At 57.6% G+C, this 53,217-nt stretch carries 48 protein-coding genes and 1 pseudogene (1 of these 49 running past the window's edge); 16 read left to right on the top strand and 33 right to left on the bottom strand.

Translation table 11 applies throughout. From position 1 onward, the window contains the following. Together mobF and HNO79_RS16945 are read left to right on the top strand one after the other, a co-directional pair. Window positions 1-3,070 carry the 3' portion of a MobF family relaxase gene (mobF, locus tag HNO79_RS16940; protein ID WP_025811706.1) on the top strand. It extends 149 nt beyond the left edge of the window, so 3,070 of the gene's 3,219 nt are visible here — the last part of the coding sequence; the start codon falls outside the window, past its left edge; its stop codon occupies window positions 3,068-3,070. 626 nt (window positions 3,071-3,696) lie between these two features. Beyond that, the gene (locus tag HNO79_RS16945; protein ID WP_084296386.1) at window positions 3,697-4,182 is read left to right on the top strand and encodes a MucR family transcriptional regulator; all 486 of its coding nucleotides are present in this window, start codon (window positions 3,697-3,699) and stop codon (window positions 4,180-4,182) included. Between the two features lie 249 nt (window positions 4,183-4,431). Here the strand turns inward: HNO79_RS16945 and HNO79_RS16950 are convergent, their stop codons facing one another. Continuing rightward, complete coding sequence (locus HNO79_RS16950) at window positions 4,432-5,784, bottom strand: Fic family protein (protein WP_244987596.1); 1,353 nt, start codon at window positions 5,782-5,784, stop codon at window positions 4,432-4,434. 306 nt (window positions 5,785-6,090) lie between these two features. Here HNO79_RS16950 and HNO79_RS16955 point away from each other — a divergent pair. Then, window positions 6,091-6,364, top strand: a pseudogene (locus HNO79_RS16955) (MucR family transcriptional regulator); the annotation flags it as partial. 34 nt (window positions 6,365-6,398) lie between these two features. Here HNO79_RS16955 and HNO79_RS16960 read toward each other — a convergent pair. The 11 genes from HNO79_RS16960 to HNO79_RS17010 all read right to left on the bottom strand — a co-directional run bounded on the left by HNO79_RS16960 (window position 6,399) and on the right by HNO79_RS17010 (window position 16,461). Further along, a complete protein-coding gene (locus HNO79_RS16960) occupies window positions 6,399-7,004 on the bottom strand; it encodes a hypothetical protein (RefSeq protein ID WP_081472674.1) in 606 nt (201 codons plus the stop codon). A gap of 227 nt (window positions 7,005-7,231) precedes the next feature. Then, window positions 7,232-8,536 (bottom strand): DUF1173 family protein, encoded by a 1,305-nt coding sequence (locus HNO79_RS16965; protein ID WP_141299371.1) that lies wholly within the window; start codon window positions 8,534-8,536, stop codon window positions 7,232-7,234. Next, window positions 8,533-10,875, bottom strand: a complete 2,343-nt coding sequence (locus tag HNO79_RS16970; protein ID WP_141299369.1) for a type IV secretory system conjugative DNA transfer family protein — start codon at window positions 10,873-10,875, stop codon at window positions 8,533-8,535. The genes HNO79_RS16965 and HNO79_RS16970 overlap by 4 nt, the downstream gene beginning before the upstream one ends. A gap of 3 nt (window positions 10,876-10,878) precedes the next feature. After that, window positions 10,879-11,484, bottom strand: a complete 606-nt coding sequence (locus tag HNO79_RS16975) for a hypothetical protein (RefSeq protein ID WP_025811693.1) — start codon at window positions 11,482-11,484, stop codon at window positions 10,879-10,881. After that, window positions 11,459-12,640, bottom strand: a complete 1,182-nt coding sequence (locus HNO79_RS16980; protein ID WP_141299367.1) for a secretion/conjugation apparatus DotM-related subunit — start codon at window positions 12,638-12,640, stop codon at window positions 11,459-11,461. The genes HNO79_RS16975 and HNO79_RS16980 overlap by 26 nt, the downstream gene beginning before the upstream one ends. Beyond that, window positions 12,637-13,146 carry a lytic transglycosylase domain-containing protein gene (locus tag HNO79_RS16985; RefSeq protein WP_025811692.1) on the bottom strand — a complete coding sequence of 170 codons (510 nt, stop codon included), beginning with the start codon at window positions 13,144-13,146 and terminating at the stop codon, window positions 12,637-12,639. The genes HNO79_RS16980 and HNO79_RS16985 overlap by 4 nt, the downstream gene beginning before the upstream one ends. Next, entirely contained in the window at window positions 13,143-13,565 is a 423-nt protein-coding gene (locus HNO79_RS16990; protein ID WP_025811690.1) for a hypothetical protein, read from the bottom strand. Before HNO79_RS16990 ends, HNO79_RS16985 begins: the two co-directional genes overlap by 4 nt. Next, window positions 13,562-13,810 (bottom strand): IcmT/TraK family protein, encoded by a 249-nt coding sequence (gene icmT / locus HNO79_RS16995; RefSeq protein ID WP_053324023.1) that lies wholly within the window; start codon window positions 13,808-13,810, stop codon window positions 13,562-13,564. The genes HNO79_RS16990 and icmT overlap by 4 nt, the downstream gene beginning before the upstream one ends. After that, entirely contained in the window at window positions 13,810-14,973 is a 1,164-nt protein-coding gene (locus HNO79_RS17000) for a type IV pilus twitching motility protein PilT (protein WP_007396180.1), read from the bottom strand. The genes icmT and HNO79_RS17000 overlap by 1 nt, the downstream gene beginning before the upstream one ends. Next, window positions 14,970-16,010, bottom strand: a complete 1,041-nt coding sequence (locus HNO79_RS17005) for a type IV secretory system conjugative DNA transfer family protein (RefSeq protein ID WP_034957963.1) — start codon at window positions 16,008-16,010, stop codon at window positions 14,970-14,972. The genes HNO79_RS17000 and HNO79_RS17005 overlap by 4 nt, the downstream gene beginning before the upstream one ends. Beyond that, a complete protein-coding gene (locus tag HNO79_RS17010; protein WP_025811685.1) occupies window positions 16,003-16,461 on the bottom strand; it encodes a DotD/TraH family lipoprotein in 459 nt (152 codons plus the stop codon). The genes HNO79_RS17005 and HNO79_RS17010 overlap by 8 nt, the downstream gene beginning before the upstream one ends. Window positions 16,462-16,787: 326 nt before the next feature. On the opposite strand from HNO79_RS17010, the gene HNO79_RS17015 reads away from it, so the two are divergent. Further along, a complete protein-coding gene (locus tag HNO79_RS17015; protein WP_141299365.1) occupies window positions 16,788-17,177 on the top strand; it encodes a hypothetical protein in 390 nt (129 codons plus the stop codon). Window positions 17,178-17,387: 210 nt separating this feature from the next. Here the strand turns inward: HNO79_RS17015 and HNO79_RS17020 are convergent, their stop codons facing one another. Further along, the gene (locus HNO79_RS17020; protein ID WP_025811684.1) at window positions 17,388-18,548 is read right to left on the bottom strand and encodes a pyridoxal phosphate-dependent aminotransferase; all 1,161 of its coding nucleotides are present in this window, start codon (window positions 18,546-18,548) and stop codon (window positions 17,388-17,390) included. A 211-nt stretch (window positions 18,549-18,759) separates the two neighbouring features. Between HNO79_RS17020 and HNO79_RS17025 the strand changes: the two genes are divergently transcribed. Both HNO79_RS17025 and HNO79_RS17030 read left to right on the top strand, forming a co-directional pair. Continuing rightward, entirely contained in the window at window positions 18,760-19,137 is a 378-nt protein-coding gene (locus HNO79_RS17025; protein ID WP_025811682.1) for a helix-turn-helix domain-containing protein, read from the top strand. After that, window positions 19,137-20,369: a type II toxin-antitoxin system HipA family toxin gene (locus tag HNO79_RS17030; protein ID WP_025811680.1), complete on the top strand. Its 1,233-nt coding sequence runs from the start codon at window positions 19,137-19,139 to the stop codon at window positions 20,367-20,369. The genes HNO79_RS17025 and HNO79_RS17030 overlap by 1 nt, the downstream gene beginning before the upstream one ends. A 168-nt stretch (window positions 20,370-20,537) precedes the next feature. On the opposite strand, the gene HNO79_RS17035 is transcribed toward HNO79_RS17030, so the two are convergent. The 12 genes from HNO79_RS17035 to HNO79_RS17090 form a co-directional block, all read right to left on the bottom strand. Next, on the bottom strand, window positions 20,538-23,621 hold the full coding sequence (locus tag HNO79_RS17035; protein ID WP_141299363.1) for an ATP-binding protein: 3,084 nt from the start codon (window positions 23,619-23,621) through the stop codon (window positions 20,538-20,540). Between the two features lie 13 nt (window positions 23,622-23,634). After that, complete coding sequence (locus HNO79_RS17365) at window positions 23,635-24,036, bottom strand: hypothetical protein (protein WP_227000651.1); 402 nt, start codon at window positions 24,034-24,036, stop codon at window positions 23,635-23,637. Window positions 24,037-24,310: 274 nt separating this feature from the next. Beyond that, window positions 24,311-24,781 carry a hypothetical protein gene (locus HNO79_RS17045; RefSeq protein WP_025811676.1) on the bottom strand — a complete coding sequence of 157 codons (471 nt, stop codon included), beginning with the start codon at window positions 24,779-24,781 and terminating at the stop codon, window positions 24,311-24,313. Window positions 24,782-24,968: 187 nt separating this feature from the next. Then, window positions 24,969-25,247, bottom strand: coding sequence for a helix-turn-helix domain-containing protein (locus HNO79_RS17050; RefSeq protein ID WP_003625676.1), 279 nt, complete (start codon window positions 25,245-25,247; stop codon window positions 24,969-24,971). Beyond that, complete coding sequence (locus tag HNO79_RS17055) at window positions 25,216-25,488, bottom strand: BrnT family toxin (RefSeq protein ID WP_025811670.1); 273 nt, start codon at window positions 25,486-25,488, stop codon at window positions 25,216-25,218. The genes HNO79_RS17050 and HNO79_RS17055 overlap by 32 nt, the downstream gene beginning before the upstream one ends. Before the next feature lie 901 nt (window positions 25,489-26,389). After that, window positions 26,390-26,935 carry a hypothetical protein gene (locus HNO79_RS17060; RefSeq protein ID WP_025811668.1) on the bottom strand — a complete coding sequence of 182 codons (546 nt, stop codon included), beginning with the start codon at window positions 26,933-26,935 and terminating at the stop codon, window positions 26,390-26,392. Between the two features lie 17 nt (window positions 26,936-26,952). Further along, complete coding sequence (locus HNO79_RS17370) at window positions 26,953-27,507, bottom strand: hypothetical protein (protein ID WP_234448320.1); 555 nt, start codon at window positions 27,505-27,507, stop codon at window positions 26,953-26,955. A gap of 678 nt (window positions 27,508-28,185) precedes the next feature. Continuing rightward, complete coding sequence (locus HNO79_RS17070) at window positions 28,186-29,424, bottom strand: DotG/IcmE/VirB10 family protein (RefSeq protein ID WP_141299463.1); 1,239 nt, start codon at window positions 29,422-29,424, stop codon at window positions 28,186-28,188. Further along, window positions 29,424-30,404, bottom strand: a complete 981-nt coding sequence (locus tag HNO79_RS17075; protein WP_141299361.1) for a DotH/IcmK family type IV secretion protein — start codon at window positions 30,402-30,404, stop codon at window positions 29,424-29,426. The genes HNO79_RS17070 and HNO79_RS17075 overlap by 1 nt, the downstream gene beginning before the upstream one ends. Continuing rightward, window positions 30,401-31,036, bottom strand: coding sequence for a DotI/IcmL/TraM family protein (locus HNO79_RS17080; RefSeq protein WP_141299359.1), 636 nt, complete (start codon window positions 31,034-31,036; stop codon window positions 30,401-30,403). The genes HNO79_RS17075 and HNO79_RS17080 overlap by 4 nt, the downstream gene beginning before the upstream one ends. Window positions 31,037-31,168: 132 nt before the next feature. Then, window positions 31,169-32,047 (bottom strand): hypothetical protein, encoded by an 879-nt coding sequence (locus HNO79_RS17085; RefSeq protein ID WP_025811933.1) that lies wholly within the window; start codon window positions 32,045-32,047, stop codon window positions 31,169-31,171. 248 nt (window positions 32,048-32,295) lie between these two features. Continuing rightward, on the bottom strand, window positions 32,296-33,099 hold the full coding sequence (locus HNO79_RS17090) for a helix-turn-helix domain-containing protein (RefSeq protein ID WP_025811934.1): 804 nt from the start codon (window positions 33,097-33,099) through the stop codon (window positions 32,296-32,298). Between the two features lie 424 nt (window positions 33,100-33,523). Here HNO79_RS17090 and HNO79_RS17095 point away from each other — a divergent pair, with 424 nt between their 5' ends. Genes HNO79_RS17095 through HNO79_RS17130 form a run of 8 tightly spaced genes read left to right on the top strand, consistent with a single transcriptional unit; the run spans window position 33,524 to window position 40,675 of the window. After that, the gene (locus HNO79_RS17095; protein WP_183481441.1) at window positions 33,524-33,778 is read left to right on the top strand and encodes a hypothetical protein; all 255 of its coding nucleotides are present in this window, start codon (window positions 33,524-33,526) and stop codon (window positions 33,776-33,778) included. 52 nt (window positions 33,779-33,830) lie between these two features. Then, a complete protein-coding gene (locus HNO79_RS17100) occupies window positions 33,831-34,220 on the top strand; it encodes a hypothetical protein (protein ID WP_227000645.1) in 390 nt (129 codons plus the stop codon). Beyond that, the gene (locus tag HNO79_RS17105) at window positions 34,217-34,804 is read left to right on the top strand and encodes a hypothetical protein (protein WP_025811942.1); all 588 of its coding nucleotides are present in this window, start codon (window positions 34,217-34,219) and stop codon (window positions 34,802-34,804) included. Before HNO79_RS17100 ends, HNO79_RS17105 begins: the two co-directional genes overlap by 4 nt. After that, window positions 34,804-35,988, top strand: coding sequence for a hypothetical protein (locus HNO79_RS17110; RefSeq protein WP_007396696.1), 1,185 nt, complete (start codon window positions 34,804-34,806; stop codon window positions 35,986-35,988). The genes HNO79_RS17105 and HNO79_RS17110 overlap by 1 nt, the downstream gene beginning before the upstream one ends. Before the next feature lie 48 nt (window positions 35,989-36,036). Continuing rightward, complete coding sequence (locus HNO79_RS17115) at window positions 36,037-37,416, top strand: hypothetical protein (RefSeq protein WP_244987597.1); 1,380 nt, start codon at window positions 36,037-36,039, stop codon at window positions 37,414-37,416. 22 nt (window positions 37,417-37,438) lie between these two features. Continuing rightward, entirely contained in the window at window positions 37,439-39,799 is a 2,361-nt protein-coding gene (locus HNO79_RS17120) for a DotA/TraY family protein (RefSeq protein ID WP_025811944.1), read from the top strand. A 24-nt stretch (window positions 39,800-39,823) separates the two neighbouring features. Next, entirely contained in the window at window positions 39,824-40,321 is a 498-nt protein-coding gene (locus tag HNO79_RS17125; protein WP_025811946.1) for a hypothetical protein, read from the top strand. A 48-nt stretch (window positions 40,322-40,369) separates the two neighbouring features. Beyond that, window positions 40,370-40,675, top strand: a complete 306-nt coding sequence (locus HNO79_RS17130) for a hypothetical protein (protein WP_084296402.1) — start codon at window positions 40,370-40,372, stop codon at window positions 40,673-40,675. A 51-nt stretch (window positions 40,676-40,726) separates the two neighbouring features. Here HNO79_RS17130 and HNO79_RS17135 read toward each other — a convergent pair whose 3' ends face one another. The 7 genes from HNO79_RS17135 to HNO79_RS17165 form a co-directional block, all read right to left on the bottom strand. Next, window positions 40,727-41,263, bottom strand: a complete 537-nt coding sequence (locus HNO79_RS17135) for a hypothetical protein (RefSeq protein WP_025811948.1) — start codon at window positions 41,261-41,263, stop codon at window positions 40,727-40,729. Further along, window positions 41,260-42,267, bottom strand: coding sequence for a thiol:disulfide interchange protein (locus HNO79_RS17140; RefSeq protein WP_141299355.1), 1,008 nt, complete (start codon window positions 42,265-42,267; stop codon window positions 41,260-41,262). Before HNO79_RS17140 ends, HNO79_RS17135 begins: the two co-directional genes overlap by 4 nt. 66 nt (window positions 42,268-42,333) lie before the next feature. After that, entirely contained in the window at window positions 42,334-42,729 is a 396-nt protein-coding gene (locus HNO79_RS17145) for a hypothetical protein (protein WP_084296403.1), read from the bottom strand. 514 nt (window positions 42,730-43,243) lie between these two features. Continuing rightward, window positions 43,244-43,969 (bottom strand): SDR family oxidoreductase, encoded by a 726-nt coding sequence (locus HNO79_RS17150; protein ID WP_025811950.1) that lies wholly within the window; start codon window positions 43,967-43,969, stop codon window positions 43,244-43,246. Between the two features lie 64 nt (window positions 43,970-44,033). Continuing rightward, a complete protein-coding gene (locus tag HNO79_RS17155; RefSeq protein WP_141299353.1) occupies window positions 44,034-44,372 on the bottom strand; it encodes a DoxX family protein in 339 nt (112 codons plus the stop codon). Next, window positions 44,365-45,024 carry a TetR/AcrR family transcriptional regulator gene (locus tag HNO79_RS17160; protein ID WP_025811952.1) on the bottom strand — a complete coding sequence of 220 codons (660 nt, stop codon included), beginning with the start codon at window positions 45,022-45,024 and terminating at the stop codon, window positions 44,365-44,367. The genes HNO79_RS17155 and HNO79_RS17160 overlap by 8 nt, the downstream gene beginning before the upstream one ends. A gap of 274 nt (window positions 45,025-45,298) precedes the next feature. Then, window positions 45,299-46,684: an Nramp family divalent metal transporter gene (locus HNO79_RS17165; protein WP_141299351.1), complete on the bottom strand. Its 1,386-nt coding sequence runs from the start codon at window positions 46,682-46,684 to the stop codon at window positions 45,299-45,301. Window positions 46,685-46,860: 176 nt separating this feature from the next. Between HNO79_RS17165 and mntR the strand changes: the two genes are divergently transcribed. Next, a complete protein-coding gene (gene mntR, locus HNO79_RS17170) occupies window positions 46,861-47,376 on the top strand; it encodes a manganese-binding transcriptional regulator MntR (RefSeq protein WP_034958093.1) in 516 nt (171 codons plus the stop codon). A 1,267-nt stretch (window positions 47,377-48,643) separates the two neighbouring features. Next, on the top strand, window positions 48,644-50,200 hold the full coding sequence (locus tag HNO79_RS17175; RefSeq protein WP_227000638.1) for a carbohydrate porin: 1,557 nt from the start codon (window positions 48,644-48,646) through the stop codon (window positions 50,198-50,200). Window positions 50,201-52,313: 2,113 nt separating this feature from the next. Here HNO79_RS17175 and HNO79_RS17180 read toward each other — a convergent pair. After that, window positions 52,314-53,217, bottom strand: a 904-nt coding sequence (locus HNO79_RS17180; RefSeq protein WP_214165970.1) for a glycoside hydrolase family 36 protein, incomplete at its 5' end; no start/stop codon positions are given.

A 53,217-nucleotide genomic window follows, 5' to 3' on the forward strand; every position in this document is an offset into this window, starting at 1 on the left:
CACCGGTCGCGATGGGCGGGCCTCGTGGCGACCGGACATGCGACCCGAGATTGCAGCGGCTCTTGGCATTGATCCGAAGACACCACCGAAGAACGCGCAACTCAATCGCCTGTTTGAAGCAAAGAGGGCCGATAATGGCGATGACTGGTCAAGGAATGCCCGCAAGATCAGTGCCTATGATCTGACCCTTGCGCCACACAAATCAGTTACGCTTGCGGCCGAGTTTGCGCCGACCGAGGCCGAGAGGGCAGCCATCTGGCACGCCATTGATCGGGCAAACGACGCCACCATGCTCTATGTCGCGCGGCAAATCGGTTTCGCGCGGCGCGGTCATGGGGGCGAAGACGGTGCCAACCCGGGCGAGGTCGCCTGGGTGTCATTCCGGCATGATACCGCGCGCCCGACGGTCGAGGCGCGTGACGCGGGGACAGGCCAGACCTATCTGATCGATACGCCAACAGGCGGCGATCCCCATGCCCATATCCATAATGCCCTGTTCAATGTCGTGGTTACGGAAGAGGGACATGTGGGTTCACTCGACACGAAGCGGCTGCGATCGCGCGTTCACGAATTTGGAGCATATTTCCAGGCACAGCTCGCTGATGAACTGCGCCGGATCGGCATCGCCCAGCAATACGATGCGAATGAACAGGCGACGGTCATCTCGGCCGTGCCGCAGGATATATCGGATTTCTTCAGCAAGGGACGACGCAACGTCATCAGGGCGGCCAAGGAGTACGCGGCGGCGGAAGGAGCGGACTGGGCGCATATGCCGATCGACCGCAAGCGCCGCATTCTGTCCATGGCCGGCCTGGCAGCCCGGCTCGACAAGGACAAAGGTACGAGTGACCATGAGATATGGCGCGCGCAGGCCAGGCGTCTTGGCTGGGAGGAAAAAAGCCTGCTTGGCACGCCAGCAGCGCCTGTGGGCACCAGGGAACAACGATACGATATTGCCTACCGTTTCGCTGCCCGTCATCTCGCAAGGGAGTTTGAAACAGCCGCCGTGATCGATCACGACAAGCTCAGAACGTATGCTGCCCGGGGCCTGATCGGCACCGGCATCGAGGGTGGGGTGAAGGACATCGATCATGTCGTGGCCCTTATTGAACAGCGTGGTCTTGAACTCGGCGGGGAACGGGTCTCGCTGATTCAGGAGATGCGTGGCGACCGGCTGAGGGTGACGAATTCCGCGCAGATTGCTATCGAGGAGGACCTCGCGATTCAGGCGGCTCGTGCTTCAGGAGACCGAAGCGGGGCGCTGTCGGACCGCCAGATCACAGAAGCGATCGGACGATCGCCGCTTGACTTCGCGAGCGAACATGGAAAGACGCAAAAGGCTGCGATCTACGCTCTTGGCCGGGGCGGCGCGCTCTCCATGCTCACCGGCGTCGCGGGTTCCGGGAAGACGGCCCTGCTGTCTCCGCTGGTTGATGCGTGGAAACATGATACGCGTTATGACACGAATGGTCGCAGGGTTATCGGGATTGCCAATGCATGGCGTCAGGCAGACGCATTACGTGAGGCTGGCATCTTTGACACGAGCGCGATGCTGCCCTTTCTGGCGCGGCTGGAGCGCGGTGACGTCAATGTGGATCGGAACACGGTGCTGGTGATTGACGAGGTCGGTCAGGTCGGTCCCCGCCAGATGCTTCGCCTGTTACAGTTGCAGCGCGATACCGGCTGCACGATCAAGGCGCTGGGTGACCACGAGCAGGCGCAGAATATCGAGGCAGGGGACTCCATCGAGATACTGCGCCGGGTTCTGGATCCGGAAGATATGCCGGAGCTTCTGTCCAGTGTCCGGCAGGTATCTGCGAGAAATCGCGAGATTGCTGATCTGTTTCGTGGCGCAGAACCGGAAGAGAGCGATCTGGAATCTCACGAGTTCAGGGGGGCTGCGGCAAACGCGCATACGGACGGGGAAAATGATGACGACGTCCGTAACAGGTTCCATCTGAAGGAAGTCCGGGATGCGATCGATATGAAACGGGCGGATGGAACGATCCGTCTGGTCGGCGGCGACCATGAGGAAGTCCTGCAGGATATTGCCCGGCTGTATGTGACGCGTCGCGATGCCCTGGTCGCAGACGGTGCCGGCCTGCGGCAAGGCCGGACCAAGACGATCAGCATGTCGGCGCTGACCAATCAGGATGCTGCCGATCTGAGTCGTGCTGTCCGTAAAATCCTGCAGGAGCGCGGCGAGATCTCGACGCATGAAATCACCGTGCAGGCTATTGATCAGCGCGGCGAAACCTATGATCTCGCGATCGCTACGGGCGACCGGCTTCGGCTGTATCGTCGGACATGGGGCAGTGTGGATGGAAAGGGCGCCTCAGTCGGAAATAACGGCGACGTGGTGGAAGTTCTGGCTCATGGCGATGCGGGGCTTCGCGTCCGCACGAAGGACGGGCTTGTTGCTGATGTCGAATGGCGGCGGTTTCGTGATGTGAAGACTGGTCGGGTACTGCTCGGGTTCGGACATGCCATGACGATTGATGCGGCACAGGGGCTTACTTCCGATGAGCATATCAATGCCCTGCCGCGAGGCGTTGAACTGGCGACGGGATTTACCTCATACGTCGCGGAAAGCCGGGCGCGCGGAACCACATGGACCATGATCTCCGATGGCGCGACGTTTGAGGCGGTCCGGAACCAGAGGGCGCTCGGGGACACGACGCCCATCACCAGTGACGACCTGTGGAATCATGTGGCAAAGAAAATGGCGCATAAACCCTATAAATCATTGGGCACGGATCTGGTTGCCCGAACCCGCAAGGCCCGGGATGCGAGGATCCGGGAACTGATCGCGCTTGGGCGCACGCATGAGACACTGACGAAGTCAGGTCGCCCATATGGGAGGGAGATTATTCTGGAAACCCAGGCGCGGCAGGCCGAGCGCCTGCATAAAGCGCGTCTGGTCGAGATCGACGCCAGGCTGCAGGTCATGATCAGGAACGCACCAGCGGTCATGACGGGTGCAGAGCAGGCGCTTCGGAGCCAACGGGCCGCCCAGGTGCTGGGCAGGCGTCACCATGTGCCGTCTGCGTCGCCAGGCGCCGCCAGCTAGAGCGTCCGGTTTTCTGCTGTTCTCACCCGGATTTGAATCCTGCCGACAGTGTGCCATACCGCGACAACATCTCAGATCTGACGCATGCTTTGGTCATTTGCGCAACGAAGTCGGCTGCGTATCGTTAGGGAGGCGGGGAGCAGCAGATAGCAGGTCAATGATGGATGATGTGTCTTTCCGGGGAGATCCTGATCCGTTCGACTGTTGGTTGAAGAAGGAGTTGCGTACTCGGTTCAATGATGTTGTACGCGAACCGATCCCTGAAAGCCTGCTATGCGTTATTGGTCCAACTGAAGCTTCCGGGCATGTTCACGCCTCAAGACCTTCCTGGACCGAAGAGGAAGCTGTGTCTGAGTGTTCTGCTGACACCGGATCCAGATGATCTCTTATCGCAGATATGGCGTCTTGATGCTGGGCGGGAAACGGGTAACAGGATTGCCGTAGAAAGCAAGAAGTGTTGACGCGCAGATGAAATACAGATGAGCAGGCACAGGATCCTATTGGATATCTGCTCAAGAGCATACCTGTTCTGCAATCTGCCAAATCTTCGAAAACGTCGAGGACTATTCCCAGTAGCGGTGTTATATACGGGGCTACAGTTTTTTCGTCTGTTAAGGTGATGGACAATGCCCGAAGAACAACAAAGACAGCTGGCGCTGACCGTGGAAATCATAACTGCTTATGTATCGGAAAATAAAATATCGCCGGACGAACTTATCAGGCTGATTGGGACTGTTTACAATTCATTGTCCGTCCCGACTACTTCGGGCGTAAAAGAACAGATACCTGCCGTTCCCATTAAGCGGTCCGTATTTCCGGATTATATCATATGTCTTGAAGATGGGAAAAAGCTGAAAATGCTCAAACGGCATCTGCAGGCGTCCTATGGCATGACGCCTGAAGAATATCGGCGGAAATGGGGACTTCCATCCCATTACCCTATGGTCGCTCCCAATTACACAGTACGCCGATCGGAACTTGCACGAGAGATTGGGCTGGGGCGGGATATAATGTCCACTGCCACCAAATCTGGTGATGAGGGCGCGACAGAACCTGCATTGTCTGACAGGCCGCAAGGACGTCGCCGGGGTAGAAAGAAGGCCATCCACTAAAAGGGGAACGCGCCGCCGGACCGGGCGGCGCGGCGATCTCCTGGCTCAGGAACGCAGCAATATGCGAAGGCAGAACTTCTTCGCTACGCTGTAGGGTGTCGACAGTGGATGTTCCTATTTGACCGGACCATGATCCAGTTCGGGGCGTTACGTCGATAAATCCCGACGAAAGATGCCTTTTATACAATCCAGGTTGCGGATCGCGATCCTAAGCCCTTGCGTTATGCACCTCGCGGAAGAATTCAGTTCTCAGTGAAAATCAACAGCTTCCTCTTTCATGTGGTGCTTGATGGTCATCTCCAGTGCTGCGCTGAGATAGATAACGTGGGGGGCGAAATTGATATAGCGCCAGGCCGGTCTCGCCAGATCAGGGCTTGAGAAGTCGAGATTGGATTTTATCCCATCAGGATAGGTCTTCATGTCACGATCGAAAGAGACTTGATCCGAGATCTGTTGCATCAGGGGTTTTGAAACCCTGTCCAGAATCTGGTCGTAGTTTCGCCTGCTCGTTGGGTCTCCAATGATCGTAGCTGAGATGGGGAGGATGATCTGGTCGGGGATGGCGCCGTCCCGCCTGAGAACGTCATTTATCAGGAACCGGTGGACACGGCCGTTCCCGTCAGAAAGAGGATGGATGTAGACGAACCCGAAGGCTGCCACGGCGCTACGCATGACAGGAGACTGTCCTTCCGTCCTGTCGAGGAAAATTTTTAATCCCTCAAGCATATCCGCTACGTCTTGTGCGGGAGGCGCGAGGTAATGAACAACATTCTCGTACCTCATCGTGTATTCTCCAACGAATACTGGTGACAGCCGCAAGCCAAAATGCTCGGTTATTGTGACGTCACCGAGGATGTTGCGTTGCAATTCGGCAAGGTCAGTATCTGTCAGGGGGACTGTCCCTTGCCCGGTTCTTGTGGCGAGTACGTGGCTGAAGCGCTGGATCCGGTCAAGTTGATGCTCCTCGCCTTCAATGATGAAACTTGCCTTGCTTTCACGATTTGTCAGCCACACTGCGGCCCGGGCAAGCATGCTCTCGCCGAACTCCTGCACCAGTTCACCGTAACCGGCAGACACGTCCATCTCCGCAGCCGTCTTGAGTTGACTGGAAAGCGGGATAAAGGGACAAAAAAAGCGGTTCCCAGGCATGTTGTCACGGACGCGCCATCTGCTGACGTTGCTCGTCTTGTCCGGAGAAGCTGTTACCTGAAAAGATGCGTCCAGTGCGAAGACGTAGTTGCCGCCGAGGTCGACTGGCGGCACGAGCGTTTGTCCGGTGACGAACTCAAAGAGAAATGACGCCCGTCTGGCGTATTGTCCGGTCGGCGCACTGTTTATCCACTCCTGGACAAAACCTGGTCCGGTCTTCGCAAAGACGCGGGCCAGCAACTCCAGGCTGGTGGGTTCGTGTCGCAGATGAAACTGCAGATGCGCGGCTGCCGTGTCAGCCGGACGCATGTTTTCGGGATACGTCTCGATGCTGTATAAATTATGATGACTGCTCGAGCGACGACTTCCAAGCTGGCTTTTGACAGCCAGTCCGCCGAATGGCTCTGCATCATATTTCAGTGCGAGCCACATGCCGCCAATCGGGTCCGCCATTCGAATTAGATTCCTGCCGAGTTGTCCAAAACCGTTTATTGATGCTTAAAATCGCATATAAACGATGCCTTGTGTAAAAAAATATATATGGACAGCCGTGGCCACGCGTATGCTTCCGTCACTTCGTCTTTGTGATCAATAATTCCCACTCGCTGAAGCGCCCTCACGGCGTTGATTTTCACTGAGAACTGATGGTACGGATCAACTGCGGCGTGATGGATTCCTCCACTGGACAGTCAACTCTTCAGCATCCTCTCAGGACCACTGCGAGCCGTCCACACCGTCAGTTCTTAGTGAAAATCAACATCCTATGGCGTGACGCTTGAAGAATATCGGCGGAAGTGGGGACTTCCGTCTCATTATCCTATGGTCGCTCCCAATTACACAGTGCGCAGATCGGAACTTGCACGAGAAATCGGATTGGGGCGAGACATAACGTCTGCTGCGACAGAATTTGATGATATGGGCAACGGAATCGGCATTGCCAGAGAGGTCGCAGGAGAAGCGTCGGGGCATAAAGAAGGCCATCCACCAAAAGCGGAGCGCGCCGTCAGACGAGGCGGCGTGGCTGTTCTTTTGATTCAGTCATGATGATGAACAGACCGCTGTCTACCTTATATCCCGACGCTAGAGTCCGGCAGACGAAAGATTCCTTTTATACAATCCAGATTGCGGATTGCGATCTGCGTGTGTGTCTTTTCCCGGAAGGCGCTACCGGGATAGAGTTCGCCGCCTTCCTGGAAAAGGCCGCGCACCGTATCATAAGGTGCGAGATGAGACTCTGGGGCTTCAATAGAATCGTGAAGATACCTGATAACAGCGCAGTCGAGGTTACGAAAAAGTTTATCACTATTTACGTCGTGCCGGGAATCACGATTCACCGGCATCGGTATATCATCCGTGCTTAATGTGTCTCGCAGGCCTTCATAGGCGGTCTTGAGCATCTCCAGGTCTTCGCGTGTCGTTAAATCAAGACAGTTGCCCAGATCTACGACCAGACCAATAACGAACGGTTTGAAACCGGAATCCCTGCGCTGTTTCTGATATGCCCATTCTTGCGCACGTAACGGGTCGGACTCCCAGACATAGAAACCCGGTCCAAGCCAATCGTAGTCGGTCTCCGACGGAGTTGGTGCGCTTTCTCCGTTAATCAGTTTCCGGCCGACCTCTTCAGAACAACCATGATAACCGAGTACAAAAGATGTATGAAGAACTGTCAACGCAGTTACGCTTTAAGCATGCCCTCAATGCGTGGGTCACGCGTGTACTCTTTGGTAACCGCGCCTTTGCTATCGATAATCCCCATTCGCAGCAAAGCCGCATGGGCTGTCCGCTTGCTCTTCGTGTTCGCAAGGGTCTGCTTTCTTATTGCTGCTAGAGCAGTCTGATGGGAGTTCAGCTTCATGATGCTACATATAAGGCAGCTAAGTGAAGAAGTCACCCTGTTTTATCTCAGCCTGCCTGATGGAAAAGGCGGCATCCGGCTCCCTGTTGTCGCATCCCATGACCACCATCCACCTGCTCCGAAGGTCGCGTCGTAGTAATTTTCCTTTTCGGCTCGTCTGGTAGTGTAGGCCTCATCCGTGCGACCGAAAACTTCCATTGGATATCCGTCATTCCGCGCCGTGTCCTGCAGGATGAAATCCGGGAAAACGAGATCCCGTTCCGCGTCGAAACGCAGTGGTTTTTCGAATGCGCGCCCCGCTGCCACGAGGGCATCGGCTACCGCCAGTTCATGACTGCTTTCGAAAGGAAGCAGGCTGTGAGAGACGGTCATCAGGGCACCAGTCCTGACTTCCGCCTGGATCCAGCCCTTCCATCGGCTATTGGGCGCTACGATGTTTCGTGCCGTCACATAGAGCAACGCCACAACATGTGCCTGCCGCGCCGCTTCGGGCAGGGCGAGCGTGGCTGCCGCCAGTTGGTGCGACCGGGCAAGACGGTTCCTCTCAGCCGCAGGCACTGTCAGAAAGCAGCGGTAACCGTTGCGCTGGCCGGTCAGGGCCATCGTGAAATTGCCCCTGGGATCTGGTTCCAGAGCCTCCACGAACCCGATCAGGAACAGATGGTTTTCCTGTCCTTCTGTCCTGACAACGGCATGGAGACGCCGTCCGAACTTTTCATGCCCTGGGGCAACAGGACAGAGAAGATCGGAGATCAGTCTGCCCTGCGCCCGGATCCGGGTTCCGGCAGAGGCGATCCGGCCCAGGGCAACCGTCGGTGTGCGGTGTCCGGCGAATTGTGGCCGCCATTCGGTCAGCCCCGCCCGCTCCCACAGGAGATGGAGCAGCCCGAGAGGCGTCATCCGGCGCTGTCGCGCCTGTCCAGGCCGATCTGAAGCAGGCAGCGGCGTGTCATCGACTGGCCGGGGTGGCCCCTTGCGGCGCAGGCCGATCGACAGGGTCACAGCGACATCCCCATCCTCACCCTCGCGAATTACGCTATTTACATAGCTGGCGCGCCCACTTTTCTCCGGGTCAGGCTTGTAGAACGGGCATGTCTTTTCATGCAGCGGTCCTTCATTTGGCCAGACGGCGAGGTGATAACTGTGACTGTCCGCCCGGTAACGGATCTGTAGAGGCAGTGCGGCACCGCGATGCTGGCACAGGCATCGCGCCTTGTCAGAACGCTCCGCGCTCCGGCTTTCATCATATTTTGCCTTAAGGCGGCGTTCCCAGCGTTCCGGGTCGGTGCGGCGCCATTCGAGTTGGAACCTTTCCCCGCCAGGAAGGATGATGATCGTGCCCGTCATGCCGAGGTTTTTTCTCGCAATATCCTGATCTGGGCGAGGATTTCCTTTTCGGTCATTCCGGTGCTGGCCGCGCCCTCCTTCGGTGCGCCTTTTGTCATAGCGTCCCTGACACCCAATATAAGCAGTGCCTGACGCCGGGCTACACCGGGCTGCCGGTCCACGCGGCGTTCAATAGCCTCCAGGCGTCCAAGCAGGTGACCGTCGATGGGAGGTATGGTGCGGGGCGGTGTCTGAAAACCGGGTTTCGGGATGGAGGCAGCATCACGCAGCATATAGGAAAACGGTGTCAGCATGTCTGTGCCGGCTGCGTGCTCATTCTCTTCATCGTCATTGGCGGTCGCAACCCGGCGTGGTGCGGCGGCGACTGCTGCACCAATCTGTGCAAAATTGCGCAGGATGTCTTGAGAACCTGGACCGAGGCGGTCGACTGCTTCCTGGAGTGCGCGAACATCCGGCTCGTCGTGTACCGTGGTCAGTTCAGACTGAAACAGGCCGCCTTCGATCGTCGCGAGGAGGGCGAGCAACTGCTGGTCCGGGGGCACCCGATTCAGGTCCAGCGGCGCTGCAAGCATGACCGGCTGGGCCATGCGGATCGCGCCTGACCGCCCATTGACGGCGGCAAAGAACGTCTTCGAATGGACGATGCGACCGGCATACATCGTTATGGCCTCGCCCTCGATGAGTGACTGAAGGTCTGCCCAGGGAATACGGGCGACTTCCCGGACTTCGGCACCCCGTCCTTCCCGATAACTGCCAGCCGAGTTGCCTTCGAAATGCGTGGCCTGACTGACCTCGATCCGATCGGACTGCTTTTCGATCCACTCGCGCGTGCGCATGGCATCCTGCAGGCGCATGGCGTGGGTGAGGTTGGCGTTGCCGAGCAGGGTAAAGGCTTTGTCGCCGATGCGTGTCGTAAGACCCGGAAGATCCTGAAACCCCAGCCAGAACATGCAGTTCAGGCCGCGTCCCATGGCCAGCTGCCGGTCCATGCCGTCCGTGACGTAGGCGGAGAGTTCGTCGTAGAAAAAATGGAACGGCGCGTCGCCGCTGCCTGCCTTGAGCTTGAAGACCTGCTCGGCGGGGCCGTCAAGGCGGGCGCCAAGAAGCTGGGCCATGACGCCGCGACCGGCCGCGACCACGATCTTGCCCAGTCCGGCCAGCGTATCCGAGGAATTCTCCAGCGCGGGCAGCGTGACGACGAGAATGCGGCGGTTCAGCACCACATCGCGCATATCGATGTCGGGTGTCTGGGCGCGGAAGATATGCCCGAGACTGACGCCAAGCTGCGTGAAGACCCGGGTGAAATACATCTTGGCGTAGCCATGCTGCTCGCTCGGTTTGTTTTCTTTCTGCTCATTCCACGCCAGAGAGGAATCATATCCCGGCAGTTCGCCCAGATAGGCCTGGGCCGGATAGAGGATATCATCGGGAATTTCGGGAACGCTGATCTCGATGGGGTGATCGGAGCCGGGATTGCGGATCAGGAATACGCGATGCCGGGCCAGCGTGCCGATCCAGCGCAGTTCCATGGCGTAGCGCATGGTCTCGATGTTGATCGGCACGCCGTGGGTGTCGCGCATCCAGGTCAGGACCGGGGCGATCGTGCCGGCAAGGCCGACAGCACGATCCCGAAAGACGCCGTTGGCGTCGTTGCTCGACGGCTCACCAAGCTGGCTGACCAGCATTTCACGGATGGCGTCGGCATTGCCGGTCGCAAACGGATTGAACGTATTGGACTGGCGGATGCCGCTTGCGGTCAGAAAATTGAGATTGAGCACCTGGTCGTCCAGCCCGAAGCGGCGGGCAAGCGCCAGCACATCCCCGTGGACCGTGTTGTCACCCTTGCCGTCGATCAGGATGAACCCGGATCCATGCGCGAGAGGATTGGCCAGCAGGGAGATTGCGGATGTCGTTTTGCCTGCACCCGTTGTGCCGGGCACGGAGGCGTGCTGGCGCCCCGCGTCGGATGAAAGCCAGAGTTGCTGGCCGGTCAGTCCGTCCGTTCCAAGATATATGATGCCTGCCGCCGCTCGCGGCCGACGGGTTTTGGGATCAAGATCGTGTTTGTCCTTCAGGCCGGAATACCTGGGCAGATGAAAAGGCAGCACGGGCTGGCGGGTCATGACCCAGAGCGTCAGGCAGAGGGCGAGTGGAAAGGTGATCCCGACGATCGCGGGAGCCAGCACGCTGAGCCCTGCCAGAATCATGAGGGCGAACCCGGAACTGCTGGATTGCAGCTCTTCGGCGATCCGGACCGTGAAGGGACGCGTGTCGCGATAGGTGGAGCCGTGTTTCAGTTGCTGGTGGACCTGCGGTCCGCCGATCTCGCGCTTCACCATGCGTCAGTCTTCCAGCCCGAAAGGAGATTTTCCCGTGTCGATCGTGGGCGCCACGGGAGCGGTTGGTGCCGTGGGGGAAACCGGCGCCGTCGGCGCTGTCTGCGCTCCGCTTGGGGGTTGCGGATAAGTGGTGATAGGCCGCTGCGTCATGATGCGTCGTGCGGCATCGATTTCCGCGCTCGCCGGGTGACCGTCGGGATTGCCGACCACATTTCCATCGATCGGCATGCGCGCGCCCGGCACATAGGTTGAGCGGACCCCTGGCGCGCCTTCGTCCGTCATGGGCGCGCCGGAGAGTGGGGGTAGAATTGCAGGCGGCCGTAGCATGCCAGCGGGCCCGGTGTCGGGAACGGCGCGGTCGGAAACCATGGCCTGACGTGTGCCGATGATCAGGATGGCGGCCAGTCCCCCAGCGACCAGCGCGGGCAATGCCTTTTTCAGGCGCCAGCGCCGTGCTGCTGCCGCTTCTGGTAAAGTCGGTGCCGCATCGCTCGTCTCCGTCTGCCCGAAATCAGATCCAAGATGGAGATGGAGGGGCTGTAAGCCTGTCCCGTCGAGTTCAATGGTGATGGGTGCCCGGCCATCAGCGTGGAGGATGATACGGGTCATGGGAAGATCCTTGTGCTGCGGGCATCGGGCGCAGGATGGCGAGTGCGTTCTCAACCGCAGGGATGTAGATCGGACGCTGGTAGCGTCGTTCTTCGCTCCAGTGCGCACGCGCGCCGGCGGCCTCGATGCGGGGATTGGGATGAAGGTCTTCGGCCGGGATCTCAGCAGGAAAGCCGAGTGAGTGCAGCGCGTACCACAATGATCGGTCGATGAGCTTCACGATGGCGAATGAAGAGGGGGCGAGCACGCCCGCCTGACGCCGGGCTTCGTGCAGCAGGGTCATGAGCGCAGTCACGCTCCATCCGCTGCGCTCGCAGACCGTATCGATACAGTTTGTGATTTCCTTGTCCTGCAGGGCAGAGCGGGCGCTGCTCATAACGGACTCTGGCACCGTGAGCGGCGCCAGCGGACCATGCGGACCATCAAGGCCGGCGTCGGCCAGACCGGCAGAGAGTTCACCAAGCAGGGCGAGGGCGTCCCGGCGCCTCTGGAGGTAGTGCATCGCAAAGGCAACGAGAAGCACCTGTTCGACAGGGGATGCGGCGTTGATGCTGGACCAGTGGCGGCCCAACTGGCGCGTGAACGCCTCGAGCGCGCCGGTTTCACTGTAGCGGCCCTGTGCATCGACAGCGAAGCGCGCGCCCCATTCGGCACGTGTCAGAGCCGGGTCCGCGGGCAGGGGGATACCATCCGTGGGCGTTACAAGCCTGTCCAGTCGGCGTCGGACGAATCCTTTCAGTGTCGGAAACATTTCTGCCTGGACCGCGATCAGACCTTCCAGATCGAGCGCTTTTGCAAATCGGCCGGGGGCAGCACGCCACATGCATAACCCGCCCAGAAGGGCAATCACGATGGCCACCGGCCATTTCAGGGCATTGCCCAGGATTGCAAGGCCATAATAAAGCTGGATCGCCCTCACCAGATCCGGTCGATATTGCGCGGCCTGCAACTGGACCTGCAGGCGCATCAGGTCGGGATTAGACGTATGCAGCAGGTTGATCTGCCCCAGCATGGCCCGCAGATAGAAGGCCGTGATCTGCGTATGCCACAGGCCCCAGGCCATGTAGCTGAACAGGAGGACCCCGACGATGATGAGGATCGAGGAGAAGAGCAGATAGTCATCGCTGGATGACCATGGGACGCGGCTCGTGCTCATGAGCGATCTCCCCTGCGGTTTCTGGCCATCATCGTGAGGGCGATGTCGTAGAAACGCCGGAGATAGGCGTTGCCATGGCGTGGGGTATGAGAGTGATAGAATGCTACGGCCTGCCAGAGGTCGCCGTGTGCTTCGTCCATCGCCTGACCAAGGATCCAGGCGCCTGCCTCGATATTGGCGCACGAACTGTCGCGCAGCGCTGCATATGTTTGCGCGGGCGTGCTGTGCCATCGCCTCGCGATGCGATCGACCCATGTCGTGTTGACCTGCATCGGCCCGAGATCCGCCGTGCCGTTACTGTTCGGGCTGACCATTCCGGGACGGCCGGCCTCGACATAGAGGAGGACGAGCAGCACGCCACGGGGCACGCCGGAGATTTTTGCCGCAGCCTCCAGACAGGCCGCAATCTGGCGGCCATTTTCTTCGACGCTCGTGGCGCGGGCGGTCGTGCTGGCGGCAAAAAGGGGAAACGTCCCGAGTGCCGCCAGAGCGAGGCGGGGGATCATGTCGCCCCCTGCAAGGTCGGCGCGACATCAGCGATCCGGCCATGGGCTTCGCCCCAGAAGTCGATCAGATGATTGAGGACCAGCGCGTCGTCCATCTCCGCAAGCCTCATCGTGACATCGATCAGACATAACATCACGACCGTAAATGAACCGGCGCGTACCTTGCGTACGGCATAGCCGAGCGCGCTGTCGGGCGTCCTGCTGACATCAAGGGCAAAGCCCGTCCCTGTCAGTTCCAGCCACAGGGCTTCGGCACTGATCAGGAAAACCGGCAGATAGGCTTCAGGGTGTGCCGCGTCAGCCGGTGGTACGACCACCCTTTTTCCGGTCCCAGGGTCCAGCAGTTCAATCGGCTTGCCGATTTTGGCCAGAAGCCGTGTCTGCGCGGCACTGATCGCCGCCAGATCGATCGCGCTCATGAGAACCGCCTCCTTTGCCATGTCGGCAGGGCGGTGCGGACCGGCCCGATGAGAAAGCGTCGGATGGAGCGTATCGCGGCCGGCAGCGTCAGCCCGAAAAACGAGATCGTCCCGAAAAACACCACGCCGAAGATCCCGATCAGCAGGGTGGTGAGGCTCCAGTGTGTCACGGAGATGAGAATGGGAAAGCAACTGCGGGCATCGAGAATGAAAACCCGGACAGGATAGGCCGTTGCACGCCACATCACGCGTCTCTCCTTTCTTCCGCCAGAGCGGTGTCTTCGGTGATCAGATCGGCATCAAGCAGTTTGCGGATGGCCTTTCCGAAAGACTGGCCCTGCGCCTCGACTGCGTCGGCCACGACGTCCGGCCAGTCTGTTGGCTCGGTCCGGGTCAGCTTGCGGCGCAGATCACGATCGAAGGTGAGGAATTCGCGGATCGCAACACGCCCGCCGCCCTTGCGGGGCACAAGGCGCTGGTTGATGCAGAACCGGAGCGCCTGAGCGAGGGCCGAGACCAGGTTGTCACGTTCCGAGGGGGGACAGAGCGCGATCGCGCGCTGGATCATGAGGGAGACGCTGTCTGCATGCAGCGTCGTGCCCAGGATACCGCCCATCATGGCGATATTGATGGCTGCATTCATGGTCTCGCCGTCCCGACATTCCGTGATGATGCCATCGCTCATCTCGCGGCGTGTCAGGCTGCGGGTGAATGTGGGAAAAGTCAGGGTGGGGGGGCGGATCTCCGTCTGGCTGATCCGCGAGCCTGAAGGCGGTCGCAGGTCGTCCAGCAGGAACTCGATGGGCTCCTCGCCGGTTGCCATGTCGCAATATACGGTCGGGTCCATGAGTTTTTCGATGGCAAGCCCGAATTGCAACGTGGTCTTTCCGGAACCGGTTGCCCCGCCAAACAGGACCATGCCGCTTTTGAGCCTGTTCGTGTCCCGGATTTCCTGTTCGACCATCTGCTGGTCAAGGCTTGCGGGGCGGGCGGGGATCGGACGCATGACGATATGGACGCCGCTGCCCCGCTTGACCGAAATGGGTGAAAGATTGATCCGGAAACGCAGATTGACCTTGCGGTCCAGTGCCACGCTGTAGGCCGTATCGAGGATATGGCCGACACCAAGCATGGCCATCCCGTCAGAGGCATAGACATGGCCGACGATATCCGCCAGCGCAAGGGAGTCCGTCGCTTTGCATGTGGCGTAGCGGATCACGCCGTGCACTTTGATCGTGACCGGATGGCCGGTCTTGATGTCGATGCGCGAGGCGCCGAGGCCATGCGCCCAGCGAAGGAGGGAGTCCAGCCCTGGCGCGTTACGCCGTCGCTCCTCGACCCAGGCAAACGCTTTCCTGCCTTCATCCGGCCAGCGTTCGTCGGTCGTGACGGGGATGGTGATATTCATCGGCAATGCTCCGGATAACCGTAATCGCTTCCGCGCCGGACGTGGCCCTGAAGCCCCGGCTGGCTCGCGATCCGGATCGTGCGGTCATTGAGGTGGAGGGTGTCTCCTCCTCCCACGGCATCCTGGTGCTCGAACACGACGCGCGGTTCTTCGACGCGCCCGGCGTTCAGCAGCACCCGGTAGCGGGCCATGCCGGTAATGTCGCGCTGCAGGCGCGACAGATCGGAGAGGAAGATCTCGGTTGCCTGCTTCTCTCCGTCTGCCCAGCCTTCGGCCACCCACTGGTTCCAGTGTGACACTTCCGCCTTTGTGCGAGGCAGGGCCGCCGCTACCGGGTGATGCGGTTTGCCCCATGTCCGGACGAGATACGTGCGCCAGTCCGGGGGCGCGGATGTCAGTTGTGCCTCCCGGGTGATCTCGAAAACACATTCTGTCTCGTGCGCCACCTGGCCGGTGTCATTGAGCGCAAAGGCCATCTGTGCCTCGGTGACGATCGGGGGCTGCATGAGGGTCTGGCCACTCCCGATCGGAAGCACGATCGATCGGAAATCATAAGTGGCGTCGAGTGTCTCCTCATGGCGCCGCAGCATCTCGTTGATGGCGAATGCCCGGGCGGCCAGACCGCCCTGCGCGCCGTAAATATGCGCGGCTTCCCGAAGCTGGGTGCTTCGGCCGGGTTTCAGGTCATCGCCTGGCTCGTCATTGGGGCGGGTGTTCTGAAGGGCCTCAAGAGAGGAAGGCGCTTCGCCGCCGACTACCTCGTCGAGCGTTGAGGCCCCTGTCACCGGTTTATTGATGGGATTGGCAAGGGCGGGGTCAGCCTCGTCCACCTGATCCGCACCCGGCTGGGGCGGCTGTGGCTCCGGGACCAATGTGCCGCTGCGGGCCGATGGCGGGGATGGAGACGATGTCGGTAGCCGGACGTGCTGCCCCTCCTCAATGACAACCTTCCCCGTGGAGACAGAAGCCGCATGGGTCGGGCTGCCTGCGGCCGTCACGACGATGGCCGAAGATAGAAAGAGCGTCATCTTACGCATGCCAGGCCACCGTTATCGCGTGGTGAAGCGGGTCTACCGAGACCATGGCCTGATCTCCGGCCTGATCGCCCAATGTCCGAAGGATATCCACCACGGCAGCAACGCTGTTGGTCGCGACGCGCATTGCTCGGGGATGGCCGGTGACAGTCACGCTATAGCCAATCTCCTGGCCGAGTTTTGCGACGGCCTTGCCCAGCGGGCCGTCCCACACGAACCAGATCCGGCGGGTCAGGTCATCGGGGAGCGGGGGTTGGTTGGCAGATGCCACGACCGGAGACGGGCGGATGCTGCCAAGTTCCCGAAGATCAGTCGTGGTCTCTGCTATTGACCGCTGCAAGGCCAGTTCAGGATTGGCCATGCCGGTCGTCGCAATGGGAGAAGGTGACGACAGGCTCTGCGCACAGGCGTTGAGCGCCATGGGCAAAAGAAAAATGAGCAGAGAATGTTTCATGAGCTTCTCCGGATAACGGAAGAAGCTTCGAAGATCATCTTGCGACTGCTGCAGCAAAAATTGGCTGCGTTGCTTTTTATTTCATGCAGGCCCCGAGAGCGGATTCGTGTCCTCTTTTGGGGTATGCTGTCGCCGGATTGACGCGCAGAATTGCGTGGGACAGGAGCAACCCTTTTCTGTTTTTGGCTCTGAACGTGAGGGGATCACCGGCAGCCATTCATGTTGCTGACAGTCCTACCAAGCATTTGATGTGCGCTGAACAATCTGTATCGATGGGACACAATGAGGTATGTCGATGATATGTAGCCGAGAGGGTAGAGTGCAGGATGAAGATCATCAGAACGGCCATCGTGATGGCGATCATTGCAGGCACGAGTGCCTGTTCGTCCACGGGTGATGCTTCCATAAAAAAAACAACCATCGCGGAAGTTGATCAGAATATTCATGATGGTGTGACAACTTCATCCCAGGTGCGTCAGATTTACGGTGAACCGGGGCAGAAAACCTATGAAGATGGTTATGAGGTCTGGATTTATAGTTTTACGTCCGGCAGGGAGGATGGTCTTTCAATAGCGCAGGACGTAGTCGGACTTGGCATGCGTGGAGAAAGATCAAATAACAAAAGCAAGATGCTGACTGTTGTGTTGAGTAACGGGATCGTGCTGAAGCATAGTTTTGCCACCTCGCATTTCAGCTCCAGCAGTGGCTTGAGGTAGTAATATCGCAGGCAGGTAATGGTTCGGTATGAATGTATTGATCTGGGTAAGGCATGCAGCAGGGGCTGACTATAATGAAGACGTGTGCCGCAGAACTTAAGTTGGAAGAAACCCCCTGCATGGTCCGTAGTAGTGGGTCATGGTAAGTGCGTATTCGCATGTCTCCTGATCAGAAACACAGCCATACGCGCTCCAGACGTATATCCCCCTTTAAGTCACTGCATTGACGGGTAAGCGGTCCTTCTGGTGACGAAACCATGGGACCATGCGGCGGATGGCTTCTTCAATCTGGTCCGTTGCGACCGCAAAGCTGAAACGGATGAAGTATTTCCCGTCTATGGGGTCGAAATCAATGCCCGGTGCTGTCGTAACACCCGTATCCAGCAACAGGCGCTTGCAAAACGCCATGCTGTCATCCGTCAGGTGCCGGATATCGGCATAGATATAGAACGCTCCATCTGGTGGCGCGATATGGCGCAGCCCCATTTCGGGCAGGGCACGCAGCAGCAGGTCACGATTGCGCCGGTAGGTTTCCATATGCCCTTCAAGCTCATCGCGGCAATCGAAGGCGGCAAGGGCCGCGTGCTGGCTGAGGGCGGCGGGCGGCAGGAACAGGTTACCCATCCGCGCGCGGGCGGCTTCCACCTTTGCTGGCGGGACAACCAGCCATCCCAGCCGCCACGGCGCCATGCTGAAGTATTTGGAAAAACTGTTTACCACCAGCGCATCGGGATCATATTCCAGAATACTGTGCGCGCGTTCGCCAAAACTCAGGCCGTGATAGATTTCATCCGATATGATGCAGATCCCGTGCGCGCGACAGACGTCAACAATGCGCCGTATTTCATTTGCAGACAGGATGGTACCGGTGGGGTTGGCCGGACTGGCCAGGATCAGCCCGTCGGGAGCGGGATCAAGCTCTGCAATGGCATGGGGGGTCAACTGGAAGCGTTCTTTTTCCCCACACGGAATTTCAACCGGTTCCATATGGAGTGAGCGTACCACATTGCGGTAGGCCACATAGCCCGGTCGCGCCATGGCCACACGCGCGCCGGGCACAAAACTGGTCATGAGCGCCAGAACCAGCGCGGGTGATGCGCCACAGGTCAGGATAATCTGTTCAGGCTGGAGCGAAACGCCATATGTTTCGTCATAGTGCAGGGCAATCCGTTCCTTCAGGGGCTGGCTTTCCCAATAGCCCATGGGGTCGGTCGCCAGCACGTGCTGGGCGCGTTCGATCGCCGCGCCTGGCGCGCCGGTGGAAGGCTGGCCAAATTCCATATGAATGATGCTGCGCCCCTGTGCGGCCAGTTCATGCGCCAGTGCGCTGTTGGACAGCGCGTGGAAGGGATCGATTGGCGGCACAGGCATCATGACCTCAAGGTGGAGAAAATAGGCTTATAGGGCGATGATCGCCCTGCGACCAGAAACTGCCTCTGGAAATCAGGCGGTCTGCCCAGCGTTTTCTACGCGACGTGCCAGTTCCTGCCAGGAACGTGTTGTGAAGGGCAGAGGCTGGAGTTTGCAGAATTCCATATATGATTGTATAAGGCACATTATCGGTCAAATATGAGTGATAGTAATGGGCTCACCAAAATCCCGCGCGGCTCTTGAACGACTGGGGCGTGACCTTCGTGGCGCGCGCCTGCGGCGCGGCATAGCGATAGCCGACCTAGCCGCTCGTGCCGGCACGTCAGCAAGTTCCATCGCGCGCCTGGAAAAGGGAGACCCGGGTGTGGGGATCGGCACTCTGGCTGACGTGCTTGTCGTGCTTGGTCTTCTGGACCGGTTGGCCGACCTGATTGATATCCGCAAGGATGATCTGGGACTGGCGTTGGCTGCTGAACGTCAGCCTCGTCGAGGCCGGTCTTCTGCGACCACGTTACGCAGGCAGCAGGATAAGGATAAGGCCACGCATGGGGGAGCGGATATTATTGATATGGATGGTGCTTCGTTCTGATGCCTGATTTCAGCGCCCATGTCGTTCTTGGCGACAGCCTGACTCCCGTGGGTCAACTGCGTTTTACGCAGGCAGGTCCACGGCAGTTTTCGACCTTCACTTATGATCCGGCCTGGGTCGAGAATTCTCGGGCCTTTGCCATCCAGCCAACCTTTCCCCTTGGCTCTGGGCCGTTTCATGCGGCTGGCCAGCCAAGGAACGTGCGCGATGCCCTTGCGGGTGTCTTTGCTGATGCTGCGCCCGACAGTTGGGGGCGCAGGCTTCTCGAGCGTGCCTACGGTAATGGGCTTTCCGAGTTTGAATATCTCACACTGTCGGATGACGTATGTCGGCAGGGTGCGCTTCGTTTCGCCGATGATAACGGAGAAATCATTCGTGGCGGCGCCGATGACATCATACCGCGTCTGGTCGATCTTGCCGCTATTACGGCTATCGCGCGGGCATATGAACAGGGCAAGGACATATCCGAAAGGGATATGCAGGCGCTCGCTGGTGCAGGTGGTTCGGGTGGGGCGCGACCGAAGGCCAATGTTCGGGACGGCGATGTGCTCTGGCTTGCAAAATTTACCTCGGTTCACGACCAGTGGCCAATAGAACGTATTGAAGTTGCCACGCTTCGTCTGGCAAGAGCATGCGGAATCCGGACGCCAGAGGTCAGGCTGGAACTGGCTGAAACGCCGTTTCCTGTGGCTCTGATCCAGCGGTTTGATCGGCGTGGGGCTGGCCGGATTCCTTATATTTCGGCGAGGACTGCTCTGGGGAAAACCGGAACGGAACTGGGTTCCTATACGGAGATTGTCGATTTTATCCGGACCTATGCCGCCGATCCCCAGGCAGAGTTCCGCGAACTCTTCCTGCGTCTGGTTTATACTATTCTCGTGTCAAATAAGGACGATCATCTGAAAAATCACGGATTTCTCTATGTGGGCGCTGGACACTGGCGGTTATCCCCCGTTTTCGATGTGAATCCAGCACCCGACCGTAACCCGCATCTGGAAACGGCGATACTGGAGGGCGGTCCGCATGATCGGTCCATCCGTCTGGCACTGGAGGCGTGTGAATTCTTCGAAATTACCCCTGCTGAGGCCCGGCAGATGATCCGCGTGACAGCGCGGCGAATTTCGGATGAGTGGAGGCCTGTTCTGCGAGAGGTTGGTGTTTCCGGGGCGATGGCGCGTCATTATGAAGCCGCCTTCATAAACGATCAGATCGGGATCGCGCTAACGATCTGATAGTCACATATGACTGATAATATCGTATAATATGCCAGATACGACACATAAATTTGTCGAATCTATCCCTGCCAGACGTCGCCGCGCTATTGATCGAACAGCATGGTCAACATCATTGTGTCCGCAATGATCGGGATGTGAGGCCGTCAGGAAAATATCGGTCACCTTCTACCCAATGGTAAATTCGAGTTCCGATTGTTCATCAATGGCGCGCAGGGTTTCATACAATCCTGCGGCCACGCCTCTACCTTCCACGATCTCATCCGCCAGTTCATCCAGAACGCCGGCAAACGCTTCATCGGTCGCGAGACCGAAAACATTCATGCGCTCGCTTTTTCTGCGTTCGATCTCGCTGTTTGCTGTTCCCGAGGGAAATACGGTGGCGAGCATCCGCAGGGCTCGAGCAAAGTGGATCCGTTTGTAAAGGCGCGAACGGAGCGCCGTGTCGCCAGGCGTCGTCGAGAAAGACCAGAGTTCGATTGGCCCCAGGACGTTCACCAGAAGCTGTTCATACTTTGCTTCTCCGGCCGACATGTCCACGAAGAATGGCGCACCATTCTTTCCCGGTCCCGGCAGTGCGTTGCGGATCACATAGGCGCTGGCATCGGACAGCTTAAAGCGTCGGATAAGGCTGTCTGCCGTCTCCTGATCACCGCATTTGAGGACCCATCGGGCGGTTGATATCTTGTAAAGGTCCTCGCTGAAATCGGTATGGTTCTGTGAAATGAAGGCGAGTTGGACGTTGTGCTTGCGCCCCTCGCGGCCGTCGCGGACAGCCTGCTTGTCTACCTGGGGCGCTGGTTCGGTACGGTGCCACTCATCGAAGTCGACACGCTTCGTCGTTTCATACATCTCAGTGAAGCGGGCGAGATGATAGTCCCGCATGGACGGGGGCATATGCGGGTCGTCGGCATAATCGGGATGGAGAAAGAAATTCCGGGCCAGGATATGGCGGCCAAGCATATACATGAGCGCTGTCTGGCGGTTGGCCGCGGGAGAGCCGGATGGTGCCACCTCGGCAAGATCGAGAACGATCACGCGCGCGTCCCCCATATCCAGCCTTGTCGGGGACGCCAGCATGGGAAAATTCTTGATCACGTTCATGATGTAGCGATCAAACGTGTCGATCAGGCTTTCTCCAGTTTCCAGGGTGATCTTGGAATAGCGTTTTTCGATTTCCGGGCTGCGGGCCGCAATCAGCAGATCCTGCAGGACCGGTACTGCATGGCGCTGGGCAAAACCTGCAAGGCGGTATTCCCTGAGATTGACAAGGGCATCGACGACATCCCGCCACCATGTCGGATCGTCCTCTCCCGCATGGTGGGGCAGGCTGATGCCCAGCGATGTTATTGCGGCATCGACGTCGGGCTCGATCCCCGGAGTGTAGATTTTGGGCGTGCCCCCCTGCACCCCGGTACAGAGGCGGTAGGCTTCATCAATCACGTCCTCTACCAGATGGTCCATGCCCTCCCACGGCCTGCCATCCAGCGGCGTAGCAAGGAGCGAGATGAAATTCTGCAGGAAAACGCGCTCGAGTGGCAGAGGATATTCCAGTCCGACCTGGGTATCGAAGACATTGACCTCGAAGCCCGGGATTGCCTGCATCTTGACGTAAACCGCCTCGTGCTGGCGTTCGGGGCCAAGCGCGTTGCGCAGCATCTCGATCAGTCCGCGCGAGGACGGCCCGATATCGAGCTTGCCGATATAGGGGAGCTTCGTGCCGTGGCTGCTGATCGCGGCGCTGCTGAGGATCAAGCCCAGCAGAATGGTATTGGCCAGAACGGATTTTCCGCCGCCAGGCGGGGCGATGATAATGTCTACGACGGATGGGCGTAGCCCGCCCCCGGTCGGATCATAGGGCCAGATTGAACCATCGGGTTTGCGGAAGAGAATGGATCCCCTCTGCCACGGTGACGCACTGCGTGCCCACGGCATCATGGAGAACGCGTCACCGACAAGAGCGAGCGATGAGGTCGCAGTCGAACCGAGCGCCAGGGCAGGGACAGAACCCATGGCCGCCTCCAGCGGATCGCCAGAGATCCGCGTTGTCTTGCTGTTGCCCCACGCATCAATTGCTTGGGAGAGGTCCGACGCCTGCCGTCGCAGCTTCGCCTCTGCTCCAACCGGAGCCCAGGTTGTGGCGGTCATGCGCATCCGCACGGAATTATGGTTGTTTTTCTGGCGCTCCAGCTTGAGTGCGGCAAACGCCCGTCGAATGTCGCTATTTCCGGGGAACATCGCCAGAAACCCGGCTCCGGCTTCCTTGAAGCCGAAGGCGGCGCGGCCGCCACCCTCCAGGATCATGGCGCTGCGCCACGGCAGTCTCTTGCGGCCAAGCACGCTGGAGAGTTCGGAAAACGGGCGCGGATCCTCTGGGCCAATCGTCATGTCGACCGGGGCGTATGTATAATCCCCCACGGTCACGAGCTGTCCGCCTTTCGTTTCGGCGTCGGCATTGAAGATCTGGTCCCGGATCGCTGGCCAGAGCAGGCCCTGCGGATGTGGCTGCGGGTCATCCAGATCGTCCGGAAGCCGTGGCATTACCCGGTCACCCAACAAGGTCGGTTTCCAGGCGGAGCCCGCCGTTTCACGATAGGTCGCTTCGCGCGCGACCTGCAATGCCTGATGTGGACCGAGGAATTCGCAGGAAATGTCGAACCCCTGCAAGGCTGCCTGGACGCGCGAAATGAACGATTCATGACGGGCGGCCATAATGTCGGAGCGCAGGGCAAAACGTTGGGTATTGCCCACGCGGGGAAACTGGGAGGCAAGGGTCCTGCGTTCCTCTGCCACCTGTTTGCGGTCCTCACGTGTCAGCACGCTGGGCCGGGTCCACAGGACGTAACAGGTGGCCTCCCAGCGCATGACGTTTGGCCAGCGCCGGCGCCTCTCTTCGATGACGTCCGAAAGGTCCGCTCCGATCTGTCGGGCTATGGACCGGCAGCCATTGAGGCTCAGGCGGTCAATCTCGATACCTGAGCGCTCGGGATCGGAAATATACCATCCCACAATGGCATGGCCACGTTCTTCAAGGAGACCCTGCAATTCGATACGCTGCTGCTCGGCGAGCGCTTCCACTTCCTGCCGCGTGCACATGCGACGCAGGCCATTGATGCGCAGTACGGAGACATATTCACCGCGTTTGGTGATGAGATGGTCCCCGTGCGTACTTTCCACATCGCAGAATGAGGCAAGGGGCTGGCGCAGCCCGAGGCTGATGCCGGCCAGCAGACTGGAAAGAATACCGCCCATTGATATGATCCTGTCATGTCATGACCGGTTGGGGATCGGCATCAAGCCATTCCCTGACAAGCGCCGGGTAGATGTCGGTGGGTCCGTTATGGAGACGGCCCAGGGGGAGGAGCCGGATGCCGTCCATCAGGGCTGTCGCGCTTTCATTGATCTGCGGGTCCGCCCGGTTCGCCATCAGCAGGGCAGTCGCCAGCAGTCGGGGAGACGTTGTCTCCAGCCGCCGCCGGGCTTCGGCCGTCCGCGCGTGCAGAGCGCGGAGCACAGCGAGAGCGCTTTTGCATTGCGCAGGCATCATCGCGGTATCCGACCCTGACGCGATCGCGTCCATTGCACGATGCCAGACGACATCCTGTCCGTTTGGCCCGTTGCCGAGCGTCTGCATGAGGGCCTGATGCGCGCAGCGGGTCAGGGTCATGATGCGTGTCTGCGACAGTTTCGGCCACCATATCAGGACGGCTTCGCGTTCGATGGCCGGACGGGTCGGATCCTGCAGGATATTGCATAAGGCGCAGACAGGTCCGGGTCCGTCACCGTGCCATGGAAACCTGCGACCAGGCGTTATCAGGCCGCAGCAGGCACATGTGAAAAGGCCCGGCTCACCCATCTCCCCGGCGCCTGGCGCTGACGGATCCCATGGGCGCGGCAGCAGCCGGAAAGACTGTGTGAGACGGGCCATTGCGATCGGGTTCCTAGCCGCCGCTCGTAAACTGATAGGCCTGAGCCTGCGTACCAACGGTTGCCGAGCCACCGGACGCGGTGTTGGCAGCCTTGTTGATCCACTGCGGACCCGTTGCGAACAGACCGCACAGCACGATGCCGGCGATTGCCATACCGACCTTTCCGGGCGAACGGTTCTGTTCGTTGCGGCTCTGCCAGGCCGCCCATACGCCGCCGATGAAGCAGATGAAGGCAGCGACATACATGCATGCTGCAGCGACAAAGCCGCCCGCTGTCAGCCCCTCCTGGGCGGTGGCCTGCATCTGGGCCCCGATACCGTTTGCGCTGCCGGTTGCGGATTGGGCCAGCGCATGGCTGGCAATGAGGATCGGGACGGCCAATGTGCCAAGTGCCGTGACGGCACGCTGGCTGTATCCGACCCGTTTGGTCACAAGACGCGTCAATCGCCCCGTGTCGGGGATGCTTGTGCGAGAGAGGTTCATGGTCAAGGGCTCCGTTAAAGAGGGAGGCATGTCCCTCGGAGGAGTCTTCGGCCAGTAACATGCGACTGCGAATGTTTTTTCCGAAAAAATCTATCTTGTCGAACGGTACACTATGACTTTGGTATAAAAATGGCTATCCGGCGTTTGGGGTTGATGGGCTGAATCCCCGGCTCGTTGGGAAGGCAGCTCAGGCCACTGCCTGAGCTACCATATCGGGGTGCCGTCCGATGACCCGAACGTAGGCTACAGCGAAGTCGGGGGCCATCGCCCGTGCCTGCTCCCAGTCCCGTAACGTGCCGACAGGAACGCGGAAACGGCTGGCAAACTCGACCTGAGACAGACCGAGATCGTTACGGGTTTTACGGATCAACCGCGCCCTTTGCCCACGCTCCATGCCTTCGATGGATACCGCGCGGTCTTCGGAATCCGCCGGATCAGCAGGTAGAATGATATGCTCTCTCTTCACCTTTGTTGCTCCTTCTCACGGAAATAAAGCGGGGCAGATCGTCCCGCCAGACAAACACACCGGTGAACAGCTTCTCGCCCACGACGCCAACCACTTTGTAGCGATCCTCCTCATCCTCAATGCGGATGGTGGGCAAGATCAGGTGATTATCGTCCTCGAAAATACGGTCGCCAAAGGCCAGAGACAGTTTGTGCTTTTTTTGGTTGGCGAGGTCTTTTGCGGGGTCAAACCTGTTATCCATGAGACGATAATACGGGATTACCGTAGTTGCTGTAAAGTGAAAACTACGGGCATCCCGCAACTTTTAGCCATTTCGACAGGTCGCCATCAACCTCGTATACCCGATAGCATAAAAATCCGGGGCATATATCTTTATCCAGAATCACTCGAATATTTAGTAATAATAAAATATTTCTTGTTTAATTTCTAGAAAATATGAACAGTAAGCGAAAGTGATCGAGCGTAGTTTAGGTGCTACCGCGAATACATCCCTATTTTTGTACGGGCCTCAACTTTGATGGGTCTGTTACCCTCATTATAAACAAGTTTCACACGGTCAACCGTTGGTTGGAATGGACGATAAATTTTCAATTATCCTTGATAGGTATTTTAGAAATACCATAACCAAGAACACCAATGATGATTGGCATGCCAATGAAGGCGAAGAACTGCATAAAGGTCATTCTCGAAGCCCCCCTAAAACGGTCTGTGCCCGTTGAGGGAGAAAATATGCCATTCCCAGCCAGAAAGCGACTCCCAAGATAACGATATGAGTAGGAATGCGGTTGGCTGTCAGATTAAAAAATGACGCAGCCAAAGGAGATAGGACACCTAGCGAAAGGCAAGATCCTGCAGCGGTATCCTGCAGGTTTGCCCGCAGCTTGGTCCGCTCGTTATGAACAAGATTACCCATCCCAGTCATCGTGTTTGGCGGCTTCAAGTTCCCTTGCGATCAGGCTGCGGATTGCTCCAGCATGGTTAATGCCCTGGCGCACGGCCATATGTGACCATCTCACCAGATGGGGGCGCCCCGCTTTTTCGGGTTATTATTTCCCAATTTTATCATGTTTATCGGTTATCAAAAAAATGCGCAGGAAGGTCGAACCTTAGCTAATCTCAGCGCTACGGGTTGGGTTATGATTTTAGCCGGACGTTGTCCAGTGGCTCAGGATCCAGGTTGCTTCCTTGACGGGATTGAGGAGGATCACGCCGAAAACGAACTGGATGAGGCAACTGAGTTTTGAGCGGTTTGTTTTTCCGGTCGCCGACGCGTTCCACGCAACGACCGCCATGAACGCCGCCCAGGCGCCGAACATTTCGAAGAACAGGGCGAAATCACTGACGATTGACAGGATGGCATCCTCTGGGCCGGTCCCGGAAATGACGCTTCCGGTCGCGGCATCCGTATAGCCGGTGACAGAAGCTCCCAGCGAAACCTGCGTATCGAGACCGGCAGAGGTGGTGGATTTGGTGAGTATCCTGTCAAAAGTGGCGAAGACGCCGGAGAGGACAATCCCGATCCAGGGCACCCAGGGACGGCCGACGAACGGGTTCTGGGGCTGGCGCTGCTGCCATAATCCCCATGTCCCGGTCAGGAAGGCAATCCAGGCTGCAATATAGCAGGCCATTGGCAGCAGCCAGGCCATGGCGAGAGCGAGATCGTTGACGAGGTTGACCAGACCTTGCACGTCGATGTCTCCTTGCCTTACTGGATGATGCCGCGTTCAGCCTGGATCACCCACATCGTGCCGCGTTGAGAGATGGCGCGCACTCGACCATATCCGCGGAGATCGGTGCCGATTTCGATTTCGGACTGCGGCGGTTGCCCGGCCGGCGCAGCGTCGTCCTGCACCATGGCAAGCTGGGGAGATGCAGCAAGTATCCGGTAGTGCGGCGTCCATGTCGGGGGCGGAGCAGGAGGCGCCTGACGCATTTTCGCTGTCCGGGACGCTGGAAATTGCGGCGGCGTTGGTGTTGGCTGCGGCTCGGCCGCCGCGGCTTCCAGGGCTGCCCGTGCCTTGTCGGCTGCGGCACGTGTGGTGGCCGGTCCATCTGACGGGGGTGCTTCGGCGTCGGCCACGGCTCGTTTCGCTTCGAGGAGCGACATCCGGCGGTTGAGATCCGAAGCCTTTGCCGTATCTGCGATACGCAGCCGGTCAAGATCCTGCCGGAGCGCTGCGATCTCGCTGCGGGTCCGCTGCACCAGTGCTGCTTCTTCCGTTACAAGCTGCAGCACCTGCAACTGGTCGTCCGATGTCATGGGAGCCGCTTGCAGGCGGCTTGCTTTCTGGACCGCATCGTCCGTCGGAACAGCCTTTTCGATGCCAGTGTCGTGTTTCTGCGCGGGCGTGTTCTCGGCCGACGGGGTAGCCGGTATTGGGCCGGCGGGATGGGGCGGCTTTTTCATCGCAAGAAGTGCCTTGAGATCCTCATCTGTAGCCGAGACCTGAGGTGCCGGCGATGATGGCGATGATGTAGGTGAGTGTCCCGGCGCGGGAGACGCTTTGGGGCCTGATGGCAGCGGAGCGGAAATCATTCCGACTTCCTGGGCCACGGGAGACGCCTGCCTCTTTGTTATGCCCATCACGAGGAAGAGGGAGAGCAGACTGCCGACGGCAGTACCCGCGATCATGACCTGCCTGCGACGCGGAAGCGCCCTGAAAAGGGCTATTGCATGTGGAACGGGTCGGTTTCTGTCAGGTGCTGCTGTCACAGGTTGCGGGTGAGGAGAGAGAGGCTCGGCAATTGTGTCCGGCGTGGGCGAAGGGTCAGGCTCGGGCGTCGTGCCCAGCTTGCGAAACGGGACAGGTTCAATGCCGCGATCCGCGCTGAACGGATCCCGGGACGTCGTTGCGGTTGCGGCTGAGGTCATGGTGAATGCTGCCTTCTGGTAGAGAGTGCAGAATTCGCCGATATCATGCGACCGGTGCCCGAAAACTTACTTCTTCATGACGACGTCCGACATGAAGATCACGCCAACACTGACCTGAGCGGCAAGATTTACGCGCGGCTGGGTCGGCATCTGCTGCATGAGCGCGCTGTTGACCTGCGAGGCCGCTGCACCGGCCGCCACGCCCAGTTGTTGCGGGAAATTCAGTGACTGGACGTAGTTGACGTTGCCGAGGGCTCCGATCGAACCGGTCGTGTTCGACGTCATCTCGATCGCCTGCCCGAGCCCTTGGACAAAGGCGGCAGCGGCGGGAAGAACAAAGCGCTCGACGTATAGCTGGTCAACGCTTGAGGCCACGGCAGCTTCCATGGTGTCCGGCGCAACCACCATACCTTCGACCTGGATCGGGGTCGGATCATTCTTATGGAAGACCTGATCAACGCGGACAACCAGCCTGTTCAGATGTCCCCCGGCCCTTCTGACGGATGCTTTCATCCTGTCGCCAGCGAGTGGACCTGAATCAGCTTCCAGGATGATTTCTCCCCCGAGATCGCTGTTGGTTGCTGAAACCGTATGGGCGTAAATCCCCCGTCCGGCAGGAACAAGAACGCGGGAGAGAGAAGTCTGGGAATTTGCTGTCGCCGCCGAAGTTATCGAAGGGGAAACCGCCGGTTTTTTTGTCTGCTCCCTTCCGGTTTCCGTCTTTTCATACAGGACATTTGTGACCGGAAGGCGTCCATCAAGACGGCCTGCAAGATCCATGATCGCATGTCTGTATGCGGCGATTGCGTCCTTCTGGAGCTGCGGGTCACGTGGCATGGCAGCACGGAAGGCTGTATCCGTCTGCACTGGTACGACGGGAACGCTTGGTACGACCTCAGGCGCGTGCGGGGCTGGCGCTGCGGCGGCCTTGGCCATCGCCGGGTTGACGTCCGCCCCGACCTCCTGGGCGACCGGGGGCGGGGGAGGCTTGTCGTCGGGATGGGTGGGCGTGCCCGGTGCAATATCGGGTGAATACGATTGTCCCGCAGTCTGTGCCCGACCTGCCTCGTCGCGGATCTGATCTTCGCGGAGTTCCTGCTGGCGCGGATTGGAATTCAGGCCGCCGGGCAGGGGGTTGGCGGCGGGCGGCCTGCCGGGGTCCGAGCGTGGAAGCTCCTTACGGTGGATGGTGGAGATGAGTAGCGTGACGCCAAGAACGGTGCCAATACTCCCAAGGATAGCGAGCAGACGCCGGTTTCCGCCCCGCGACGCATCACTGAACAGCTGGTTGAATCCGGGTTTCATCACTGTGCGTCCCTGATATGGGCCGAGACCGTCCGTCCCGCATCGGAGAGAAGGACAACGGGGGCCTCATGGAAGGCATAGAGCGTGTATCCCCCTTCACCCTGCTCCATGCTGTCCGATGAAGGCGTCATGAGGTGAAGGCGCGTGCGAAGATAGACCTCATTTCCAATCCGCCAGGCGCGCACGTCATCGGGTGAAATACCCTCGACGGCCAGCGGAACGGCTGACGCTGGTGGAATACCGCTTAGCATGGCGTTCATGTAGGGCTCGCCTGTCGCGGGCACTCCGGGGCGGCTGTCGACCGGCTCCCGGGCATTGGGCCCTCTCTCGGACATGCGGACGGTCAGGTTGTCATCGTAGGATCCACGCCCCGCGATCAGCAGGAAGGAGACCGGCTTTGGCGCGTTCTGAAGCGTTACGAGCAGTCCACCTCTGGGCTGGAGCGACATCGGTTCGATATTGATGGTATTGGAGCCCTTGAACGGGACGCAGGTATAGAAACCTGTTGTCTCAACCGCAGGATTCCCGGCCGACGCGCCGCTTTTACCGGAAGCACAGTTCGTGCTGCCGTCCGGGTTGGCGGAATTGCCAGACGTATTCCATGCTATCGGCCAGGGCAGTCCCGTGCTGTCCACGAAGGACAATGCGGTCGGATAGCCTTTTGTCGTAAAGATCAGGCTTGTCTGCTGACCAGGCGCAAAAGAGACACGGATCGCCGGGCGCGCATTAGGGGTCGCGAATTCCGTGCCGACCTGCTCCGTGGCACGACGCACGTCCTTCAGGCGTTCCCCCAGCCGAAGGATTTCTTCGGGCGTGAAAGGAATGGCCTCATGCTCGGCTTCATCTTCGGCTGCCTGATCCTGATCGTCTGCAGGTATCGTTGCCGCAGGCCCGGGCTGTGATGGCTGCTGTGCGAGTGCCGCAAGTGGCAGGATGGACAGGGTCAGCGGAAAGAGAGAAAGAATTCGCACGGTTGTCACTCCCTCCCCGACGAGACGACAAGCTGTTCGATGGCCAGTCCATCAGGGTGATCCAGGTCCTCCACGCGATCAATCGTCACGGTTGCCATCAGCACTTGCGTATTCTGCTGGTTGACGTTTTCGCAGGTCTGGATGAAAGGAAACTGTATTACGTAGCGCGCGTGTCCCTGCACGACAGTCTCGGCGCGTACGGTCGCGGCCCGTGTCGGCTGCGCATAACAGAGCAGCTTTGCATCCCTGAGTTTCGCCAGATTCCCCTGCGTAATGAAAGACTTTGCAAAGGTGTTCCATCCGTTGAGCGTGTAGTGAGCGCCCGCGGTGTTCATCTGGGTTGGAAAATCACGATAGTTGATGTTGTAGGGTGCGATCGCCCATTTGACGGCCCAGCCGAGAAGCTGGTCCTGGCCAAGTACCGGACTGGTGAGCGCCACGGCCGGTCGGGGAGCATTCTGGCCGTCAACGTAGAAATAGAGGGGTGTGGGCGGGTGTGCACGGATATAGGCGTCGTGTGCCGCGAACACGATGACCACGCCCGCCAGTGCGATGTTGAGCAGCAGCGATCTGTCTACAACAATCCCCTGAAAGTCGGGGTCGGTAAGCCGCCTGGTTACTGCGGAATTAAACAGCCGCATGGCGCGCCTCCCTTACGGGGGCATGAAAAAAGGTGATCATCACTCTACTCTCATTTCCCGACGGTGATGAGAGCAGGCTGGAAGTCTATCTTGCGACCGGCACGTTTTTTCTTTGACGGTTCCCGCTACTACTCAAGCGGCAATGCCATGCGTGGCGGCAATGCTGCGGCGGTACCGTCTGCTGACCCGGTCACCACCCTTGCGGGTGGTCCAGAAAAAGCATCCGCTCTTGCAAAGACATTCCCGCCGGATGTACTGGTGTTCGCCGATATAATATTCGGCCCTCGCGTGAATGAACCAGGGCACTTTGGCGCCGCGTCGTGGCGGAAGCTGTTCCCAGCAGCTTTGGGATTTCAGCGCGCTTTCCGAAATAAGGAAGTCCCGTGCAATTTCACGCGGGTTCTGAAATGCAAAATGGCGGTAGGCGATTTCAATGTTGGCGGCCTCGTGCCACCGTACCTTGTCTCCCCCCTTATGTCCTGTGAGGGTCAGCCTGTTGAGGCTGTTCCTGACAAGCCATGTCCGTCCCCGCCGGGCTTCATGAGGAAGCAGGGAGGCCTGTTCCCATGTCAGGACAGCTTCGGGATCTGCGGGAATGGCGCTCCGCTTTTCGGCAAGTATGGTCTCCGCCTGTATTTTTGAGAGCCTGATGCGCGGTGGCAGGCCAAGCTGCTTTCTTTTTGCACGCACGCTCCCGGCCGAGCGGCCAAGCATCTCGGCTATGTCGGCGGTTTTATCACCACAGAGCCAGCGTTGGCCAAGGATGAGCAACTGGGTCCTTGTCCATGCTCCCCTGCGTGCAGGCGCTTCATAAAAAACATTCTGGGGTCGGTCGGCCCATTGCGCGACTGACTCCTTTACCTCCTGCACTGTCAGGGTAAGCATTGTCGCTACAAGGACCTCGTCGCACAGCCTGGCATAGAGGGCGCGCGTCATTTCTGGCGTGGGATAGGTCTGAAGCCATGTAAACAGACCGTGTTTTATAACCTGGCCGAACGATGCTGACTTCATGGCGGTATGCCCTCGTCATCGCGTTTTCGGGATAGGCTGCGTGTTTTGGGAATAATATCTCTTAAGCGTTATATAACCGTCAAGAAATAAATATCGCAGAACGCGCTAATATGACTCCAGACGCGGTTTCCGGTCCGCGTTGGTGATCAGCCGGGGCACATCACCTGGAATGGGCAGCCCAAGGCATAGGGTCTGCCATAAGAAAGGAGACCCCTTTCCTGACAGTCTCCATACCTTCATGCACCCGGTCAGTGGTTTGCGATATCGTCGAGGTGACCAATAATGGACTCGAGATCAGCGAGGGCTTCGAGTTGTGATTGCGCGGACATTGCCCACGCGGTCATGTCCAGGGAACGCAAAAGGTCTGCGTCGTCATGTATTCCCGGGATCAGGTAATAAACGGAGACGGACAGTCCTTCGGCAATGCGATAAACCGTTTCAAGGCTCGGATTTCTCAGCCCTGCTTCGATCAGGCTCAGGCTGGTCAGGGAAACATGTGATTTATGGGCGATCTGGCTCGCTGTTGCCCCCTGAAGCGTCCTGAAGATCTGAATCCTGCGTCCAAATATCTCGAGGAGGTCCTGCCGTTCCCCCGAGGTGAAGGCGACACTGTGTGAATAATGATCGATCGGCAATCTGGCCGGTATTTCCGGCAGGTTAAACGTCTTGGAAATATTGCCAATAATGTCGCGTAATTTCTGGATCGCCAGATTGTAGTCCGAACACTGCTTCATGGTCTTTTTCAGCTGCGTCGCGGATGCCACCAGATCCAGATGGGCAAACCATGTACCTTCCGGTGCACCTTGCGGAAGAATATCGCGCGGATCTATCTCAAATACCCGTAGCAGCGCCGATAATGTTTCCAGGGAGACCGGACGACCTGCTTCGATGCTCCGTATGACCGATACATTCAACCGTGCCAGTTTGGCGAGGTGCACCTGCGTCCAGTCAAGCGCCGTCCGCCTGTCATAAATGATTTCCCCGATGTCTTTATATAATTGGCCGGATGCAAATAAAGCCTCGGCTTGCATCTTGCCATTGTCATGGGACATTTTCGTTTACTCTCACGGCGGGCATTTTCCTCAGCAAAAGAAACTTCCAACATCCAGAAGATATCGACTGGCCGCGCCCTGACAGCGGATCAGCCGTGATGGAACGTCATGATAGTCGAGTTGGAGCCCGTAAAAAAGGTGTCTGAGGTCGCAAAGGCCGCTGCTCTGGTCAGGAGAGCTTGATGGAGACACTCATATGCCTGTTATGCCTGCCGTGGTTATGGCGCTGGCCTCTGGCCCCATATCTGTCACACCTGCCGCGTTTCATCTGGTCCAGACAACCTCTCCGGACACTTCGCGCCAGTCGGTATTGACGTTGCCCTCAGTGGGCACGACCGGCGGGGAGACCTTACCTTCACCGGGAGACACTGGTCAGAAAGGGCCGGGCGTATTGGCGGACACTGGTAAGGATCCTCGAACATCCGTGGCTGTTCCAGCCCGTCGATATTTCCATATCGCCAGTGGATACGGAAAGCAGGTTCCACTTGACTTCGCCATACGCCAGATCGTTCCGCATGGGGTGCGCGTCGTGTTCGCGGCGGACGTGGACACCAGCGTTCCTGTTGACTGGCAGGGCGGCCGGGAATGGAACAAGGTTCTGGCGACCACGGTAGCCCAGGCGGGCGACGTCATTGATGTCGGTCATAATAAAGTCGCGGTCCGACGTCGAATTCGCTGACCGGTCGCATGATGGTCCGACACCTTCGTCGTAATCACCCGAGGAAGGTTCCATGAACAAGCCCTCATCCGTCCGGAAATCCGGACCTCCTTCCCCGATGCCCAATGTCGCCCTTGCGCTGGATGCGCTCGGCGAGATCTGGCGCATCAGGGGCGGAGAGGACGTCATCGCGATGTTGGACAATGATATGACAGCGAGGACGGCCTGGCACGCCGTACTCGCTGGTGTCGCGCCGCATGAATGGCCTGATCTGGTCAGCTCCCTTGACGCGCTGATCCCCTATCTGCGCGGCCGTAGGGACCTGTTGTCGGCGGACAGCCTTTTTGGACGGGGCGTGATCTCGGAAAGCAGGCGCCAGGCGCTTCATCGCCTTCTTGCTCCGGAAAGGATTGCCCTGCTGGAGGCTGTGACGCGTCCGGCTACACGTCAGGAGGCTGTATGATCCGTCTGCGCTTCCGTGTCCTGTTGTCAGTGGCTGCCGCTCTTGTATCGATACAGGGGCATGCGCAGACCACGTCATCAGCCGCCTCTGGTGCCACGACATCTACGGGAAGCGTCGGCTGCGCCGCCCTGACCCAGGCGGCGGCAACAGCCGTAAACGAACGCGTCCAGGCCAACGACGCCTATGAAAAGCAGCCGGATAGCGTCAACGGCCTGTCCTGCCTGAGCAATTTTTTCAACGGCACCGGACTGAATCTCATCACGAACGGCCTTGATCCCGCAGCCCTCCTGCAGGCCGTCGAGGGCCAGATAGGTGGCCAGGTCTGTCAGGCCGCACAGGCGGCATGGGGGAACGCCATGGGGTCGACCCAATGTGGACTCAGTCTGTCAGGCGTTAACCTGGGGCTCGGTTTTGGCTCGAGTAGCGGACTCATGTGCCCGAGCCTGAGTTTCGGTGGTGGTGGTCCGCCAATTGCGACTGCCATTGCGGGGACGTCCAGCAGTACGACTGACCTGTATATCAACGGATCTCCCCAGCTTCCGACCGGATACAGCCTGAGCAATCTCGTGGACGGAGTATTCTGATGCGCAGGCTGCAGATGGTTGCCATTGGTGCCGCTTCGTGCGTCTGCGTGTTGGCAGTCACGCCGCGTCCGGCATACGCGCTTTTCAGTGATGCCGCTGTCGTTGCAGCGATCAAGCTTCTTCAGGCGTTCACGGGCAACGCCCTCAATACGATGACGAAAAACCTGACGGACAGCATCGATTCAAATCTCAGTAGTCTTACAAACCCGAATTCCGTTGCGTCTCTCCTGACGAAGGGTTTCACGCAGGTTGCCAATTACGCGAAAGCCCAGGTCGGTGCCCAGTCGCAACTCATGGATGCTCAGGACGCGGCGATGGCCGGATTTCTACGGCGTCAGCAGGAAACCGGAATCCGGGACGAGCATATGATGAATCCGGAATTCTGCGCGGGCCTTGATGCCCAGCAGTCCACCGTGGCCGCGTCCAAGGCGGCTCGATCCGCGGTGTATGCCATCGCGACCGTAAGCGATCCCCGTGGTGAGGCAGGTCAGGGGACGCCCTCCTATTACGGCAAGTCACAGGGCACGGATGCGAACATGTCCCTGCACCTCAAGCGCTACTGTTCATCCGACGACGTGGCGCAGGGGCTCTGCTCTTCCGTGTCCCGGCTGCCGAACGCCGACCAGCGTGCTGCCAGCCTGTTCGGCGCCGATACCCTGTCCGCGGATGGCGCAGTGGATGCAGCCAATGATTATGCGACCACGCTCATCCAGCCGGTAGCGCCGGCGGCCCTGCGTGGCGAGCAGCTGTCCAGCCTTCGGGGACGTGAAGCCGCAACCCGGCGCCGGTCGTACAACAGTCGTATGTCTCTTGCCCGCTGGGTCACGGGCTATGTCACATCTCTTGGTGTTCCGTCTGTCGCGCTCACGCGGGACCAGAAGGCTGAAATGACGGCCGAGGGGCTCACGCCGCTCGACAAGGCGTCGTGGCTGCAGGCCATGGCGCTGGAAGTCAATCGCAGGGTCTCCAGCGTAAGCTGGAACGCCTCGCTCCAGGCAATGCCTCCCGCGTCGGTCATGCGCGAGGTTGCCACCGAGATGGCGCAGTCCAATTACCTTGCGCTGCAGAACTACCGTCTCGGGCTCTACCTCGCGACCATGGGAGCTGCCCGGGTCGCGCAGGAAGAAGAGGTCGCCTTCAAGGACGGCCTGACACCGATGCCTTCCCCCACGATCAATCCCTAGAGGTTTGCCATGTCTGAGGCCCAGCAGAAAACCGGCGATATCGAGGATGTGCTGAAAACCCTTGATCGCGTGCAGTCCGAATACAGGAAGCAGGCACCCGGGCAGGCCGCCGCATATGATCGGTTGCGACAGGAATCCCGAGAGCCTGACGTCCATAATGATCCCGGCTTCCGTACGCGCGTGGCATACGCCGTGCAGGATGTAGAGCGTCTTTTGGGACCGACGCTGAACGATGACCATCCGCTTCATGCTGAGATGACGGAGCGCGCGGCGCATTACCCGGGTCTGAACGAACCTGTGGTCGCTGCGATGATGCGTGAAACGCATCGCCTTCAGCAGCCAGAAGTAAACGCGATCCGGACACTTGCCAGCGAACTGGTTGAAGGACGTCAGGATCCGGACCACCCGGACATCGCGCACACCATCGAGAACCTGAGGGCGGCCGTCTTTCCCGAACCAGGGCACCAGCCAGCGCCAGGGCATGACCATGCTGCCGGGTCTACGCACGGTGAGAAAGGTCAGGCGGACAAAACCCGAGGAATGGCGTCCCCGGGGGAGGGCGCTCCGCCAGGACCGGAGCAGTCAGCCAGCAGCCAGCCCGGACAGACCCATACGACGGATCCTCAGAAGGACTTTCGAGAGAAACAGACAGGTCCGGCAAAAGATGCGCCGGAAAGCCGATCGACGACGGATAGCAATGAAACGAAGGAAAAGGCGGCGGCGAACACGCGGGAAATGAACGCGGGGGCGGGGGCCAAAGATCAGGAGCACGTCAAGGTTGTTCGCGGTGGCGGCTTTGCCCGCCTTGCGGAAGCGATTGCCTCGCGCATTGATAGCCAGCCTGCGAACCCGGCATCATCGTGGATGGAAAAGGCCGCCGATTTCAGCACCCGGCTGCACAACGCGCGTGACGAAAAGAGCCTGGAGGCGACCGAACGTCTGGGAAAGCAGGCGGTGGAGGCCCTGCGTGACCTCAGGGAGCGGCCAGCTTCCTCCATCATGGCGGCGATTTCAGATGCAGGAAAGGGCGACCCTGACGGTGTTGCCGGTGTGTTGTCGGAGATGAAGGCCGGTGGCCGGTATGCAGATCTGCATAGCCAGTTTGTGACGGAGAAACAGAATAACCAGGCGTTCGCGGCGCAACTGGAGAATGTCACCAGCAGGCTCGAAGCCTACGGAAAGGGAAGGGAAGCCGCCGAGGCAACAGGCCAGCGCATGGGAATGCCCGGCAGTGTGACGCAGCGCTTCACCCAGATCGATGCCGAGATCGGCAGGACTGCTGCCGAAGTGCCCGGAAAAAAAGAGGGAGCCAGTGCCCTGGAAGACATGAGCGAGCAGGTCCGCGAGATGATGCACAAGGCTGTGACTGCGGTGACGGATTTCATGATGCGGATGCATCCCGGTCCCACCGCCAGTCCTGCGCCGTGACCGTGCTGCTGGAGGACAAACCATGAAGCGCTTTCGCCGCCCTGTATTCGCCATCCTGCCACTCCTGTTTCTGTCGGCTGTTACCGTGTCTGCGGCAGCGCAGACGGTTGTTGCGACCGGTTCGGGAGTTGCAGCCAGCAGCACGGGCTATAACGTGACATGGGACCTGCTTGATCCGGGCAGTGACTGGGCGGCGCAGGTCATCCGGTCCGTATTCCCGGTTTTCGGGCAGGATACGAGCGCGCCCAGCATCGGCAACGAGGCGACCGTCATAGGAACCATGATCGGGTGGTTCTCCGGGTTCGTCATGGCATTTGCGATGGCGGTCGTAAGCTATATCTACTTCATGAACATCCACCGGGGGGCAGAAACAGCGCAACTCCTTGGCAACAACCAGACCAGCATGTCGATTGTGCGGATCGGGATTGCGGCCATCCTGATGTGGCCGCTTCCGGCAACCGGCTTCAATGCGGCGCAGGCCGTTGTCGTGCAGGGCTCGCTCTGGGGCATCGGTATGGCGAAGGTCGTCTACGACAAGGCGAAGCAGGCAATCGGACCAGACGGCAAGGTCATCGCACAGCCCCTTATCCCCGGCACAAAGGGGATTGTGACCGGTCTTGTGAAAAATGAGTTCTGCCGGGCCATTATTAACATTGCTGCGAATAACACGAACCTGATTGCGGCCCCGACCGGGCAGACCGTCCTGTCCGTGACCGGCGGGAAGATGGGAATCATCAACTATTCTTACAATATGGCAGCCGGCGCAGGAGACGGGACACCAGTTTGCGGGGCCGTAAGTTTGCAGGCGCCCAACACTGACGCGGTGAATCTGGCCGGTTTTCAGGTCGATCAGGCGGGTATGCAAAAACAGGTCCTTGATTCCGTGATCCTTGGCGACATTCGCAGCCAGGTTGCGCAGGTGGCCCAGAATTACTGGCAGACGAAAACGACAGCGTCGCTGGCCCCACTCATGACCATCATCGTCAATGCCACCAACGATTATGCGTCGAGGCTCACGACGCAGGCGGCACAACTGCGGTCTAAGCTTCAGGACACGGTCAACAATCAGACGCTCGCGCTTCACCAATGGGGGATTTCGACGAACGGAGATGCGGTCAACACCAGCAACCAGATGGATAATCTCGGATGGACCGGCGCAGGAGCCTACTATCTCGAATTTGCGCGCCTCAACGGCCAGACCCTGTCTCTCATGACCGCAACGCCAACCATCACCACCCCATCCTATTCCGGTCTCGGAAACTATCTTGCCTCGGACATTGCGCCTCTTGTGCAGTCTGCGGACACCTTTATGGAAAACATCGACAGCATGGTTGCGACGCAGGATGGCGTGACCGCGCCAGGCGGGAATGCCGACCTGTACACAGGCGCGATACCGGGTGGAGACGGTGCAGGTGTGCTCGACCAGCTGTTCCGCGCCCTGCACCTGAACGATTACGCCCTGCAGATCGTGACCGGATTTATCGAGCCGTCCGGGACGAACGGCTACTGGACGGATCCGTTTGGCAATCTCATGTCACTTGGAAACTGGATGATCACGACCGCCCTTCTCACGATGGGCACTGCGTCGGTTCTTTCTTCTACGGCCGGGACCGTTGGTATCGGCGTGCTGTCGCTTTTGAGCGGGAATCCAGAAGGTGCCGTTGCGGCAGGGGCCGGGCACGCGCTGATGCACTTTTTTGGCGCGCCGATTATCGGCGGCTGTTTCGCCATGCTTATGCCAGGCCTCACCATCGCCTATGTCATCCCGATGATCCCGTTTGTCATGTGGATGTTTGCCGTGGCTGGATGGTTCATCATGGTCTGTGAGTCCGTGATTGCAGCACCTCTGTGGATGCTCGCGCATATGACCATGAACGGGGAGGGGCTGCACGGTCATGCAAAACAGGGTTATGCTCTTCTGTTCAATGTCATCTTCCGGCCGGTGCTGATGCTGTTCGGGCTTTTCCTTGGATATTTTATATTTGATTCAGTGTCGTGGCTGATCCACATGTGTTTCGGCATTGCGGCCGGACTGGTGCTGTCAAACGGCTGGATTGTCAGCAACTTCCTCGGCATGATTGTTCTGGTCAGCCTCTTTGTCATGATTCACGTCACCCTGGCGTTCATTTCATTCAGGATGATCTCAATCCTGCCCCAGCGGGTTCCCGCCATGATCGGATTTGGTGACGTGGACCGGGTCGACATCGACCAGTTCAGCAGAGACGCCGCCGTTGTCGGTATGGCGGGCACGTTGCTCTCGATTCAGCAGTCGCTCGGCGGGAGTGATCGAACTGCGACCCAGCCTATGGATGATAAAAATAGTCAGAAAATATATACGGGTGCAAATAAAGCTGTAGATACGACAATGAAAAAGATTCTATAGTGCGATACACTTGGAGGGCATGAAATGTTTGGTGGCAACGGGATGAGTGGGCCGGCAGGCTTCATACTCGGACGCATGTCGTGTCAGTATAACGAGAGCTTGCAACGCAATATCCGACAGGCCCTTCATGGCGCTGCTCCGCCGCATTTTAACGAACTCGAAGAGCAGGTTCGGTTAATCAGTCGCTTGACCGAGGCACTTAATCTGGCGAATGCTCATTCTGATAAACTCGAAAGCCAGTTGGAAGACTGGAAAGACTACGCTCATGGCCTGGAATCACAGATCAGAGAACTGAAAGACCATCTTTGTCGGACGAGTGCTCATGCTGAGCAGGTTGCCAACGATCTCAAAATATCAAGGGGACAGGAAAAAGACCGGGCGCGCGATCTTGAGGCGACCTGTATCAATTATCGCCGACTCAGCGATGATCATGCAGCGTTGACGACCAAGGCTGCGAATATGGAACGACGCATTCGAGGCTACCTCTCCATGGAAGACGAATGGAGAAAGCGGCAGTCCTAGTCGCAAGATACTTGGTCAGGATGGTCTCCTCTAAGCGGGAGACCATTCGTGAAACATTTCATTCTGCCTCTTGTCCTCTCCCCCTTGCTTGCGGCATGCAGCGCTGGCAACGTGTCATCTGCTGCCCATGTGCATGGCCCAAAGGCTCCCCCGACCAGGCATGCGCGTTACGATCCGCACGCGGCCTACGGATCGACACGTGTAATCTGGACACCCCCAACGTACAATCGCGCCGGTACGATCGTCCGGCCTGATGATCCACGGGCGATGTCGGGGCGCGAGGATTACGAACATGCCTCCTGGGCAACAGGCGCTCAGGGCGGCGACAAGAACGCGCCACCCGGCACGTTCTGAGTGCTCCGCCGATCCTATCTATTCACAAGCGTAATGCAGATGGACTTGCGGTTACGGCCTGCGTGGAATGAGGCTGTCGGCGGTGGCGACAAATTGGCAGGCGGAACCCAGGCGGCGTTCGCGGATCTGCCAGTTGAGCCACGCGTTCTGAAACGCCACAAGTGTTAGAAATGTCCAGAAGGGCGCGAACTCCAGCGCAGCAAGGAGTTGGCTGCCCTTCCAGCGGGAAAGGAGCATTTCTCCGGTCCAGCCAAAAACCAGAACAACAGCGAGCATACTGGCAGCAAGCGCCCGTCTGTATGTCTCATGCTGTCTCTGATCGAGTAAGATCGCCACAACGCGGGGTTCGACGCCATATTGGGCAGCGATCGCGGCGATATCAATAGGGGTACCATCTGGCGCCCGCGGGCCCTGCATACCGGCTTTTGGCGTCAGTAATCCCTTCCCGAGGGCTTCAATCAGCGCGGCATTTCTCGTTACATCGGACCAGGCGACCAATGTACGTGGATCGCCAATCACCAGCCGGGCCACCTTGCGCGTTCTTGCAAAAAAACGCCGCGGGCCGGTCTGGTCCTGTCGTGTCTTCATTGCGAGACCGAGGTCAGAAACGTGGCGACATCCGTGGGAACGCCGTCGAGCCGGCCGATCCTGCCATTGCGGTGCATCCAGACGAAGGTTGGGCTCCCTGTGAGCCCTATCCGCCGTGCAATCCCGGTATTGCGGGCAAGCTTCTCCTCACTATCCGGTTCAGGTGCTGTCAATCCAGGGTTTAGGCGACCGTTGACCCACGCTTGTGCCATCTCGTTTGCCGGAAGCGACAGCATGGCTCTCGCATTGACGGTGCTGGCGCCATTATCCTCGTAATCAAGCAATGACAGCGGGACTATTTTCAGGCGAACTTTCCCTGCATCGATTGCGGGCTGAAGGATATGCATCGCCTTCATCGAGTAGATACATTGCGGGTCTATGAACATGATGACTTCCGGGGCTGAAGGTATCCCTATAAGGCCTCCCGAGAGACCCGGGAGCCCGGACTGTTCGTTAGCGTCGGCTGAAGCGCCAGAGATACTGATTTCCGGGACGGCTCCAGGAATGCCCCTGATCTGGTCTCTCGTGATGTCCTGTCCGGTGGCGCCCCACATGCGGGCAGCGACTGCTGCCTTGCCATCCGGGGTCGCATAGACGACCTGAAAACGGTTATCTGCCCGAACAAACATTCCCCTGATGCCATCGACCGGTGCGAGATCGTGGGCGCGCGACCCGGCCAGGGAACGTAGGGTGTCGTAGGCTACCGGAATCAGCGTGCCGCTAAGCACGATCGCGTGGCTTCTCGGGGCAAAGAAGACCAGGAGTTTGTTCCGCGCATGGGCGATGCCCGTCTCAAACCCATGTATATTGGACAACATCTCGACTTGAGCTCCGGCGGTTCCGAGGTGAACTATTGCGTCAGTTGGGTCTGTGTCATCGTGCTCCGATATGGTTGTCACAGTGGTTAAACTGCCGGCAGCCCGAGGAACAGAGGAAGAACATTGTTGACCAAACGCAGGACGAGGCAGGACCAGCAGGAACGGGATAAGGAAAACATGGCGCATATCAGGAAATCTCCAGACACTTTACATGTCCAGTAATCGGCAATCATGCGACTTTTTCAGGAAACATCATTCGCAATCAATACCTGCTTCTGGTGAAGAAGGCTTTTCAGAAGCGGGTAAAGTTACGGAAGATTCTGTTGCTTCTTCGCGCTCAGACTCGTCTTCAAGCTCATTAGGGAGCATCTCATTAGTCATCTCATCAAGAATACTGACACGTAGCAGCAAGTAACGAGACTCCGGGTGCTCGTCTATTAATTGACGCCCTTTTTCTTGGCAAAGTGATAGCATCCAGCGCAGCCACTGCACCTGTTCTTGTCTGGAAATGGGTTTACTCTCGGGCGAAACCATGTATTCGATATGGCGTCTAATTCCCAGAATGGCCTGAGCCAACGACAAACAAAGTTTCCTTGACGGTTCATCGTCGATAAGGTCAAACCGTAAACGAAGTTCGTCAAACTTCATATCATCCCCACACGACTTTATATTCTGGAAATATGGTCCGTGTAGTGCACAAAACATTTTCATATATACAGTTCTTATATAAGAACGACATATTTTATTATTGTACGATTATTCCTCTAACTCCCTTTCGCATGCCTGCACGGCATGATCAGTAGAACTCTCAATCTACACGAATCCAGAACAATGTAACGCTTATCTCTATTTTGTGACTAAATGTTACGTTACATTTCGACCGATGTGTGACTTTGGAGAGACAAATCTCTATCGATTCCACAGCAGGTCGAATTTCTGATAATATTTCGAAGGATAGATGGATTTATAAATATGTTCTAATAAATATAAACATTGACGGGTTATGATACCATTCCCTTCTGACAAACAGCATATCTTCGCAGATGATGCCGTAGTCCCGTGCCCGGTGCGGCGCATCAAAGTTAACCGCCGTTATGGCACATGGTAAATCCCTACAAGCTTCGTGCCTTTCGCGATATTTTTGTCTCCAAGTGTTCACTAATTACCAATCTACACGACCGTTTTCGTCAGCGAAGGTACCTGTCGGGCCGGCGTCATCAAGCAATGCGTATTGAATGGCCACCTGTGCTGCCTGATCAGGCATGCGGTCGCCATAATGGTTGGTGGCATCCGTCGCTGTCAGGCCGGGACAGATGGCGTTTACCTTGATATTCTTTTCCATCAGCAGTTTTGCATAGCTGAGCGTCAGGGAATTGAGGGCTGCCTTGGATGCCTGATAGGTGGGCATGGCGACGTCCTTGTAGATCCAGTCCGGCTGTGTCCGGCTTGTAAACGAGGCCAGAACGGATGACACGTTCACAATCCTTGCGTGTCCGGACTTCTCAAGCTGCGGGATCATGGCGTCTGTAAGGGCAGCCGTGCCCACAACATTCGTCTCAAGCGTCCGCGACAGTTTTTCGCGAACCGGGGTATCCGGGTAGAAATCCAGACTGATGCCGGCATTGTTCACGAGGATATCCAGACGACCGTACTTCTCGCGGATGAACGTTACCAGATTGTCGATGGTGGCCTGGCTGGTTGTATCCAGTTCAACAGCTTCGACCTGCGTGTCAGGCGTGCTGATTTCTGCTGCCACTTTCTGGCCAGCTTCAAGGCTTCGGGCCCCCAGCAGGACTTTTGCGCCCCTGTTGGCAAGGCCCTGCGCGATGGCGCGGCCAATACCGCGTGTTGCCCCGCTGACGAGGGCAATGGGTTGGATCTGGCTCATGTATGAACCTTTTCAGTTGATAGCTACGGAAACGGCGGTCACATGCCGAACTGGCATGCTCTGATCATTTCCTGTGGAGATAGACAGACAGCACCAGGCAACCAAGAACGACGGCGGGAGCAATCGCATGGGTGTATTCGCCATGGAATATTACGGTCACGATTGCGGACGCCATGATACAGGCCGCGAGCAGGCTGCCGATCGTCCGGCTTGCCTGTCGGGCCATCAGGATAGCCGATGTGAGTTCAAGGCTGCCGGTTACAAAATGGAACCAGTCCGGATAGCCCCACCGTGCGTATTCTTCCGTAATGGTCTTTGGCGCAAGGATGTTGCCAATCGCGCCGATTATGAAAAAACCGACCAGCGCATAAGCCAGAATCTGTTTTGCAGGGACATTACGCATGGTCCGTGTCCTGAGCAGCCGTGAGGAAAAGAGAAACCGACAGGGCTATGGTGTTGCTATCCTGATCGGCGGTCGTTCGGGGGCCACCGGTCAGCAACTGCAACTGCGCTTCTCCCGTAACCATATGGATGAAAGCGTAAGCCAGACCGGATGCATCCATATCCGTGCGTAACCTGCCCTGGGCCTGCTGTTTACGGATCCAGCCTGCCAGGACCGACTTTGCATTGTGGTGGCCGGCAGACCAGATGGTTCGTGAGAGTTGGGGAAACCGTTTACCTTCCGCGATCATCAGACGGTGCAGTTCGATCACCCGGGGCTGTTTGATGATATGGAGAATTTCAGAACCGAATTGCTCCAGAGTCTGCCTGATGCAGGCATCTTCCAGCGTCAGATTTTCAAGCGGCTCTGCCAGTTTCCTGCATTCTTCCGCGATCACAGCGGCAAAAAGCCCTTCCTTGCCCCCGAAGCGCTCATAAATGTTCCGCCTTGACCCACCCACTTTCTGGATCAGCATGTCCAAAGAAGTCGCTTCATAGCCATGTTCAAGGAAAAGCTCGGTGGCAGAATTCGTTAGCTTCCTGAGACGTTCGATGCCTCTGGGTCGCAGTGCTTTTTCCTGTGAAACGGGATGGTATGATTGTGCTGAGGCCATAAGTGGAAACGGATCCTTCATGCCGATTGTGGTATGGTAACGTACGGTACCATAAATGCAATAGGCTGATCTCCGAATATGACGGAGCATGGCATCTGACTCTTGAGCATGCTTATGCGCTCAAAATCAGGCCATCACGACCTTAAGCCACAGTATTGGCCATGATGATGTGGCGCGTGCATCGGTGTTGACCGTAATGATTGGCAAAACGGCATGCGCACAGATTTCGATGTGCGCATGCCGTCCGGATTTTTCTGATAATGAATAAGGCTGGTCAGGGTTGGGCGGAGAAGATCGTGTCGTAAAGCAGCTTGAAGTTGAGCACCAGAATAATGGCCGCCACGATCCACGACAGCGCGGCAAGTTTTCTGGAGATCACGAACTCGCCCATTTTCCGTCGGTCGGATACGAACATGACCAGCGGGATCACCGCGAAGGGCAGTTGCATCGACAGGATAACCTGGCTGAACAGGAGCAGTTGCCCCACGCCGCTGCTGCCATAGATCGCTGTTACGATCACTACAGGAATGATCGCGAGCCCACGTGTCAGCAGACGTCGTGCCCAGTGTGGGATGCGGAGCCGCAGGAAGCCTTCCATGATGATCTGGCCAGCCAGCGTGCCGGTAATGGTCGAGTTGGTGCCCGCTGCCAGTAGCGCCACGGCAAACAGGGTAGACGCAATGCCCATGCCCAGGATTGGCGACAGGAGACGATAGGCATCCTCGATTTCCGCCACATCCTGATGCCCGGTGGTATGGAACGCGGCGGCCGCAACGATCAGGATGGCAGCGTTGATGAACAGGGCCAGCATCAGGGCAATCGTACTGTCCCATGTCGACCAGCGGATCGCTTCGCGCCGCCCGACGGGCGTGCGTTCGAAGGCGCGGGTCTGCACGATTGAAGAGTGCAGGTACAGGTTATGAGGCATGACCGTCGCCCCGATGATGCCGATCGCGATATACAGCATCTGGCTGTTGGTCACGATCTCGGTCGAGGGCAGGAAGCCTTTCAGGATGCCTGCCAGCGGCGGTGCCGCCGCCACGACCTGCACGGCAAAGCAGATTGCAATGACGCTGAGCAGGCCGATGATGAACGCTTCCAGATAACGGAAGCCCCGGTTCATCAGGACAAGGACAATAAAGGCGTCGAGTACCGAGATTACGGCACCGACCAGCAGGGGGATGCCGAAAAGCAGTTGCAGGGCCACGGCCGTGCCGATGACCTCGGCCAGGTCGCAGGCGATGATGGCCAGTTCGCAGGCAAGCCATAGTGTGATGTTTACGATAGGCGGAAAGTGATCGCGGCACGCCTGCGCGAGATCGCGCCCCGTTGCGATGCCCAGTCGGGCCGATAATGCCTGCAGCAGAATGGCCATCAGGTTCGACAGCATGATGACGGCAAGAAGGGTATAGCCGAATTGCGCGCCCCCCTGCAGATCCGTGGCCCAGTTGCCCGGGTCCATATAACCGACCGAGACCATATATCCCGGTCCCACGAAGGCCAGGAAGCGGCGGAACCAGGGCGCGTTGCCGGAAGGAAGCCGCACACTGGCAAAGACTTCCGGCAGGCTGTTGCTGCCAGCTTCAGTCGGGCTGGCAAAGCGCCACGCCGTCTTTTCTGGCGCAGATGGGAGAGGGATGGGGCGTGAATCATGGGGCATGGGGACACACTAAATCGAATCGAATGGCGATATGCAATATGCTATAATAGAAAGCATACGGAAAACAATTGGGTGAAAGCGGTTTTCTGAAGCTAATGACATATTATGCGTTTTATAATGAAGTATGCTAACCAGAATAATGCTTTTTGCCTGCCTCCATGGGAGTGGAAATCACAATGAGACAAAACGATTTACAGCGGCTCAAGAAAGCAGCCGATACGCTCCCGGACTCCAAAATCCATTCAGAGGGCTTCCGTGCCAACCGGATGGCAAGGCAGAATGCCCTGATCGAAGATTACGTGGAACTGATTGCCGACCTTCTGGATGAAGGCCAGGAAGCACGTCAGGTCGATCTGGCGGAACGTCTGGGGGTCTCGCAGCCGACCGTCGCCAAGATGCTGGTTCGTCTGACGGATGAAGGGCTTGTTGCCCGTAAGCCATACCGCGGGGTGTTCCTCACCGAGGAGGGGCGAAAGATGGCGGAAGCGGTCCGTACCCGGCACCGTATCGTCGAGGCATTCCTGCTTTCACTTGGGATCAGTCAGGAAAATGCACGGATCGATGCCGAAGGATTGGAACATTACGTGAGCGCCGAGACACTCGATGCGTTCCAGCGCGCAATGAATGCCGGACTTGCCCAGTTTATGGTTGGTTCCAGGCAGGCCGTTCCCGAGTTTTCTGGGTTGGACTGACCGGGGACGAGCCTGCTGCATGCAGTGTAAAGTACGGCTGCAGGCGTTTCTCAAATTCCGTTAGATTTGGGACGAGAATACGGACTGCGTGGCTGCTCAGTATGAGCGTGATGTCAAGCAATAGGGATTTGCGGCCCTTGTGCGTCCGACCTTCAGTGAAGTCCCAGGACCACACGCGTTCGCGATGCTGCGGGCGCAGCTGGACGCAAGATCAGGCGTCCAACCAAAGGCAATTCTGTTTTGGGGTGCCTTCGGAACGTCAAGTCCCTATCGCCGACAGATCCGCCGGGCCTCAGAAAAACATGGATGCAGCGATAGCTATAGCGGTCGTAATCTCTGGTGAGCACGATGGTATCGGTCGTCAACCGGTGCTCAGCCGTATTATCATTTGCGAGATGACGCAGTGTTGAGGAGGGGCGATCGAGCATCCAGCAGGTCCGCGGTTCCAATACTGCCAGCGCACGACAGACCCGTCTGATCGCCTTAGTCTGATGCGAGATCCGTCGTTCGCGTCTTCAATCGGGTCTTTTCCCGCTTCCGATCTTTCATGTGACGTGTGAGATCACCCTCAGGCCATCATATTTTTTAAGCCACCGACACTGCATCTGCTCGATAGTCTATAAATGAAGGTCGTGGGATGATGGTGTGTCGTGATCTGAGTGGACAACTGCAGCGTTCCGCTCTGGCATGATCATCGCCCTAAAACGGACTGCATAGAGATCCAACAGCACAATGCTGTACTATATTAGGCAGTCTGGTGCCTAACGATTAGTCTTCCGGCGCATATAGAGCATGTCATTGCTGATTTGTCTCGCAAAGATAGAGCTGTCGTCGGCTTTATTTGCTCTTGCTACGGCTGGACAGTCGAAATGGCGGCCAAATCTGTCGGTACCGCCATTTCTTTGGAATCCGGGACTGCCGATCAAATGACCTTAGGAGATATCCGCGGATTGTCCCACGGGAACTATATGCCGGATATATACATTATAGCACCCTGCATACTTAAACGTCCGTGCTATAAGCGGGTTAACTGGAAGGGCTGCGACAGAATGTTTGTCGGAATTCATCGTCATACAAGGGGGGGCAGATCATTCGCGAGATGCGCCTGTCCCACGAATACGGAACAATATTTATAGTATAATCAACGCATAAAATAATAAATTCATATAACAGGGTGGAAATGAAAAATAATATCAAATGCAATTATGGATATATTTTTATCGCGTTCGCCATAAATGCTTTTTTTATAATCAATTTTTGCGGAATTATGAAAGCCTATGCCCAGTCACCTCAAACCCAGATCGAAGAAGATCGTGCCCGTCTTGGTAACTCTACCCCGCTGATCCAGCAGATCGATCCTGCCACGGTACGCGATTCAGAACGCGCCACAGCCGATGCGGAGGAAAAGGCTGCAGTCGCTGCGGGAGACGGAGACAAACTGGATACCAGCAGCAACCTGTTGGGGAACATGTGGGGCGCACGGTCATGGATGTACAAACACGGCATCACCTTCGACATCCAGGAAGTCGATGAAGTCTGGGGCAATGGCACCGGTGGCACCCCCAGCACCAACGGAGATGGCCAGGGTTCGGGTACAGGCCCCTCCTATGATGCTGTGACCATGCCCACCCTGACTGTTGATACCGAAAAGCTGTTCGGGCTGAAGGGCGGTCTGTTCAATGTCAGCGCGCTGCAGACACGCGGCCGTTCCATCTCGCAGGATCACCTGAATAACTTCAACCCCGTCAGTGGGTTCGAGGCCGACCGCTCCACCCGCCTGTTCGAACTGTGGTACCAGCAGTCGTTCCTCAAGGGCAAACTTGATGTGAAGATCGGCCAGCAGGATCTTGATACCGAGTTCCTGATCAGCGATTACGCCTCACTTTACCTCAATGCGAACTTCGGCTGGCCGATGGCCCCCTCGGTCAACCTGTATGGCGGCGGTCCGTCCTGGCCGCTCTCGTCCCCGGCTATTCGCATCCGCTACCGGCCGAGCGAGAAGTTCACCTTCATGTTCGCCGCTGCCGATGATAACCCGCCGGGCAACCGCTACAATTCGACACCCATCCAGCAGGCGACCGGTTCGGACCTCGGTAGCAACAGTGACCCCACCAGCCAGACCTATAATGGCGCCAACGGCAGAAATTTCAACATGGGCACCGGCGCGCTGCTGATGACCGAACTGCAATATGCGCTGAACCCGCAACCTGCCGATATGTCGAACGTGACCAAGAAGCCCGGCCTACCAGGCGTGTACAAGCTGGGCGGATATTACGATACGGCCAGATTTGCCGATTACCGCTATAACCGCAATGGGGGTTCCCTGGGGGCGGCCACGTTGGCCGCCAACCCCTCGCAGGCTGATCTCACTTCACGCTGGGACCGGGGCAACTGGATGGTCTATGGCATCATCGACCAGATGATCTGGCGGCCATCGCTTACATCCGCCCGTTCGGTGGGCATATTCGTGCGTGCGACAGGCAATGGCGGTGATCGCAACGAGATCAGTTTTGCCATTGATGCAGGCATCAACCTGAAGGCCCCGTTCAGGGGGCGCGACAATGACACGATCGGACTGGGTTGGGGTATCGGTCGCGCCAGTTCAGGGCTTCGGCAGTTCAACCGGGATAGTCAGTCGCTGATACCGGGGAATGAAAACCATCTTGAACTGACGTATCAGGCGCAGGTTACGCCTTGGATGGTCATGCAGCCCGACTTCCAGTACGTCTGGCATCCCGCGGGCGGAAGCGGCGATCCGTCTTTCCCCTACCGCCGCACGGGCGATGAGGCCATTTTGGGTCTGCATAGTAATATTACGTTTTAGAGAAATAAATCCTGGTCCGGATCGCGGATATACGTCCCGAACTTATATGACTGTGTGTGTTTGAAGGTGCTCAAACTGATGGAACAATAATCATATTTATCTATGCAATTAGGATTTATGAAAAAATAATTACTGTATACCATGAGGAAATATCATAATACTGTCTGCGACAATCGATGGTTCTCTACAAGAAAATGAAAAGGGAAAACCATTTCGTTTTACTTTTGCAGGCTGTGCCCCGGAAGTCAGTCGATAACTGATCCTGCGGTTGTAAGTGGTATGGGAGGTCATCGGATTGATCATTGTTGTCACAGCAACGGGGAGATCAAAACGGCTTTTGATAATTCGCAAGTCAGGAGGTTTACTTTTATGAATTAGAGCATCTTCAGCAGTTCGTATGTGTCCATTCAAACTGGATCTGCTCTGGCCCGCTCAGTCGGGCGGGGTGACCGATAGCTGGAGTATTGATTGTGTCATCTTTTTTTCTTGCTGCTCTGATCTCCTTGCGTTTCGCAACCTGATAGTCACTTTCCTGTCGGCTGATAAAAATCCACAAGAGGACGACACATACTGCGGGCGAAATACCGCAAAATGATTTTAACGGGAGACCCGACAATGAGATCAAATACTATCGATGATCTGCACGTGGGATGTGGTTGGTCTCATTCTGGATCGGAAACGCTGACCCCACACCAAAAGTAGGCGATGCTGCCTTTGTGGACAAAGGCGGTTATGAGACCTTATCGCGCGAGGGAAGTATGCGCGGATCTTTCGTATTGATGGGATTTGTTGCAGGTAGCTATTCCGCGCAATGGGATATCGAGCGTCGCAGCCTGAGAGCCAATGGTCAAAAATTGGACCGGCAGGTTATCGAAAAATTCCCATAGATCTTAAATGGAATATAATTTCCCAATATAGTTCTTATCATTCTATGTATAAATATTATTTGTTTATTATTTCGACCACAAAGTGGCGGTGATAAGAATAATGGCTATAATCCGAACAACGTTAGGAATGGTAATAAATTGGGAGTACAAATTTTCTCTCCTGATTTAAGCACGCAACGTTATGTCCGCAGGCTGATCAATTTCGAAAGCCTTTTGATCTAGTCGGTGATATCGTCAGACGGTCTACGATAACCCTTTTGAGAACTTGATAAGCTTTTCAACTGTTCGTGCTTTCTCGCGTAACCGGGGTTTCAGGACTCAGGGACATACTTCTGTTGTTATCTGCGCCCCACAAATATGCAGTACGCTATATAAGAAAGCAAGATGAAATTCTTTATGCGCTGGCAACATGGTGCTGTTTGGTTTTAAGGAGGCCTTATGGGACCACGTCAGCAGTATTCATTGCAAAGCCGCAGAAAGGGCAGGGACAAGGCAGATGCAGCGCCAGCATCTGTCATTGATTCACAAAGCCAGCTGTGAAAACGGCTTCGCAGGTCGATCTTGAGGTTAAGGATCGGGGTTATCTACCAGAGGTGCCCTGCATGACGATGCTGCATCTTCAATACCCGAGATATATATCCTTCTCCGCCATGGTTCGCTGGCAAGCGTCATATCGTGCAGAACTCGGGTTGAAGACGTTTAGAGCCGCATCGGTATGGACGATTGCGAGCGGGGCTGGATAACATTTCCACCTGACATTCTTATGGCGGAAACCGAACGTCGAATGCACCTACCTGCGCGTTGTATGGGCGAATCCGAATCTCGCTTTGGGCGTTGTGATTCGGATGGACCGACACAACGCATGGCGTCTGCATGTCGGCATGGCTGGATTTACGTCCCATAGAGTGCCAGCACGCCATCTGGTGGCGAAAGTGACAGTTACATCGGCCAGGCGAGGTACAGCTTATGGGATCCAAAACAATCGTTAGAACGAATGTCTCAACTTATATCAGGGCCCCGCAGATCGTAATATCTTGCACAGTGCACCAGCTCCGCCAGTGACTGTGAAGATAGCTGCGCCTGGTGCGAGCATAAGCTGGTTGGTGCCTGCTCGACGAAATCGCAATCTCATTAACCGGGCGTCAAAAAAAATATCGGGATAAAGTTCGCTTGTGTCAGATGTCTAGCGAATATCGCTCTTTTCAAAGTGCACCCTCTGAGCAATTTTATCCCGGCAAAATATCTATTGCATTGCATTCCAGTACAAGAGCCTGTGCCGGATAAAGTCGAGGAAGAGTCAGGCCCATCTCCGTCAGAACTGCCCCGCTGACAATGATGCCTTTTTCAAATAAAGACCGGTTCGCTGCAGATGGATTGTTGCCCATCAGTTTCTGGGGGGAAGGCGCACACACTTTATATTGGCGGGCGGGATCTAGCCCTGGGAGTAGGACGGGCGCTGCAGATCGTGCCTGTCCGGAGCCACTCTGGGCGATGAGGAATACCGCAGCGGAACAGTCCGTTGCCGTTACACCCCGCACAACACGGTCTGCTGTCTGCTCACCAAGTTGAGCGTCGCCTGAATGAAGCAGGCTACGCAAACGTTTATGCAGGTTGATCCACTGAACAAGTTCGTCGCGTTCGTCGGCACTTAGTTCCAGCGGATCGAGTTCAATTCCGAGGTGACCGAATAGTGCGACTGCGGCCCGGAACCCGAGTGTGAAAACGCGGTCGGTTATACCATTCGGTACGGCCGAAATATGCGTGCCGGTAATTTCGGGGGGCAGGAACTGCCAGGCGCCGCCTTGGATACGAAGCCGGTCCAGTGCGTCAGTATTATCCGAAGTCCAGACCCGCTGGGTGTGGGCCAGAGCACCCCAGTCCGCGCGGCCGCCGCCCGATGCACAACTTTCGATTTCCAGTGCAGGATGGGTGGCGCGAAGCCGGTCCCATAGGGCATATAATGCGAGAACCTGACGCCTGTAAGCCGCACGGCCATGAGCATCGGCCGCTTCAACCAGGTCTCTATTGAAGTCCCACTTGATGTAGTCGATGCCAACATGCTGCACCAGGTGGGATATTTTGGCGAAAAGATGCTCTGATACGTCTTGACGCGAAATATCAAGCACAACC

The organism is Komagataeibacter oboediens (assembly GCF_018491655.1).
GTDB lineage: Bacteria > Pseudomonadota > Alphaproteobacteria > Acetobacterales > Acetobacteraceae > Komagataeibacter > Komagataeibacter oboediens.

What these genes read in the sequence shown, in the direction of transcription:
- HNO79_RS17160 (WP_025811952.1), bottom strand. Translation starts at nt 45,024, where the DNA reads ATGGCCTCAGCACAATCATACCATCCCGTTTCACAGGAAAAAGCACTG.
- HNO79_RS17035 (WP_141299363.1), bottom strand. Translation starts at nt 23,621, where the DNA reads ATGGGCGGTATTCTTTCCAGTCTGCTGGCCGGCATCAGCCTCGGGCTG.
- HNO79_RS17080 (WP_141299359.1), bottom strand. Translation starts at nt 31,036, where the DNA reads ATGCGGCTGTTTAATTCCGCAGTAACCAGGCGGCTTACCGACCCCGAC.
- mntR (WP_034958093.1), top strand. Translation starts at nt 46,861, where the DNA reads ATGAGACAAAACGATTTACAGCGGCTCAAGAAAGCAGCCGATACGCTC.
- HNO79_RS16945 (WP_084296386.1), top strand. Translation starts at nt 3,697, where the DNA reads ATGCCCGAAGAACAACAAAGACAGCTGGCGCTGACCGTGGAAATCATA.
- HNO79_RS16965 (WP_141299371.1), bottom strand. Translation starts at nt 8,536, where the DNA reads ATGACGGGCACGATCATCATCCTTCCTGGCGGGGAAAGGTTCCAACTC.
- icmT (WP_053324023.1), bottom strand. Translation starts at nt 13,810, where the DNA reads ATGTGGCGTGCAACGGCCTATCCTGTCCGGGTTTTCATTCTCGATGCC.
- HNO79_RS17110 (WP_007396696.1), top strand. Translation starts at nt 34,804, where the DNA reads ATGCGCAGGCTGCAGATGGTTGCCATTGGTGCCGCTTCGTGCGTCTGC.
- HNO79_RS17030 (WP_025811680.1), top strand. Translation starts at nt 19,137, where the DNA reads ATGCCTGATTTCAGCGCCCATGTCGTTCTTGGCGACAGCCTGACTCCC.
- HNO79_RS17015 (WP_141299365.1), top strand. Translation starts at nt 16,788, where the DNA reads ATGAAGATCATCAGAACGGCCATCGTGATGGCGATCATTGCAGGCACG.
- HNO79_RS17055 (WP_025811670.1), bottom strand. Translation starts at nt 25,488, where the DNA reads ATGGATAACAGGTTTGACCCCGCAAAAGACCTCGCCAACCAAAAAAAG.
- HNO79_RS17100 (WP_227000645.1), top strand. Translation starts at nt 33,831, where the DNA reads ATGAACAAGCCCTCATCCGTCCGGAAATCCGGACCTCCTTCCCCGATG.
- HNO79_RS17025 (WP_025811682.1), top strand. Translation starts at nt 18,760, where the DNA reads ATGGGCTCACCAAAATCCCGCGCGGCTCTTGAACGACTGGGGCGTGAC.
- HNO79_RS17140 (WP_141299355.1), bottom strand. Translation starts at nt 42,267, where the DNA reads ATGCGCCATGTTTTCCTTATCCCGTTCCTGCTGGTCCTGCCTCGTCCT.
- HNO79_RS17125 (WP_025811946.1), top strand. Translation starts at nt 39,824, where the DNA reads ATGTTTGGTGGCAACGGGATGAGTGGGCCGGCAGGCTTCATACTCGGA.
- HNO79_RS17090 (WP_025811934.1), bottom strand. Translation starts at nt 33,099, where the DNA reads ATGTCCCATGACAATGGCAAGATGCAAGCCGAGGCTTTATTTGCATCC.
- HNO79_RS16980 (WP_141299367.1), bottom strand. Translation starts at nt 12,640, where the DNA reads ATGAGCACGAGCCGCGTCCCATGGTCATCCAGCGATGACTATCTGCTC.
- HNO79_RS17150 (WP_025811950.1), bottom strand. Translation starts at nt 43,969, where the DNA reads ATGAGCCAGATCCAACCCATTGCCCTCGTCAGCGGGGCAACACGCGGT.
- HNO79_RS17155 (WP_141299353.1), bottom strand. Translation starts at nt 44,372, where the DNA reads ATGCGTAATGTCCCTGCAAAACAGATTCTGGCTTATGCGCTGGTCGGT.
- HNO79_RS16990 (WP_025811690.1), bottom strand. Translation starts at nt 13,565, where the DNA reads ATGAGCGCGATCGATCTGGCGGCGATCAGTGCCGCGCAGACACGGCTT.
- HNO79_RS16985 (WP_025811692.1), bottom strand. Translation starts at nt 13,146, where the DNA reads ATGATCCCCCGCCTCGCTCTGGCGGCACTCGGGACGTTTCCCCTTTTT.
- HNO79_RS17165 (WP_141299351.1), bottom strand. Translation starts at nt 46,684, where the DNA reads ATGCCCCATGATTCACGCCCCATCCCTCTCCCATCTGCGCCAGAAAAG.
- HNO79_RS17000 (WP_007396180.1), bottom strand. Translation starts at nt 14,973, where the DNA reads ATGAATATCACCATCCCCGTCACGACCGACGAACGCTGGCCGGATGAA.
- HNO79_RS17120 (WP_025811944.1), top strand. Translation starts at nt 37,439, where the DNA reads ATGAAGCGCTTTCGCCGCCCTGTATTCGCCATCCTGCCACTCCTGTTT.
- HNO79_RS17085 (WP_025811933.1), bottom strand. Translation starts at nt 32,047, where the DNA reads ATGAAGTCAGCATCGTTCGGCCAGGTTATAAAACACGGTCTGTTTACA.
- HNO79_RS17070 (WP_141299463.1), bottom strand. Translation starts at nt 29,424, where the DNA reads ATGAAACCCGGATTCAACCAGCTGTTCAGTGATGCGTCGCGGGGCGGA.
- HNO79_RS17010 (WP_025811685.1), bottom strand. Translation starts at nt 16,461, where the DNA reads ATGAAACATTCTCTGCTCATTTTTCTTTTGCCCATGGCGCTCAACGCC.
- HNO79_RS16975 (WP_025811693.1), bottom strand. Translation starts at nt 11,484, where the DNA reads ATGACCCGTATCATCCTCCACGCTGATGGCCGGGCACCCATCACCATT.
- HNO79_RS16970 (WP_141299369.1), bottom strand. Translation starts at nt 10,875, where the DNA reads ATGGTGAAGCGCGAGATCGGCGGACCGCAGGTCCACCAGCAACTGAAA.
- HNO79_RS17005 (WP_034957963.1), bottom strand. Translation starts at nt 16,010, where the DNA reads ATGCGTAAGATGACGCTCTTTCTATCTTCGGCCATCGTCGTGACGGCC.
- HNO79_RS17175 (WP_227000638.1), top strand. Translation starts at nt 48,644, where the DNA reads ATGAAAGCCTATGCCCAGTCACCTCAAACCCAGATCGAAGAAGATCGT.
- HNO79_RS17020 (WP_025811684.1), bottom strand. Translation starts at nt 18,548, where the DNA reads ATGCCTGTGCCGCCAATCGATCCCTTCCACGCGCTGTCCAACAGCGCA.
- HNO79_RS17365 (WP_227000651.1), bottom strand. Translation starts at nt 24,036, where the DNA reads ATGACCCTGACCCGCTGCGCGCATCAGGCCCTCATGCAGACGCTCGGC.
- HNO79_RS17135 (WP_025811948.1), bottom strand. Translation starts at nt 41,263, where the DNA reads ATGAAGACACGACAGGACCAGACCGGCCCGCGGCGTTTTTTTGCAAGA.
- HNO79_RS17145 (WP_084296403.1), bottom strand. Translation starts at nt 42,729, where the DNA reads ATGAAGTTTGACGAACTTCGTTTACGGTTTGACCTTATCGACGATGAA.
- HNO79_RS17105 (WP_025811942.1), top strand. Translation starts at nt 34,217, where the DNA reads ATGATCCGTCTGCGCTTCCGTGTCCTGTTGTCAGTGGCTGCCGCTCTT.
- HNO79_RS17370 (WP_234448320.1), bottom strand. Translation starts at nt 27,507, where the DNA reads ATGACATCGGACGACCAGTTGCAGGTGCTGCAGCTTGTAACGGAAGAA.
- HNO79_RS16950 (WP_244987596.1), bottom strand. Translation starts at nt 5,784, where the DNA reads ATGGCGGACCCGATTGGCGGCATGTGGCTCGCACTGAAATATGATGCA.
- HNO79_RS17045 (WP_025811676.1), bottom strand. Translation starts at nt 24,781, where the DNA reads ATGAACCTCTCTCGCACAAGCATCCCCGACACGGGGCGATTGACGCGT.